Annotated in this window: 49 protein-coding genes and 2 pseudogenes (2 of these 51 only partly in view); 18 read left to right on the forward strand and 33 right to left on the reverse strand. The window is 46.8% G+C overall.

All coding sequences use genetic code 11. The features are described 5' to 3' along the window. From J5069_RS07145 to J5069_RS07155, 3 genes are all read right to left on the reverse strand, one after another. Positions 1–1,186: the start of a fimbria/pilus outer membrane usher protein gene (locus J5069_RS07145; protein ID WP_264643171.1), read on the reverse strand. The gene continues 1,415 nt to the left of window position 1, outside the view; 1,186 of the gene's 2,601 nt are visible here — the first part of the coding sequence; the start codon lies at positions 1,184–1,186; its stop codon lies off the left edge, out of view. Between the two features lie 73 nt (positions 1,187–1,259). Beyond that, positions 1,260–1,928: a molecular chaperone gene (locus J5069_RS07150; protein WP_264643761.1), complete on the reverse strand. Its 669-nt coding sequence runs from the start codon at positions 1,926–1,928 to the stop codon at positions 1,260–1,262. Positions 1,929–2,007: 79 nt separating this feature from the next. Beyond that, a complete protein-coding gene (locus J5069_RS07155) occupies positions 2,008–2,547 on the reverse strand; it encodes a fimbrial protein (RefSeq protein WP_264643172.1) in 540 nt (179 codons plus the stop codon). Positions 2,548–3,474: 927 nt separating this feature from the next. Between J5069_RS07155 and J5069_RS07160 the strand changes: the two genes are divergently transcribed. After that, on the forward strand, positions 3,475–4,395 hold the full coding sequence (locus J5069_RS07160) for a LysR substrate-binding domain-containing protein (RefSeq protein WP_264643173.1): 921 nt from the start codon (positions 3,475–3,477) through the stop codon (positions 4,393–4,395). 47 nt (positions 4,396–4,442) lie between these two features. Here the strand turns inward: J5069_RS07160 and J5069_RS07165 are convergent, their stop codons facing one another. The 19 genes and pseudogenes from J5069_RS07165 to J5069_RS07255 form a co-directional block, all read right to left on the reverse strand. Then, a complete protein-coding gene (locus J5069_RS07165; protein ID WP_264643174.1) occupies positions 4,443–4,709 on the reverse strand; it encodes a type VI secretion system PAAR protein in 267 nt (88 codons plus the stop codon). Positions 4,710–4,744: 35 nt separating this feature from the next. Beyond that, entirely contained in the window at positions 4,745–5,446 is a 702-nt protein-coding gene (locus J5069_RS07170; protein WP_264643175.1) for a DUF2931 family protein, read from the reverse strand. Then, the gene (locus tag J5069_RS07175) at positions 5,443–7,437 is read right to left on the reverse strand and encodes a T6SS phospholipase effector Tle1-like catalytic domain-containing protein (RefSeq protein ID WP_264643176.1); all 1,995 of its coding nucleotides are present in this window, start codon (positions 7,435–7,437) and stop codon (positions 5,443–5,445) included. The genes J5069_RS07170 and J5069_RS07175 overlap by 4 nt, the downstream gene beginning before the upstream one ends. Then, entirely contained in the window at positions 7,437–8,234 is a 798-nt protein-coding gene (locus J5069_RS07180; protein WP_264643177.1) for a DUF4123 domain-containing protein, read from the reverse strand. Before J5069_RS07180 ends, J5069_RS07175 begins: the two co-directional genes overlap by 1 nt. Next, complete coding sequence (locus J5069_RS07185; RefSeq protein WP_264643178.1) at positions 8,231–10,258, reverse strand: type VI secretion system tip protein VgrG; 2,028 nt, start codon at positions 10,256–10,258, stop codon at positions 8,231–8,233. The genes J5069_RS07180 and J5069_RS07185 overlap by 4 nt, the downstream gene beginning before the upstream one ends. A 114-nt stretch (positions 10,259–10,372) precedes the next feature. Continuing rightward, complete coding sequence (locus tag J5069_RS07190) at positions 10,373–10,891, reverse strand: Hcp family type VI secretion system effector (protein ID WP_264643179.1); 519 nt, start codon at positions 10,889–10,891, stop codon at positions 10,373–10,375. A 511-nt stretch (positions 10,892–11,402) separates the two neighbouring features. After that, positions 11,403–11,831 carry a type II toxin-antitoxin system tRNA(fMet)-specific endonuclease VapC gene (vapC, locus tag J5069_RS07195; RefSeq protein WP_264643180.1) on the reverse strand — a complete coding sequence of 143 codons (429 nt, stop codon included), beginning with the start codon at positions 11,829–11,831 and terminating at the stop codon, positions 11,403–11,405. Then, the gene (locus tag J5069_RS07200) at positions 11,831–12,061 is read right to left on the reverse strand and encodes an antitoxin (RefSeq protein WP_264643181.1); all 231 of its coding nucleotides are present in this window, start codon (positions 12,059–12,061) and stop codon (positions 11,831–11,833) included. Before J5069_RS07200 ends, vapC begins: the two co-directional genes overlap by 1 nt. 94 nt (positions 12,062–12,155) lie before the next feature. Beyond that, positions 12,156–12,976: pseudogene (locus J5069_RS07205) on the reverse strand (DUF4942 domain-containing protein). A gap of 117 nt (positions 12,977–13,093) precedes the next feature. Continuing rightward, entirely contained in the window at positions 13,094–13,414 is a 321-nt protein-coding gene (locus tag J5069_RS07210) for a toxin (RefSeq protein ID WP_264643182.1), read from the reverse strand. 69 nt (positions 13,415–13,483) lie between these two features. Beyond that, on the reverse strand, positions 13,484–13,819 hold the full coding sequence (locus tag J5069_RS07215) for a type IV toxin-antitoxin system YeeU family antitoxin (RefSeq protein ID WP_264643183.1): 336 nt from the start codon (positions 13,817–13,819) through the stop codon (positions 13,484–13,486). 39 nt (positions 13,820–13,858) lie between these two features. Continuing rightward, positions 13,859–14,332, reverse strand: coding sequence for a RadC family protein (gene radC / locus J5069_RS07220; protein ID WP_264643184.1), 474 nt, complete (start codon positions 14,330–14,332; stop codon positions 13,859–13,861). Positions 14,333–14,384: 52 nt separating this feature from the next. Then, a complete protein-coding gene (locus J5069_RS07225; protein WP_264643185.1) occupies positions 14,385–15,206 on the reverse strand; it encodes a DUF932 domain-containing protein in 822 nt (273 codons plus the stop codon). Between the two features lie 81 nt (positions 15,207–15,287). Continuing rightward, positions 15,288–15,500: a hypothetical protein gene (locus tag J5069_RS07230; RefSeq protein WP_264643186.1), complete on the reverse strand. Its 213-nt coding sequence runs from the start codon at positions 15,498–15,500 to the stop codon at positions 15,288–15,290. A 32-nt stretch (positions 15,501–15,532) separates the two neighbouring features. Beyond that, complete coding sequence (locus tag J5069_RS07235; RefSeq protein ID WP_264643187.1) at positions 15,533–15,940, reverse strand: hypothetical protein; 408 nt, start codon at positions 15,938–15,940, stop codon at positions 15,533–15,535. Between the two features lie 42 nt (positions 15,941–15,982). Further along, the gene (locus tag J5069_RS07240) at positions 15,983–16,348 is read right to left on the reverse strand and encodes a hypothetical protein (RefSeq protein WP_264643188.1); all 366 of its coding nucleotides are present in this window, start codon (positions 16,346–16,348) and stop codon (positions 15,983–15,985) included. Positions 16,349–16,445: 97 nt separating this feature from the next. Further along, positions 16,446–17,123 (reverse strand): WYL domain-containing protein, encoded by a 678-nt coding sequence (locus tag J5069_RS07245; RefSeq protein WP_222157476.1) that lies wholly within the window; start codon positions 17,121–17,123, stop codon positions 16,446–16,448. 54 nt (positions 17,124–17,177) lie between these two features. Further along, on the reverse strand, positions 17,178–17,909 hold the full coding sequence (locus J5069_RS07250) for a DUF3944 domain-containing protein (RefSeq protein ID WP_264643762.1): 732 nt from the start codon (positions 17,907–17,909) through the stop codon (positions 17,178–17,180). Positions 17,910–18,268: 359 nt separating this feature from the next. Further along, on the reverse strand, positions 18,269–19,285 hold the full coding sequence (locus J5069_RS07255; RefSeq protein ID WP_264643189.1) for a hypothetical protein: 1,017 nt from the start codon (positions 19,283–19,285) through the stop codon (positions 18,269–18,271). A gap of 476 nt (positions 19,286–19,761) precedes the next feature. Here J5069_RS07255 and J5069_RS07260 point away from each other — a divergent pair, with 476 nt between their 5' ends. Next, positions 19,762–20,331, forward strand: a complete 570-nt coding sequence (locus tag J5069_RS07260) for an inovirus Gp2 family protein (protein ID WP_264643763.1) — start codon at positions 19,762–19,764, stop codon at positions 20,329–20,331. A 162-nt stretch (positions 20,332–20,493) separates the two neighbouring features. Next, entirely contained in the window at positions 20,494–20,709 is a 216-nt protein-coding gene (locus J5069_RS07265; RefSeq protein WP_264643190.1) for a helix-turn-helix transcriptional regulator, read from the forward strand. Positions 20,710–21,726: 1,017 nt separating this feature from the next. Here the strand turns inward: J5069_RS07265 and J5069_RS07270 are convergent. The 8 genes from J5069_RS07270 to J5069_RS07305 all read right to left on the reverse strand — a co-directional run bounded on the left by J5069_RS07270 (position 21,727) and on the right by J5069_RS07305 (position 28,289). Beyond that, positions 21,727–22,845: an NADH-dependent flavin oxidoreductase gene (locus J5069_RS07270; protein WP_264643191.1), complete on the reverse strand. Its 1,119-nt coding sequence runs from the start codon at positions 22,843–22,845 to the stop codon at positions 21,727–21,729. A 12-nt stretch (positions 22,846–22,857) separates the two neighbouring features. Then, positions 22,858–23,916 (reverse strand): alpha/beta hydrolase, encoded by a 1,059-nt coding sequence (locus J5069_RS07275; protein WP_242389632.1) that lies wholly within the window; start codon positions 23,914–23,916, stop codon positions 22,858–22,860. A gap of 192 nt (positions 23,917–24,108) precedes the next feature. Further along, a complete protein-coding gene (locus J5069_RS07280) occupies positions 24,109–24,999 on the reverse strand; it encodes a LysR family transcriptional regulator (RefSeq protein WP_049079938.1) in 891 nt (296 codons plus the stop codon). Positions 25,000–25,183: 184 nt separating this feature from the next. Beyond that, positions 25,184–25,606 (reverse strand): type II toxin-antitoxin system VapC family toxin, encoded by a 423-nt coding sequence (locus J5069_RS07285; RefSeq protein WP_264643192.1) that lies wholly within the window; start codon positions 25,604–25,606, stop codon positions 25,184–25,186. After that, a complete protein-coding gene (gene vapB / locus J5069_RS07290; protein ID WP_264643193.1) occupies positions 25,603–25,833 on the reverse strand; it encodes a type II toxin-antitoxin system VapB family antitoxin in 231 nt (76 codons plus the stop codon). The genes J5069_RS07285 and vapB overlap by 4 nt, the downstream gene beginning before the upstream one ends. Positions 25,834–26,190: 357 nt before the next feature. After that, complete coding sequence (arsC, locus tag J5069_RS07295; RefSeq protein ID WP_264643194.1) at positions 26,191–26,616, reverse strand: glutaredoxin-dependent arsenate reductase; 426 nt, start codon at positions 26,614–26,616, stop codon at positions 26,191–26,193. A 12-nt stretch (positions 26,617–26,628) separates the two neighbouring features. Next, positions 26,629–27,918, reverse strand: a complete 1,290-nt coding sequence (locus J5069_RS07300; RefSeq protein WP_264643195.1) for an arsenic transporter — start codon at positions 27,916–27,918, stop codon at positions 26,629–26,631. A 50-nt stretch (positions 27,919–27,968) separates the two neighbouring features. After that, positions 27,969–28,289: a metalloregulator ArsR/SmtB family transcription factor gene (locus J5069_RS07305; RefSeq protein WP_264643196.1), complete on the reverse strand. Its 321-nt coding sequence runs from the start codon at positions 28,287–28,289 to the stop codon at positions 27,969–27,971. Positions 28,290–28,376: 87 nt separating this feature from the next. Here J5069_RS07305 and J5069_RS07310 point away from each other — a divergent pair. Both J5069_RS07310 and J5069_RS07315 read left to right on the forward strand, forming a co-directional pair. Continuing rightward, a pseudogene (locus J5069_RS07310) lies at positions 28,377–28,758 on the forward strand (NAD(P)H-dependent oxidoreductase); the annotation flags it as partial. A 704-nt stretch (positions 28,759–29,462) separates the two neighbouring features. Then, positions 29,463–31,019, forward strand: a complete 1,557-nt coding sequence (locus J5069_RS07315) for an EAL domain-containing protein (RefSeq protein ID WP_264643197.1) — start codon at positions 29,463–29,465, stop codon at positions 31,017–31,019. 189 nt (positions 31,020–31,208) lie between these two features. Here the strand turns inward: J5069_RS07315 and J5069_RS07320 are convergent, their stop codons facing one another. Continuing rightward, complete coding sequence (locus tag J5069_RS07320; RefSeq protein ID WP_099064839.1) at positions 31,209–31,850, reverse strand: recombinase family protein; 642 nt, start codon at positions 31,848–31,850, stop codon at positions 31,209–31,211. 166 nt (positions 31,851–32,016) lie between these two features. On the opposite strand from J5069_RS07320, the gene J5069_RS07325 reads away from it, so the two are divergent. From J5069_RS07325 to J5069_RS07375, 11 genes are all read left to right on the forward strand, one after another. Next, positions 32,017–35,004 (forward strand): Tn3 family transposase, encoded by a 2,988-nt coding sequence (locus tag J5069_RS07325; RefSeq protein WP_264643764.1) that lies wholly within the window; start codon positions 32,017–32,019, stop codon positions 35,002–35,004. Between the two features lie 23 nt (positions 35,005–35,027). Beyond that, on the forward strand, positions 35,028–36,377 hold the full coding sequence (locus tag J5069_RS07330; protein WP_264643765.1) for a flagellin: 1,350 nt from the start codon (positions 35,028–35,030) through the stop codon (positions 36,375–36,377). Between the two features lie 46 nt (positions 36,378–36,423). Continuing rightward, positions 36,424–36,957 carry a helix-turn-helix transcriptional regulator gene (locus tag J5069_RS07335; RefSeq protein WP_264643198.1) on the forward strand — a complete coding sequence of 178 codons (534 nt, stop codon included), beginning with the start codon at positions 36,424–36,426 and terminating at the stop codon, positions 36,955–36,957. An 88-nt stretch (positions 36,958–37,045) separates the two neighbouring features. Continuing rightward, positions 37,046–37,921, forward strand: coding sequence for a phosphorothioated DNA-binding restriction endonuclease (locus J5069_RS07340; protein ID WP_264643199.1), 876 nt, complete (start codon positions 37,046–37,048; stop codon positions 37,919–37,921). 174 nt (positions 37,922–38,095) lie between these two features. Next, positions 38,096–41,386: an ATP-binding protein gene (locus J5069_RS07345; protein WP_319801670.1), complete on the forward strand. Its 3,291-nt coding sequence runs from the start codon at positions 38,096–38,098 to the stop codon at positions 41,384–41,386. 52 nt (positions 41,387–41,438) lie between these two features. Further along, a complete protein-coding gene (locus J5069_RS07350; protein ID WP_264643201.1) occupies positions 41,439–42,353 on the forward strand; it encodes a hypothetical protein in 915 nt (304 codons plus the stop codon). A gap of 405 nt (positions 42,354–42,758) precedes the next feature. Beyond that, positions 42,759–45,608, forward strand: coding sequence for an SNF2-related protein (locus tag J5069_RS07355; RefSeq protein ID WP_264643202.1), 2,850 nt, complete (start codon positions 42,759–42,761; stop codon positions 45,606–45,608). Positions 45,609–45,633: 25 nt separating this feature from the next. After that, positions 45,634–46,614 (forward strand): AAA family ATPase, encoded by a 981-nt coding sequence (locus tag J5069_RS07360; protein WP_264643203.1) that lies wholly within the window; start codon positions 45,634–45,636, stop codon positions 46,612–46,614. A gap of 9 nt (positions 46,615–46,623) precedes the next feature. Beyond that, positions 46,624–49,011 carry a S8 family peptidase gene (locus J5069_RS07365; RefSeq protein ID WP_264643204.1) on the forward strand — a complete coding sequence of 796 codons (2,388 nt, stop codon included), beginning with the start codon at positions 46,624–46,626 and terminating at the stop codon, positions 49,009–49,011. A gap of 9 nt (positions 49,012–49,020) precedes the next feature. Beyond that, positions 49,021–50,640, forward strand: coding sequence for a site-specific DNA-methyltransferase (locus J5069_RS07370; RefSeq protein WP_264643205.1), 1,620 nt, complete (start codon positions 49,021–49,023; stop codon positions 50,638–50,640). After that, a complete protein-coding gene (locus J5069_RS07375) occupies positions 50,637–53,501 on the forward strand; it encodes a DEAD/DEAH box helicase (protein WP_264643206.1) in 2,865 nt (954 codons plus the stop codon). Before J5069_RS07370 ends, J5069_RS07375 begins: the two co-directional genes overlap by 4 nt. A gap of 240 nt (positions 53,502–53,741) precedes the next feature. On the opposite strand, the gene J5069_RS07380 is transcribed toward J5069_RS07375, so the two are convergent. Together J5069_RS07380 and J5069_RS07385 are read right to left on the reverse strand one after the other, a co-directional pair. Beyond that, complete coding sequence (locus tag J5069_RS07380; RefSeq protein WP_264643207.1) at positions 53,742–54,383, reverse strand: hypothetical protein; 642 nt, start codon at positions 54,381–54,383, stop codon at positions 53,742–53,744. 198 nt (positions 54,384–54,581) lie between these two features. Then, entirely contained in the window at positions 54,582–55,841 is a 1,260-nt protein-coding gene (locus J5069_RS07385; RefSeq protein WP_264643208.1) for a tyrosine-type recombinase/integrase, read from the reverse strand. A gap of 435 nt (positions 55,842–56,276) precedes the next feature. Between J5069_RS07385 and J5069_RS07390 the strand changes: the two genes are divergently transcribed. Then, a complete protein-coding gene (locus tag J5069_RS07390) occupies positions 56,277–56,501 on the forward strand; it encodes a DinI-like family protein (RefSeq protein ID WP_264643209.1) in 225 nt (74 codons plus the stop codon). Between the two features lie 190 nt (positions 56,502–56,691). Then, on the forward strand, positions 56,692–57,671 hold the 5' portion of the coding sequence (locus J5069_RS07395) for a virulence RhuM family protein (protein ID WP_264643210.1). The gene runs 37 nt beyond the window's last position; only the first 980 of its 1,017 coding nucleotides appear in the window; it begins with the start codon at positions 56,692–56,694; the stop codon falls past the right edge of the window.

Below are 57,671 nucleotides of genomic sequence, written 5' to 3' on the forward strand. Positions count from 1 at the left end.
CGCGTTGATACGTCGCCTGATAGAGTGATGGCTTATCGCGCAGATTATCACTGCGCACTTCTCCGCCGGTGATCGCATAGCGTGATGAGCCTGGACGCAACAGTTGAGCCACCGACGCATAAGGCACACTGAAATGTTGCTCGGTGCCATCAGACTCACGCACCGTGACATTCAGATCGCCACCGTAGCCGGTTGGATAGAGGTCGTTGATCAGGAACTCTCCGGGGCTAACCGTGGTTTCATACAAAATCTGCCCCCCTTGCCGCACCGTGACTCGCGCATTGGTGCGAGCAATACCACGAATCTCAGGCGCGTAGCCGCGCAAGGACTCAGGTAACATCCGCTCATCGGTCATCAGTTGCGCGCCGGTTAAAGGCAGCGTATCGAACAGTTGCCCAACCGTGTTCGATTGCCCCACCAGCATCCGCGCTTTCAGCGTCGGAATGTCGCGTTGAAGGTAAGTGTTGATGCTGCTGTATTTACTGGGCGCGTTATCCATGCGGGCATAAGCGCCGTTGTGCCGTAAATACCAGGGTCCCACGTTGAGCCCGGCATTCAACCCGGCAAATAACGAATTAAACGTTTTACCTTGGGATTCACTGGTGTAGCCATTGACGTTATAGCCCATCATTAGCGCAGAAATACCGTCATCCCATAATGCCGGGCTCACCGTGCCGCGTGCAGTGTTCTGCATGTATATCTGCGGAATAACGATATCCAGTCGTTGCTCGTTACTGTCAAAATTAATTTGCGCTTCGGTAAGTTTTTGCTGCAAATCGACACATTGCTCGCCCGCATTCTGTGAGCCAAAAAAATCCGCAGGCAACCTAGCGTAATTAAACGCAATATGCTTAATCACGTCGATAGAGAGACACGGATATACTTTTTTATCCGTATGGGCTTTAAATTCGACATCCACGTTACTGACCCATTGCGCATTAACATAGACTGCCGTTTTATAAATCCCCGGTAAAACAGAAGCACCGTCGGCGAAACGACTCAGATCAACCAAAACCGCATTATCAACATTCAGGAAAGAAGCATCGAACTCCACATTATTTGCATTCTCCAGAGACATGGCGGGTGCAATTTCAGCATTTACATTGCCCATCACGAGCGCAGATAAAATAGCCACATGCCATAATGGCAGCTTATTTTTGGATTCGGTTTGAAAATACTTTGACATAAGAAGTCCTGTCAACACCCTTTTCCTGAATGATGATGGGTATAAATTTAAAAAATTGACTGTGTGGGAAGCGTTATTTCACGACAGATTCAAAGGCATGTACGGCGCCATAATCATTAACAAAACTGCCACTGATCTTATTCCCGACACTGGCCGGTAATTCCAACACCATAGAACTGCGCGGTGCGAGCATCGCATAATCACTTTTTTTGCCCTTTACGGTGATATTTACCAAAGAGACATAATACGGTGTCGGGTTGGTTGCCTGAAGGCGATTGCCCTGAGTATTCCAGGTGATAGCGTTTGCCGCGTCATTGGCATTACCTTCCAGACCCGCCGGGCGATAAAACAGCTTGATTCGCGAACGAAAAGCCATCTGCAAACGGTTCTCTTCACTTTTGGCCTGAGATTTAGCCGGCACTTCCAACACGTTTAGCCAAAATACCGATTCTCTGTCCGATGGTAATGTATCCCCGGTATAGCTGATACGCAGCGTTTGCCCTTTGCCCGGCTCCACGCGGTTCATCGGCGGCGTCAATACAAACGGCACTTTGATTGCGGATGGCTTGGCATTGACATCGCCGTTATCGATCCAGCTTTGCAGCAATACCGGAGATGGGCCACCGTTATTGATTTTAACACTCACTTCATTGGCATCTGCGGAATATATCACCCGGGTGCCGCTAATGACGACGCTGGCTTGCCCTGTCATGCTAAACAAAGCAGCTGCGAGCAGGCACATCCGCTGAAGAGTAAAAGAGGGAAATTTCATACGAGACTCCTGACGGAAAACCGGGAGGGAATGCCCCTCCCGCAGACCATTACTGATACTGAATAGAGTAGACAACGTTGCTAACAACCGTACCCGCAGTAGTTGCACCTTCCGCAAAGTAGCGCACGATGTACGGCAGGTTGGCGCTGCCTGAAGTAATATCTACATAGGTGTTACCGTTGACCTGACTCTGGTTACCCGCTTCAACTACCGCACGAGACGGGCTGGAACCATCAAGCAATTGCAGGCTGACGTTGACCGCTGTCCCGGTATTATTCAAACGCCCCGTCACAGAATCCACGGTTGCCCCCGCTTCGAAGAATGCCGATGCGGTTTCCAATGTGCCCGCACAATTATTCAGTGCCAGGGTAAAGCCCGTATCACCCGCCGTTTGGCCGGTGGTGGATAACTGGTTCGTTCCAATCGTGGGCAACACAACGGTTGCATCCGCGGCCTGACCATCGACAACGACATCACAGGTATTAGCGTTCAGTTGTCCATTAAAAGTGATCGTGCCGGTTGACGCCGCGTGTGCCAGACCAACAGACATCATTGCGATAGCAATGGAAGAGAAAACGATCTTATTCATTTACATATACCTTACTGGGTTATAATTCCTAATGTTGATATTTAAATATCGCCTGAACATTCACATGACGATAAATTAAACATCTTTGTTCAAAGCCGCTGATGTTTCCCATAAACATGAAAAACGTTCATTTAGTCACCTGGGGTGCTTTCAATAGACTTCCAGAAAAGTAAAACAAAAAAAACACACCAACATCGACTAGCGGAATGCACTATAAAGCCCGTCAGATAATGGGGTAAAGAAAGTAATTTTTATCAGTGATAAATTAATGCTATCTCTTCATTTTAACCAGACAGAAAAGCACAAAACCTTTCAAATTAAAAACAAATTTACATTACACAACGCCGTATAAAATGATAAAAAAATGATAGAACACGATCTTTTTACCCGTTTACCGGGCTCATCAAGGGCGTTCTCCTTTAAAGAGTAAAATCGAATAGCCTGATAAATAATCATTTGTTTTTGGTGATGCCATTTTCCTATCAGCGATAAAAATTACTTTACTAAAATCACCCAGTGTCATTGAGCCAACGCTGAAAGGCGGCATCAATAACACGCTTTTTTCGCACAATCTTTTTGTTGATATTTTTTATTTAACCGCTTACTCCCTTGCAATTTTATATACATTCAGATTGAATACGCCGCTGTGACAAACGTAATCTCTGTTTCTCCCGCTGCCATTCAGGCGGATACCCATTTTCTACAGACATTCCCTTGCGCAAGGTCTGTAAACGGTGCCACCGCGCGTTAAAACAAGGGGCGCGTTGACGGCAAAACGTTGACATTGTTTGTCTGTAGAGCATGATATTTAATCATGCTTCTTCCGCCAGTTATGGTCAATAAAACCATTTTTTCAATGGGTTGTTGCCAACAATAAAAATCCGTCTACCTTAGAAAAGACGCGTCCAATAATGCTGATGGTGCCCCATGAAAGAGCTCCCCAAAATTAATCAACTCAGGAATTTTCAGGCAATCATTCGCTATGGGAGTATCAGAACCGCATCACAGGCGCTGTTTCAAACTCAGCCAGCCATGACGCGCAGTATTCAGGAACTGGAAAGAATATTGGGTGTTACTTTGTTAGCCCGTGGGCCTCAAGGCATGGTATTAACCAAGATGGGCCGCATTTTTGAACCCCGAGTAGCAATGCTGCTCAACGATCTGGAAAGGGCCGTTGATGAACTGCACCAAGCCAGCCAGATATCAGAAGGCACCGTTGTGTTTGGCTGCTCACATTTGCCAGCCTTCAGCATCATGCCCGCAGTGATCAACACATTCCAAAAAGAACATCCGACCGCCACGATTACCATCATAGAAGGGCAATTGTCTGAACTTATCACGTCGTTACGCTTAGGCAGAATAGACTTCTACCTTGGTATTGCTTCACCGGAAATATCCATGAACGAGTTCTTTATCGAAAATGCCATCAAGACCGAGTTTTGCATTATGGCACGACATGGACATCCGTTAGCGGGCAGCACCGCACTCAGCCAATTGCAAGGGTGTAAATGGTATTTCCCAAATGCCAGAACGGGATACTACAAGGAACTGGAGAAACACATTTTCCCCAATGGCAAGCAGGCTGACAGTCGCATCATTTATGGCGATTCTATGACGATTGGCGAGCAGTTGGTGACCAATGAGGATTATCTGTTTATTGGTCCCAAAGCGATTCTCAACGTCGATCACATCAAAGATATCGTATCGATCGTTCCTGTCAAAGAAACGCTGCCTGCTGCCGAGTATACGCTGATCTACAAACAGCAGTTGGGGCTAACCCCCTTGGCTAAAGAGCTGATGGACGAAATCAACGCAGCTTGTACTGCATTTCTCACCAACCCGGTGTAGTGCAATGTTGGCCCTTTTGCTCCGCAAAAAAGGGGTTCCAAAGCACATCAACCGATAGTGACACTTCCCCCGCCTATCAACACGCCACCGCAGCCAACGGTGTCTCCGGTGCGCGCAGCAGGCTTGCCGTCGATAAAGACACTGGATGAACCGCTGCTGATGGTTCGACTGTGCCCGTGTGGAAAGAGCGGATCTCCCTGACGAGCCAATGGCAGACCATCAACCTTAACGGTTGATGATCCCGCCACGACTGATGTCGGCGGATGGCTACCGTGCCCGGTATCGTTATCACCTGTTTTTACTGCGTTACCCATTTCTCATCCCTCATTACCACCTATCCCGAACTGTTTTATTTGACCGGGTGCTGATCGGTTCTTGGCTGCTTTGCGCGGTAGTCATCCATTATCGGGGCCCAGGCCATTCCCTGGGGTACCGGGTATTGCTTAAATAACGCACCATATTTTTTGTCGAACGAATCAATGCCATATTGTCTGGACAGCGGCACTTTTTTATCATACCAGTCATCCGCGACTTCTTCGGCAATGCCTCGGGTTAGCAAAATATCCGGGCTTGCTCCAGCCAAATCCCCCATTAACAGGACCTCATAATATCCCCCCGGAGCTAATCCAAAATAAAGCCAATTCCGCTGATCGGTGCGCCCGTTAATCTGATAACGTTGCTGCATTTGTTGCGCCAGATCAGTAGGTAAATCCACCCTGATGCGATAGCGTTTGCGATCGTAGAAGGAGACCATTTCAACTACCGCTTGATCGGGAACAGCCATTCCATCCACAGGTAATCCCCCCCCGCCAGCCCAATAATATCGTTTTTCTGTAATGCGTTTTGTGCTGGCACCCGGTCCCATACCGCCACCAGAGTAGCTACCAAGTAATGCGCCATTCCGATAAAAGACAACCTTGATGATCGCAAGCTCATCAATATTACTGCCGTGCCCGTAACTCCATTTGACATGGTTGGTTGTTGTTGGGCTGGAACACGCCACCAGAGAAAGACTGAGCCCGATAAATATAATCAGAAACCTGAACATCATACCTCCTGATTGCCGATGATATGCCGCCGTTCCTTGCTAACGGAGGTTTCCCGTTTGTTGGTATTGGCCGGATTGGCGATCCCCTGATTTCTGGCGCTGTGGTGCACGTAGTCACGGCGCAATGCCCGGTAAACATCGGGCGATAACTGACTCCCCAGGTTTTTCACCACCCCCTGTTCGGTTGCGGCCATCGACCAGCGTTGATCCAATGCAGGGAGATTTGCCGCAGGTTGCCGGGCTGAAAGCGATTCAACTTGTAGCATCTTGCTTTCTGGCTGCCACTCTTTAAATGGCACCCCTACAGCACGCCCCGCCTCTACCATCATATGCAGCGGAATGCGGGAGTATTCCCCTTCCACCACCCGGCTCATCATCACGTCGACATAGACTGCTTTTTGTGGCCAGGGGTCATCCTTTCCGCGTCGGCGAATATAGGCATAGGGAATCAAACTGATTGCCCCCACCTGCGGTGTCGCGCTACGCACCGATTGCGTACATATGCGATCAACCCATCCCAGAGAGACCTTCTCCTCGGCATAAGCTCGCGCCTGCTTGAAGGCGCGGCTTTGTATCTCAGCGGTGGAAATCTCTTCCTGGCTCATAAAACGTTCCAACTCAATGCATTCGATCAGCGCCGGATCGCTGTTCGGATTCGCCAGGCTCCAGCGACTGTAATACCCGCCTCCGATATCCGAATGGGCACCCGGCAGAGCCAGTTCGGTAAAATGGGGGGGAATACTGGTGCCGATCGCTGTCGGGGTAATGCGCGTCAGCGGGAAATGGTGGCGGACTTCATCCAGCGCCGTCAGGTGCACCACCCGATCGGCACAGTCATCCTGCAAACGGGTCTTAACCTTGAGGTTATACGACGAGGTGACGGTATCAAAAATTCCTAAAAAGGCAATACGCACATCGTCCCGGCTGCGCCAGTCAAACCCGGCTTTGAGGCGGAGAGAGGGATCCTCCGCCACCGCCTGCACCAGCGGATGATCATCCTTCTGGTCGATAACATTGACAAAATGGCGTGCTGCTGCTGCACCTCGACTAAAGCCAAACACATCAAACACAATACGGTGGATGCAATCAATATTGGGTAATACTTGCCTTAGATCTCTTTGGATGGCCTCTGCAATCCCTTGTCCACAGGCCAGATTCACTTTCCCAACGATGGAGGTGTCTTCCCCCATAACGCTGAGATCCATAGCCAGTGCCAGCGTCACATCTGAGCGGTATTCCTGACCTTCATTCCCTGGGACCGGATCGCGGGTACCAATCCCGCTGATATAACAATGCGCATTCAACGTTTCAGGTCCAATACGGTATTGATCGTATAGCTTGCCGACATTGGTCTTATCATTTGCCGCACTGTCACTGACCGGCAACTGTCCTCTCTGACAGCCGAGCAGTTCTTTCTCACGCTGCGCTGGGTCTGAACAGGTTTCTGCCAGCCACTGTTCCACCTTTTTCATGCCAGATTCGGCATTACTGGTGTTATTCCCGGTGCCATCGAAGAAAACGCCGATGCGCAACACATTGAGGGTATAGCCTTTTACCTCGATGACGTAGGCATGTTTGGTAAAGAAACGCGCCTCTCCGGCTTTGCCTTCCTGATGTGCCTCTGGCAGTGGCTGCTCGGGGGCCGTCAGACACAGGTCGCCGGTGGTGACATTTACGTGTTCACGCGCTGTTTTCTCATGCCCGACGCGTTGTGTCGTATAAGCCGGTACGGCACTCTGCCCCTGTTTAAGCATTTCACGTGATTGCGCGGCCTTAAGCCAGGGTTGAGTCTCCAGTTTTACCGCTATCGGGCCGACGGCAAAACCGCGCACCAGCGTAGGCCCGTCTTTAAGCGTGACCGTCTGAGACTTGCCAGTCTCATCGGTCAATGTCGCCTTTAGCCCCTTAAAGGAAACATTGTGTTCATCCCGAATATCAATTTCGATCCAGTTATCATAACGTTCACAAGGAATACAGTGCGGATCTGCGGCCATTAATTCACTCCCATCAATTCAGCGTGCTGCGCCATCCAGTGGCGGATCTGTGCCAGTTCAGAGTCGGTCAACATCAGCGGCGCGCGAATGCTTTCCAGCGGTAGCCCTGCCTGCACGGTCAGGGTGCCCGCCACCACACCATCAAGTACATCGTCCTGAAGCTTGTCGGCATTGGCTTGTCGGAGTACCGGTAAGATCGTGCTGGCCGGGTCCGGATGGCGCTCCATCGTCGTCGTCATGACCTGCCAAAAACGGCGGCGAAGAATATAGGCGTGGCGGTTTTCGTCATACAGCGCAGCAAGATGGCGTGAATGGATAGCAAACCACGGGGCTTTTAATGGCGGATGACTGAGAGGGGCAGCATTACGTGTAAACGCCTGGCCGGCAATCCAGAGCCCGGAACAGGGGCCCAGAATGGCATCTTGCTCGTTTGGCGTCATGGCGAGCAAGATTGGCAGAAAAATACGCGGATCAGCGAAACGAAATATAACGGCTTCGCCTTCCCGTATCACCTCGATCAGGCTTTGCCAGTGACGGCGAACAACCTCGAGCGACTGCTCACTCATCAGATAGAATCCGCTTAAATCGGGTGAGCCCGACACAAACTCAGGCGAAGGTGCAGACAGCAGCCAGGGCCCCAGCGCAGCTTGATCGCCGAACGCGGTGCCGGCAAACAGGGGAAAGGCTTCCCCGTCGCTGAGTTCATAGAACCGGGCTACCGCTGAGCGATCGGCGGCACCATCGACGATGGCAAACAGGTTTCCACTATGCTGCGTTTGCCACTCACTTACCTTCATAAGTCACCTCCCGTGGCGAGCGGGCAAGGTTTGGCAAGTGGAGCCATGGACGCCATGCTCTTATGAATGGCCGGAGCAGGCAAAGTGGCGGGAGGGGCGGGAGGCACCGCAACATCGCCCGGGAGTTCGGGGCTTTGCCCTGCCCAGCCTGAGCCACTGCCAGCGCTTCCTCCGGAGTTCATCTTGATGGAAGGGCCCACGACCGTCACCCCACTGGGGTCAATCTTCACGAAGCTGCCGCCAACTTTCAGGGTCAGCTCAGCTCCCGCTTCAAGCACCACTTTGGCCCCGGATTTCACGTGCACTTCCTGGCCAGCTTCGACCAGCAAAGCCTGCCCCAGTTTCTGGTGCATCGAGGCATTCACCGTCAGCGAATGATCCCCCGTAACCTGAACACGCATCTCGTTCTCTACGGTCAGGTGATCGTTGGATTTAATGCGCGTGATGCGGTTGTTATCAATATCAGCGTGGGCATCGTGTCTGATATGCCAGACAACATCGTTCTCAATGCACGCGTTAAGATCTTTTTGTCCGTGCAGATAGATTTCCTCCTGTCCGGCCTGATCTTCAAAGCGCAGTTCATTGAATCCTTCTCCCTGATGCGTCTCGGTACGCAACACGGTGCGAGTCTTGTGAACCGGCAGGTCATAAGGAGGGCGCTGGGTGGCATGGTAGGTTCTGCCCGTTACGATGGGCTGATCGGGGTCCCCTTCAAGAAAACTGACGATAACTTCATGACCAATACGCGGGATGGCGATCATGCCATACTGACCGCCTGCCCAGCCCTGACTCACGCGCACCCAGCACGAGCTCTGATCGTCGCTGGAACCGTATCTGTCCCATGGGAATTGCAGTTTCACCCGGCCGTGCTCATCACAGTAAATCTCTTCCCCGGCAGGGCCAACCACCGTGGCGATTTGCGGACCATCCACCATCGGTTTATAGGGCAATGCCGCACGCCACGTGATGTTGGCATTAATCACGTCAAAACGGTTGCTGTAGGTGGTAGGCTCCCCGCCGCTTTCTTCTTCCAGGGCTTGCGGTTGCCGCCCCTTATGGGTAATGGCCACCAGTTGCCAGTCGGTGTTGAGCGCTGGATTGGGATGCTCGCTGAGCAAGAAACGGCAGCCCGGCATCAGTGCCGCTGCGTTGGATTCGCCTGCGCCCGTCATCGCCCCGGCACGCAATGCATCTAACCGATAGCCAGTTAATGCCTTACCACTTGGGTCTTGTTTAAACCGTCCGGGATAATCAAAGTGTTGATAGCTCTCCTGCTGGTGTGACAGATCGCCGCTTTTCTTTTTGTGTGATAATCCATACGCTGGCGTTTTGAAGCTGTAGTCCTTTAGTTCCACCTCTGCGGTGCTGACAGACTCGGTATAGCGGAAACGCCGAACATATTCCCCTTCACTCAGCCCCTGTGCCGCAAGGTTGAAAAACAGCTCAGGGCCTGCCACCAGCGCCCCGGCGTCATCGGCAAATACCACCCGGTGTTTGCCTGCTTCAAACTCGTGAAAGAAGTACATCCCTTCTTCTGCCGCCAACCGAGTAATAAAGGCCAAATCAGTTTCCCGATACTGCACACAGTATTCTCGCGGCGCATGATCGTCGCGTAGCGCAAAGGCATAATCACTGATTCCTGCTTCTTGTAGCAGGATGCTGATAATCTCCTGCGGTTTCTGCGACTGAAAAATACGCGCGTTGGTGCGTAAACCCAGTCGCCATAACGCTGGACGAACTTCCACCTGATAACGCGTGCGGCGAAAGCCAGTATCGCCCTGGGCGAAAGTGCTGACGACCCCGTTGACCCGTCGTTGCAGGTTACCGTCATACCACACCCGCAGTTCGCAGGGCTGGTCGAGTACATCACCAAAGTCGATATCCGGCTGGGGGCTCGCCAGATTCAACGACAGGACAAATGGCTGATTTAATGCCTCGTTGAGCTGAAAATCCACCACGGCAAAGGTGGATTCTGGCAATCCGCCGACCTTGACCGTGAACTGCAATCCCGTGCTGTTTGCCACCGTTGTTCCCCTCGTTTCCCGTGATCAAAGCCGTATCTGCACTCAGGTCTGGGAGGCCAGAACTCAGGACAGTACGATACAGAAAACCCGGCACTGGGCCGGGTTTTCTGCCTGTTAGGCTTCGACAGGCGCACGCCAGTCGTCAGAACCGGAGGTTCCAGCCACCGTGTGTTCCCAGTCGATTTTGCGATAGGCCAGTGAGACTTCGATCAGTTGGGTATAATCCAGTTTGGAAGGGTCTTGGCAGTGTGGCATCTGGCAGTTGATATCCACGATGGTGGCGTCGGTCAGCACGGTGGAGAAGAAGTGCTCCTGTTTACCTTCTACGGAGGTGCGATACCATTTCAGCGTCACGGTTGGCAGCATCTCACCGGAGGCGAGCGCGTTGTACATCAGCGGTACGGCCTTGTTCAGCGCGACGGTAAATTTGAACGGTTTGTGCACGCGCTGACCGGAAGGTTGGCCCGATTGCGGATCGGTCGGCACCGTTACCACGTGGTTGAATTCCTGAACCAGCATCTCATCTTCGTGGCCCTGTACGTAGATATTGCCGACAGAATCAGATGTGAACGCCCCTGCGGTGATGTTGCCCTGCGTTTTACCTTCGATGCTGATATAGCATGGAGTTGGCATTGTCTTGCTCCTTGTTGTTAGACCGGGGTTATAACAGTCCCAGTAATAAGCAAAAACGATACCAACTTGTAATTTATTGTTTTTTATGAAAATTATATCACCCGGGAGATCGACGATGCCCGCCCTGAGCAAGATATTGCGCAGACCTCGCTGATCGTTTGTAAACATTGCGCAGAAAGTGATTTATGCTAGAGAGTGAGCAAGAAATTGCGCAGAATGCGCAATTATGCTGCCAGGTGCTTATTGCTGCCACTGAGAAGTCTCAAAAACAAAAAAACCACCTTGCGGTGGCGTAATATTACTTATAACCAATTGTTTTTATTAACTTAATTGATGGTGCCGGGGCGGGACTTGAAAAACATGCCATACACGTTGAATTTAAAGGTTTTACCTTAAAATATAACGTACATGTACCCGCATTTGTACCCACAACCCACATTGCTTCATTCCCTACCCTGCCGTTCGCTATGATACCAAGCAGTGACGCCAGTTGTTGAACTTCGACAGCATATTACAAAGACTGGCTATTGTCAGCCGATCTACCGACCCAGTTTTCTACGCGTAATCCTGGCACACGCTCAAATTCACATACATTGTTCGTTACCAGTATCAAACCTGCGGACCGCGCGTGGCCAGCTAACATGGCATCATACGGGCCGATGGGGGTTCCTTGTTTTGCCAGTTCTGCCCGAATTTGACCGGTATGTACGGCAGCGTCAAAACCATAAGTTTGCACTTCCAGACGCGCAGAAAACCCTTCAATCACGGCGAGATTCTTTTCTGGGTTTACCGATTTCTCCGCACCATAGATCAGTTCCATCAGCGTGATAGCACTGATAGCAAACTGCCCGTAATGACGATAGAAAGCGTCCCTGACTTCCTGCGGTTTGTTCTTGATGGTGTAAATACAGATATTGGTATCAAGCAGATACTTCAGCATCAGAAATCTTCCCTAACTTGATCATCGGGTTGCTCTCTGGTAATCATGAAATCAGAGGTTACCCCCTCCCCTTCAAACCAGCTATCCCAACTTTCCCCTGCTGGCGTGATAATACGTGTACGGCCAATCGCGATGATATCAACCTGTTTCACATCATCTGGAAGTGCCACCGCTTTAGGCAGCCGTACCGCCTGGCTGCGGTTGCTTTTGAATACTGTTGTTTTTTCCATGGTGATCTCCTTGGATAAACTTTGTGCTATCGGTAGCATAGAGCACTAATGGGATATGTCAATGGGATATACTCAGACAGCGTTGTTAAACTACTCACCTTGCCGCTAACATCCCCGGATAATGTTTGGCGATTATGTCGTTCATCTTTTCGATCAGGTCAGGACGTTTAAAAGTGAGATGTCCGGTGCCTTTCTGAAAGTAACGCACACTGAAATGCTCATCTTCATATTCCTGCTGATGGGGATTATCGCGAATATGGTCCATCAGTCGGATGGTGACATCGCCCCGGTTATCAGGAATGGGTTTGCCATCCAACAAGTACAGCATACGTTCCAGGTCGGCCAGTTGATCGCGTCGCCAGCCCCAGTTCAGGCCAAAGCCCCAACGGTTATATGTCACCAGACTATTGATGATGATTTTTTTGCCAAAGTAACAAGGGTGATTGGTTTTGTAATCCCACGATAGCCCTTTGAATACATTGATTACGCCACGTTCAAATACCTCCAGCTTGCTCTGGTGAAGTTGCTCAAACGTGCTGAGAATATTAGCTTCGCTGATAGCCGGTAGCTCACTCTCGTCCAAATTTTTGTGCCATTGGCTACGCGCTTCAGCATCCATCAGCGATAACATGCCGGATTTCAGCATCAGGTCGCGCCAGATATTGCGATCCAACGTGCGCGTGATGGCAGGTATCGCCTTGTCAGGCGTTTCTGTCAGCCAGCAATCGTAGCGATGCCCTTGCTTCAGCCCCCAGTCTTCGGCGGTGCCGCCACCGATAGTCGCCGTGAGTGTTGAAATTGCCTGTAGCCGATTGAGGAGTTGTTCTATCTGTTGCAGCGCTGCATCACGTCCGGTAACGATACGCTCAAAATCAGCTCGGTGTGTTCGGTCAAAACCTCGGGTTCAATTTGCATAGTTTGTGATCCATAGATAAAAGCAAATGCGCCAGCCGGTAGGGGCTGGCGCATTATGCAGTTGGGAGAATGAGAAATAGGTTTGGTGTGGTATTACTGGAAAGCAGTTCTGAGCCTTTATGACTTAAGTAATCCTGTTGAACGTCTGGCGCGGAGAACATCAACGGCGGAGAGAAACGGCGATTGCTCCTGCCAGTTAAAGCCGTTGCGATCGATGCGTACTAGTTCGTAACGCTCCACCAGAAAATTCACGGCGTTTACGAGCGTGACACCAGCATCGATATGCTCCTGAATCACGTTTTCCTCGCAGAACGGTGTGTCATTCAGCGTGAGTCCGTAGTGCTTTTCCAATAGATAGGCCAGAAGTCGCTGCCAGACGGCTACAGGTGACGGGCAAGACTGATCCTCCCGTGATGGGATTGCAGGTGATGTTTGCATGGGAATACTCGCTTCAGGTTAGATCGATAAAATCAGGGAAATACGCAAGGTGAATAGAGAAACTGTGGATTATTGTGTTGCAGCAGAAGTTGGATAAATAACAATATACACATAACCAAAACTGCCCAGCGTATCGGCTTCACAGGTCCAGTCGTTGCAATGCAGTGTGATGCAACCTTGCTGGCGAGGATTTAGCTCACCCGCGCCCAGTTTTTGTTCCAACTGCTTAATCAACTCAGGAAAGATCTGTTCCAGATTACGGGCTTCCGTTTCGCTGAACGTACCGATAACGCTGGCCCGGTCTGCCAGATAATGAAGAGAGTGACCTTCCTGAACCAGCCTGGCTCCGAATCGCGGAGTAACTGCACGTTTTAGTCCCCATTCCGGGGTATCCGATAATGACATAGTGCTTTCCTTATAAGAGAGCAGTGGTAAGTGAGATCATCACAGCCAGCCACGTTCAGCAAACGACACCACCTCATCGCCGCCAATAACCAGGTGATCAAGTACCCTGATATCAAGCTGCGAGAGAGAATTTTTCAGTGTGTCGGTGATATGCCGATCGGACTGACTGGGTTCAGCCCAGCCGGAAGGATGATTGTGCGCCAGTATCACGGCAGCGGCATTTTGGCGCAGTGAGGCTTTGACGATTTCACGCGGATGCACTTCTGTACTGTTGATGCCGCCCAGCGCGATAATTTCCTTTTCTATCAGGCGATGCTGGTTATCCAGATACAGCACCATAAAGACTTCACGCTCCAGGCTACTGAGTTCCAGCAGTAACCAGCTTTTGGTGTCCTCCGAGGTTTTGAACTGCCGCGCATTTTTACGCACGCGTTTTTCCAGCAGGCACAGCGCCATTTGGATAATGCGCTGCTCTTTGGACGCAATGCTGCCTGTCAATGAATTACATGACATGGTAAGTCCTTGAAGTGAGGTAATAAGGGAGAATGAAACAAAATGAGGGAAATTAGGATGCCAGTTCCAGCATATTTTCGGCCAGTATCCACAGGGCGCGGTTAAGTTTTACGTCACCATCAATCCCTTTGACAGCACGGGTTCTGGCTCGTTTACCTTGAACTGTACGGCCTAATACTCCACCTTTTATTAAATTTTCCTGAATACGCTGGTAAGTGGTCCATAGATCGTTGTTTTCGTCCTGCCAGCGTCGAGGAGACAGGATTTGAGCCGCTGTCACTGGCTGATACTCTTCACCAAATCGGTAGGTTAAAGCTGCCTGAGCCAAGGCAGTCTGTGCCGATGATGGTAATAATAATGACTGCATAGCATCGCGTTTTTCATCAATACGCTCAAAGGTATCTAATACCTCATAAGCCCCCTCAATAACACGACCAACCACATCACCCTTATGGGGAACACGGACTTCACCCAAGGTTTCACCACAAATTAAACCATTGTGGCAAACCTGTCTAAAAAGACCAGGTAACATTTGATAACTGCTGGATCCGTCATGGCTATTCAGCAAAATAATCTCTGGCACCTGTTTGCCCGTAATTTGTCCTTCCCGGCGCAAGCGCAGCATGTGCTTGGTATGCTCCCGTTTCTCCGGATTACGTACACGGGTTTGGCAGGCAAAAAATGGCTGAAAGCCTTCACGCAGTAAGTTATCCAACAGGGTAATGGTGGGAATATAGGTATACCGTTCGCTACGCGAGCCATGCTTGTCTTCACTAAATACACTGGGAACCGTGTGCGCCAGTTCGTCACGGGTTAATGGACGGTCACGGCGAATAATATTTACCGCGCCAAAGCGCGAGGCCAACTTGGGCATAAAAACTCCTTATGTGCCAGAGTGAATGACCCTGGCACATCTTGTTGAAATGATAATCAATGAAAGAATGGATTTCATATTTCAGGCAGTAAAAGCAGTACGAAGAATAAAATTCATTATTGTCGTGGTTATTGCACCTACCAATAAAAAAGCAGCCTCCCGGGCTGCTTCAACTTCTTCGTCATTATAACCTGCCTGCCGTAAGTGCTCAGCCACAAAACCCTGAGCTTGAGCACCTGAATACCAGGTAATTACTTTACCTAATGCAGCAATTAACATTTTAAGTAATGACATAATGCCTAACCTTTATTGATAATATTTGAAAGTCATTCCTTATCACAGGGATAGTACTCAGAATCAAAGGGGGGGAAGTCTTTATTGCCTGTAACATTAAATGTGTATGACTTTCCAGTCGCATCACTGACGCGAATGACTTTCGCCTGACGTAATGCCTCCCATTCTGTTTTTATCCGATCTAATGAGTGAAAGGGTTGTGATACATCTTGCCCATCAACCTGTAGCTGAGAATAATCACCGCTAAACCCTGCCTGTACACGTAAAACAGGCGGTTTTGAGGAGTATAATTCACAGCTGATTTCAAGATAATGCTTATCGTCATTACTCAGATGAACGCCTGCATATCCCTGCAATGACCAGTATGTCCACTCAGCCGCAACAGCACTACCTAAGGGTAGCAACAGTATCGCCAATACGGCACCTTTTAAGTATTTCATGTGGCATATCCTTATATTTCAGTGAGATATTGAGGTGTTATTTCAATCAAAAGTGAATGTCCAACCGCCTTTGTCTGTATCCACCTGGACTTCTGAGGCAACACAATTATTGTAAAAAGGGACTTTTACTGATTCACCAAAGCGCAGTGTTGCCGGAATAATGGTTTCCTTATTACTGGTGCCGAAGTATTTCAGATTTCCGATACGGCAATTACCACGATTGACACTGATATTATTGATGCGAACAGTATCGGTTTGAGCAGTGACAACGACATCAACGTAGCGATTTCCCGCCACATGGACATTGTTATATGCCATTACCTTTATTGGTACTGGTATTTGCGCACCGATCACCATTCCAGAGAAGAGTAATGACAATGCGGGTAACAACCATTTTGAATGATTCATGCAATAACTCCTTATAAAATGCGTATAATATCTCATTACGTAAAGTAGTGATTTAATAAATGTGAATGAATTTGACTATACTCATTGTTCATCTCATTTATTCACGTATGAGCTCACAGATATATTGAAAGTGTGGTAACGCTGTAATGAATCGTTTATCTTGAAAAATTCGTCTCATTTCCTCCTTTTTACTAAATGAACTAATGGTCATCGCTACATCCGTAATTGCCACCAGATTAAATACTTTTATGTGGTTTTGCTTTTCTGTCGCCAGATACCATTCCCCATCAAAGTAAATAAGGCGATAGGGGGCAATGGCGATTTGTCTGCGACCATTATGTAAAAAGTTGATTAATCGATTTTTAACAATAGCCTGGGTAATGGCATAGAAACCACCGAACAAAGAAGGGACATTCCGTGGCGGTGCGTTATAGACGATATAGGGAGAGTCCTGTCCTGCATCCAGCAAAACGGAAAGTAACTTTTTATCCAGTGCAGGGAAAAATTGTGCCACATGGGTGATACGTGCAAACGTAATGATATCGTGATCGGTACGAAATGGCCCCCTCGCATCAGAAAGACGCAAGTATCCATCCTTTAATTCGGTATCCAGATACTGTAACCGCTGTCGTAAATCTCTCTGAATCGTTCTTTCCGAGACATTGAATTCTAAAGCCAGTTGTTTGACTGACAGAGACTCCCCCATGAAGAGCCTGCTGACTAAAATAGCCAGGCGACTGGCGAGCCGGTCGTAACGTTTTCCCTGTTCAGGCATGGTGATAATTCCTGTATAAATTCCGTGCATCCCTTTTGGCATACACGGAATAAATCAATATTGGGTAAGGTTTTTCTGACGTAGCCAGGCGATAACGATGCAGGCAGGGATCGTGACTCGGTATGCCGGGCCCGCAATATCCGACAGCATCCAGGCTGAACTGAGCGCTAAACCGACAGGGCCAGCGAGAACTGAAAGGGCGCGAGACGCAACGAACACGGTTCCCCAGGTGGCGATCCCGCCGAGTGCGGTGATAACGCTGGCCGCCAATGTTGTTGCGAGTTCCAAAGCGGCAACAGATGAGGTACGAATGGCTGCCTGTATAGCGATAAGAATAAGTTGTGGTGTTGGGCTGGTTAAATCGAGCTGCATATTTTTAGACAACATCGCCAGTTCGTCTGGTGTCATGTTGTCCAGACTTTTTTCCAGCACTTTCATGAGCAGATTAAGTTCAATCGACTCCGTCGTGCTGTTTTTATTGTAATTAACATCCAGCTTGTCACAGACATCGCACAAAATTTCACGGTAAAGAACGCCCTGTCCACCGCGCACCAAACTGACTAAAGTGTTTGCGCCAAAAGTTTGTAACTCAGCGCCAATCGACGTCCAGTATTTGCTGTGATCTGGGTAAAAACGCTGATATTCACTTGCATTGGTTAACGTCTCCGCCCAGCGTTTTTCACCGTCCTTACTATCAATGGTTAACAACTCAACCAGCAGTTGAAGGTCTTCATTACTGCATTGGCTTAGCAAGGCCAAATCAGGATCTAGCCGATAAACTGCCATCATCTATCCTCAATAATCGTTTAGGAGCGATTACTGTAAAGATGCATATGGACAGGATGTGTCATTATTTTTGTTTATTTTTTGTTCCATTTATTTAAACACGGGCAGGATGTGTCAAAAAAGAAGAATACTAAATAACTCAGCACATTTCTGCTCGACGTTTAATCGAGCGAAACCAACACTGCCTAGTACTCATGCACTACAAGGGTAACGCTATAATGTGAAATTATTTATCACGTGTTCTCTTAACTGTATGCCTCTCAGGTTCATAGCAAGGGAGTTCTGGGAGCGGTATTGAGGGCTATTGTTTCCGCTAGAACATTCTCAATATGGTTATATGTGTTTAATTTTTAGATGAATCACACCATTTCTTTATACAACAAAGCAACTGCCATATTAACCAGTGTTGTTTGGCTTTCATTATATTTAGATGATAATTCGTTAAGCATTTTCATGCTTTTCTCATTTATCCTCAAGTGTTCTATAACTTGTTTTTTATTAATGACTTTTTCATTTTCACGAATTTTTTTCTGCGACCAGGCCTTAATTATAGAGTTAATTAGATTTTTAAAATCATCACCTCCACTCAAAATATAAAGCTGAGTCACTAATGCAAATTTATTATCAACCGCTGTTAATGGTTCAATACGTGGTATGGAAATGTTTTTTTTCTGCAGATAAGAAAGTGAAAAAATAATCACCTCTTTGTTTTTTATTAATAAATCAATATTTGCTTTTTTATTACAATTTGTTTTGTCGAGTTTATAAGAGTAAAAAATCATGGAGATTAAATGTGCGATCTCGGCTCCTCTGAGCGGTAATTCATTTAATATTTTAACGATTGAAGAATAACGTTCTTTGTGACTAGCTATTGCTGTTGGGATTTTTAATACATCAACTAAAAATTTATTATTGGGGTCGTAATTGTATACAGTTTGATTATAAACATGGAAATTACCTTTTTTAAACTCTTTTAAAACGGACATCCATTCAAGATTAATTAACGCTGACCAAAAATAGTAACATGCCTCAGGATCTTTTTTGAGCCAGACAATACTCTCTATGGGAGCGAGATCTTCCTTGAAATCATTTATAAGATGCTGAAGATACAATAGAGGAGGTGATTCTTTTCTGGACTGTATAGCCGATATAATGAACTCAGACATTACATCAGCATTATTAGCGATATCAGGGAATATAGAATTAGCATTAGTAACATTAAGCGACAACAACACTTTTCGAATTGTCAGCAGTGGATATGACAAAATATATTCCCTAAGCGAAATCGTATCCTCTCCTATCAAAGGCTGAATAAGCCTAGTCTTTAATCTTCTGATTGTATTTCTATGATCATTATTCAATTGCTCATCACTCATTTTGAAATGTCACGCTTAATTATATAGCAAAAAGATTTCAAAATGAAGAAATTTCATAGAATAAGCATGAAAAAAACATGTTTTTTTGAGGAAAAAACGTTCCTTAAAATTGATTTTAATTTATTTTTTCTTTTTAAAATCAATGAATAGAATGGTGTGTAGTGCCACATCTTAATTACAGAGTAAATCATGCACAAAAAACCGCTATCGATCAGTGCACAAGTCCAATTAACTATGTAAAAAACTGGATTTAATTGTCTGATTTGTAATATATACTTGGTTCACACCTATCATGAAGGCCATGAAATCACACAAGCGGTTTTAGATAAAATTCTGTTGAGTACAACTCAAATCAAAGATCAATAAACCCCGACTGCATTTCATTCGGCAGTCACCGTGACATTGCCATCCCAAATAAGTATTTATTTACAAGACCGGTAATGGATATGTACAACAATCCACCGGAGATCAATACAATGATTTACACTTACAATCCCTTCTGGCAACAGCGCATCATCGATACATTTTCGAGTTCCCTAGATGCCTATCGTAGAGTGCTGATGCTAAGAGTGGACTTAAGAATCCCAAATATTCCGGCGGCGACTGACGCTGCGGTGGTATCTCGTTTTATCGAATCACTTAAAGCAAAGGTTAAAGCTTGCCAACAACGTAAGCAGCGCGAAGGAAAGCGCGTGCATATCACTACCCTGCGTTATATCTGGGTACGAGAATATGGCGAGGTAAATGGGAAAAAGCATTATCACGTTATATTACTACTGAATCGTGATGCATGGTGTGGGGCTGGGAACTATTTGGATACGAATTCATTAGCAGGGATGATTCAACAAGCATGGTGCAGTGCCTTGCAGATAGATGTGCAGCGATTTTCCGCACTGGTTCATTTTCCAGATAACCCGTCACTATGGATTGAACGAGGAAACAATGAGCAATTACAGAAGGGACTAGAGCGGGCCATGTATCTTGCCAAATACCATACCAAAGTCACTGATGATGGAAACCGTAATTTTGGTTGTAGTCAGCGTTAAAGACTTTATATATTACAAGACGGATTTTTTTAATCATCAAAGCAGGGTGTCGAAGTAATTTTTAACTGATAACGCTCATCCTCTGAGGGAAATAGGCGCTTATTCTTTTTTGATAGCGCCAATTTTCTCCCGTCGTTTACTACTCAGAGGGAGATCCAAACCATGACTAATACCAACACCTTACTTTCCATAGACAATCCACTTATCGATATGGCCTTCATCACGACTTATACAGGTATGACGGATAAGTGGTTCTACAAACTGATCAAAGATGGGGAATTTCCGCAACCTATCAAACTTGGACGTAGTTCAAGGTGGTTGAGAAGTGAAGTAGAAACCTGGATGCAGCAACGCATCGAGCATTCACGCGGTAATTAAATATAATCACCACTTGTACGAGTTCCTTACGACATCGCATCACGATTTTGTTGACTAACATAAGTCGGTTATTTCAACAGTATTAATCTTTTACACAGAGACGAACTACGTATTCGTGCTGAAAGAATATATAAGAGACTTTCGCATAAAAAGAGTAAAGCAGGTCAACTCATCAATTCAATAAGTAAGAACACTACCTCGCTGATTATAATTGGTTAACTGATTGTTAACCCTCGAGTAGCTATCATTAGCTGAGAGACAGAGAGCACTCTTCAACCATGGGAATGCATTCCTCAACATATCACCGGAACTTTGAGCTCTGGTTGATGAGTCTGTTTTCTTCTCCTGCTTTGCTTACTGGACGGACTAACGGCCTGTTTGATTTTTGCGCCGTTAAATGACCAGCTACTTCCTGTACCGTCGATCGGTTGCGCCGATCGATACGATCGCATCGATCTATGAAAACGATTATCTTTTGATCGCTATCGCCGCTAATCTATTGTCGAGAACAAACATAACTTAATGTTTTATCTGATTTTATTCCTGCTGCTGGGAAGGGATTTTTATTCCCTTCTTTCAGCCCAGGATGATGGCTTGCAGATAATTTTCCTGTTTTATCACATCAGGATGGATGTGCCATGACCTCGATTAACGCCCTTACTTTAACGATATTGAATCAGCAGAGTAAATCAGCCTCCCGTTTGAGTCAGGCGATTGAACGCTTTTCATCAGGTTTGCGTATTAAGGGGTCAGTTTGGATATCGAAAATTATTGTACGTTAAGGTTATTTTTTGTACCTCTGAGCTATGTGAAGCTTGACCACTTTGACAGGCAGCTTTGAGCGAAAAGCGGATGTTATGCCTGAAATAATGTTCCTTTAGTGTGAAGAGGATTTAAAGGAATAAGATAAAATTTACATGGCCGTCACCCAGTTAATCCCGAAATCCGGCCATGTAAGAACTTTCCAGGTTATGAAGGTAAGTTGATTCTAATTGTCATATTACGGTTAGGCCGTATTTAACGGATGTTAAACCAGCCAGTCGTTTCCTCAATTACGCGCCAGAGTTTCTGGGGTATAGCAAGTTGCTCTACGTCTGATGCAGCAATACTGAGAGCAATTTTTCCTTCAGCTTTGCCATCAACGAATTTAACCCAGTCTGGGTTCATAACCATACCCTGACCTACTGCCGTCAAAGATACCCCTGCTTTTACAGCATCCTCGGCCTGTTCTGGCGTTCGCAACTGCCCGGCAACAATCAGAGGTATACGTCCAGCAAGGTGATCGCGCACGATTTCGATGACTTTGGAGCCATTCGGTGCATCAACGGGTCTGGCTTCAAGTGCATTACCGAGTGATACATGAAGATAATCAATACCCTCATCGACCAGGCGGTCAACCAGCTGAAGCGACTCATCAATGCGCAACCCATCTTCGTAATGCTCATCCAGTGAAATGCGGTATCCCATCAGGAAGGGATCGGTTGCATGCTCAGCAATCGTTTTACGCACACTCTCAATGACGCTGAGCGGGAAACGCATACGGTTTTTAAGGGAGCCGCCCCATTGATCTTCTCTACGGTTGGAATGAGGTGAGAAAAAGTTCTGAAGTAAAAAACCATGAGCACCATGTAACTCAACACCATCAAATCCTGCTTCTATTGCACGACGAGTTGCTTCCCCGAAATCCTGAATAACAGTTTCGACTTCAGTGCATGTCAGTTCACGAGGGGTAACGGACGGTGCGAAAGGACCGGCGTCACCGGGAATAGCGCTTGCAGCTACAATATCCGAAACCAGTTTAGGGCTGGTTTTCACACCTGCATGGAATATTTGTAAGATTGCCGGTGCTCCACCGCTTTTAGCAGCAATAGCAAGGCGCTTTAAACCGGGAATAAATTTGTCGTCATACGCAGCAAACTCTCCCGTAAACCCAATGCCGTTTTCCTGAACATGTGTACAGCCAGTAATGACCAGCCCGATGTCCTGAACGCGTCGACGATAATATGCTTCTTCCTCATAAGATACCGTGCCGTCATCATTACCCGACCAGGTCGTCATCGGGGCCATCACAATACGGTTGCGCAGCGTCACACCTTTTCCAAGTGGAAATCTTTCAAGTAGTGGAGTTTGTTTCATGGAAAGTCATACCTATGCGAGATTTTTCTTGAAGAAAGGAGCCAGCTTACTCGCTGCAACCGTTGCACCCTGACCATCATAGAGGTCCATATGTGTTGCACCCGGAATGATATGCAGCGTTTTTTGGACAGAGGCCGAAGTGTTGTGTAATTCCTGGCTGTGCCAGAGCGATCCTGCTTTACTACCGGCTACAATCAGTAGTGGTTGTGTTAAATAGACATCAGCCCCTTCAAATCCGGTGAAAGACGCCAGCGTACTGATACTTGTCATCAGCATTTGATTGGTAGAAGTCGGATATTTTCCGCGTTCGGTCAGATAGTAGTCCGCAGCTTCCTGAAGATCTTTTGGTGCACTGGTATCACCCAATTTGGGTACATAGTTGACATAAACCGGTGCGCCGCCCGCTGCTTCTGCTGTACGCTGTTTAGCAACAGCATCCAGAGTCGAAATGAGTTCAGATTCAGATGTTGTTCCCTCCCAGCCTTTACGGGTCGCCGCTCCGACATCCACGGCACTGACTGTTGCCAGCGCTTTGATTCGACGTTCCGTCATTGACGCTTTAACCGTGATACCACTACCTGCACAAACACCTAATGCGCCAATGCGATTATTATCGACATAAGGGAGAGTCGTCAGGTAATCGACTGCGCTATAGAAATCGACAACGCGTTTCATGGGATCATCGATAAAGCGCGGTAATCCGCCACTGGCCCCCTGATGGGAGGCATCAAACGCCAGAGTGACAAATCCTTCTTTAGCCAGTTTTAGGGCATAAAGGCCAGCAGTCTGTTCCTTAACGCCACCACCTGGGTGGACAACGACAATAGCAGCGTATTGACGGTTTTCGCTGAAATCCGGAGGGACGTAGACGTTTCCGGACATCATTATTTCATTGTTCCGGAACAGGACGCTGCTGACTGTGACGCCATCTACGTGTGTCGTGGTGCCAGATGTACGAGGGGTAGGTGAGAGCAGGGCTGAAGCATGACCCGCCATCAGTAATCCTGCTGAGGCCACTGAACTCGTCAGGATAAAATTACGGCGACTTAACCCACCTGTTTTTTTACTCATTGCAAGACTCCTTCATATACATGATGGCGGCCCTGGCCGCTGAAAGAACATGGATTGTTTCAGCGGCCATCTTAATCTCTTTAGTATTGAGAAATTAGATGCTTAATTTCGCATGGGCTTAGAAGGAGGTTTTATTAATAGGGTTATAAGTAACTGAGTTCGATATGGACCAGGAAAAACAGTGCTCAAAGGTTATGGGGCACGGAGTGCTTCGAGCACAAGTGCAAATGCCGGAGAATGTTGTAGACGGCTGGGATAGTAAAGATGATAGGGAGGGCGCGGTGGACACCAGTCAGTAAGCACCTGGACTAACATCCCGTTTTCAAGGTAGTTCTCCACGGAATCTAGCGGCAGATAAGCAAGTCCCAGCCCATCTAGAGCGGCCTGCCTCATCATATTTATTGTGCTGAAAGTCGCTCGTCCATCAATACGGACCTTAATTTCCGTCTCATCCTTACGAAACTCCCAGGTATAGAATCCGCCATGAGTGGGCAGGCGTAATCTGATACAGCTATGATCTTTTAAATCACGAGGCGTTACCGGATGGTTTTTTCGCTTGAAATAAGAGGGCGCTGCGACCACTGCAAAACGGAAATCCTTGGCAAGAGGCAGGGAAACCATATCCATATCGACCTGTTCGCCCAACCGAACGCCAGCATCATAACGTTCAGCGACAATATCTTTAAGTCCGTACTCGCTGATAATTTCAATGTTGATATCGGGATACTCAAGCATCACCGGGGCGAGTTTAGGCCAGAGAATTGTATCGGCTGCATGTTCAACGGCAGTAATACGCACAGTACCGGCTGGTTTTTCTCGCAATCCGCTCAGCGCAGCTATCTCACTTTCAATTTCGTCAAAATGGGGTCCTATACGGGAAAGTAGCCGCTCGCCAGCTTCAGTCACAGAAACGCTACGCGTGGTACGGGTAAGAAGACGAAGACCAAGGTCAGCTTCTAGAGTCCTCACCGTGTAGCTCAGCGCCGACTGTGAGACACCTAACTGAGCGGCCGCTTTAGTGAAGCTTTTTTCTCGGGCCACGGCGATAAAAGCTTGATAATCGTTCACATTTTTACGGCGCATTTATTGACCAGGTCCTTTTGGATTAATATTTCTTTCTTATAAAATAATTCCTGGGGTGGAGGTTTGTCTATTGGTAACGATCCGACGTTCCTCATCCATGACAAATATCCATTAGCACTCACTAATGCTCAACTTCCGCTTTTGGCACTGAGCGGACATTCGTCACCCGCCATTCTGTCCGGAGTCATACAGCCCAGTCTTCCAGCGCCAGGCCCACAACCCGCTCAAATTCCCGCGTATTATTCGTCACCAGCACCAGAATGGCGCCGGCGGCGATGGCGTGCCCGGCAATCGCCGTGTCGTTCGGGCCGATTGGTGTCCCTGCTGCGGCCAGGGTGACCTTAACCTCCGTGGTGGCATCCACCGCCACCCGGTCCCAGGGCAGAACGGCATCAAGGCGGGCGCAGAACGCATCAACCAGCTGCCCGTGGCGGGGCGAGGCTTTCTTTCCGACAGCTCCGAACCGCATCTCAGCGTAGGTGATGGCCGAGACCACGATACGATGGTTGCGCAGCACCGCCTGCTCCAGGCGTTTAATCACGGCTTCCGGCTGCTCACGCATGATGAACGAGCAGATATTGGTGTCCAGCATATACGTTTTACTCATAACTCAAAGCGTCCTTCGTCGCTGACAACGTCCTCGCGATCCGTCATAAAGTCCGGGTCTGCTTTTTCCAGGCTGGCGAACGAGCCCCAGGTCGGGCGGACGGGACGCAGGATGATGCTGTCCCCTTCCCGGACGATCTCCAGCTCGCTCACCCCCTCAAAATCCATATCGCGGGGAAGACGGATGGCGCGGTTGTTGCCGTTTTTGAAAATGGATACGGTTCTCATGGTTCTCTCTCCCGAGTAAGTTGAACATGTGGCGCAAATCCGGGATGACATTCAGGCACCGGGTATGTGTATGTGCCAAGTATAGGCAGATGGTAGACATATGTATATGTTTGCCATATGCAGATGTTACATAAAGGGATATGCATTACCTATATGTACTTTCGTCTATTCAGCGGAGATCCAAAAAAGGTCATGTCGGATCTATAGCGACCGTCCGTTCGCAGGGTTGAGGGAAAAGTTACAGGTATAAGCATTAAAGCGAGACAAAAAATCGGGGTCGGTTTCACGGTCCGCAATGAGCGAAAAACGGACGCCCGTATAGAGTAAATGGGCGTCCGATAATATGAACAGGAAAGATTACTTAACCCGATTCCCTGTTTCGTTAATTACCGTCTCACCATCCTCTTTGGTAAAAGCGCCTTTTTGATCTTCCGGTAGGATATCCAGCACTATTTCCGAAGGGCGGCAAAGACGCGTCCCAAGTGGTGTGACTACCACTGGCCGATTAATTAAAATCGGATGTTGAAGCATAAAATTAACCAACTGCTCATCAGTAAATATCTCTTCACCAAGACCCAGTTGTTCGTATGGTTCAACGTTCTTACGCAGCAGTTCGCGTACCGTAATCCCCATATCTGAAATAAGTGTAATCAGTTCATCCCGGGTTGGTGGCGTATCGAGATAGTAAATAATGGTCGGTTCGTTACCGCTGTTACGGATCATCTCCAGCGTGTTGCGTGAAGTGCCACAGGCCGGGTTGTGGTAGATGGTAATGTTGCTCATATCAGTATCTCATTACAAAGTGACAGAAAGCCGCCACGCCAGCGCGGCCAGAGTAACAAACAGCACTGGCACAGTCATAATAATGCCGGTACGGAAGTAATATCCCCAGGAGATCGTCATATTTTTCTGGGCAAGCACATGCAGCCACAGCAGGGTAGCCAGACTGCCTATCGGAGTGATTTTCGGACCTAAATCGCAGCCAATCACGTTGGCATAAATCATTGCCTCTTTGACGACACCGGTCGCCGTACTCCCGTCAATCGACAGCGCACCAATCAGCACCGTCGGCATATTATTCATCACTGATGAGAGAAATGCCGTCAGGAAGCCGGTACCGAACGTCGCTGCCCATAACCCTTTGTCTGCCAGCAGGTTCAGCACGCCAGACAGATACTCGGTGAGTCCTGCATTGCGCAGACCATAGACCACCAGGTACATCCCCAGCGAGAAAACAACGATCTGCCATGGTGCACCGCGCAGGACTTTCCCGGTGTTGATGGCATGACCTCTTTTCGCCACCACAAACAACACTGCTGCGCCAGTCGCCGCTATTGCACTGACTGGGATCCCCAACGGCTCCAGAACAAAGAAGCCGACAAGCAGCAATAACAGGACAATCCAGCCCGCCCTGAAGGTCGCAGGATCTTTTATCGCACTGGCAGGCGTCTTCAGCAGCGAAACGTCATACGTCGCTGGGATATCCCTGCGGAAGAATAGATGCAGCATGACCAGCGTGGCCACAATCGCTGCCACATCAACGGGGATCATAACGGAGGCGTATTGCGTGAAGCCCAGACCGAAGAAATCCGCCGAGACGATATTCACCAGATTAGAAACAATGAGCGGCAGGCTGGCCGTATCTGCAATAAACCCTGCTGCCATTACAAAGGCCAGTGTTGTGCTCTGGCTAAATCCCAGTGCGAGCAACATCGCAATCACAATCGGCGTCAGGATCAGCGCGGCTCCATCATTGGCAAACAGCGCCGCGACAGCGGCACCGAGCAACACTATCCAGGTAAACAGCAGGCGTCCATGCCCGTTACCCCAACGGGAGACATGTAGTGCGGCCCATTCAAAGAAACCGGACTCATCAAGCAGCAGACTGATAATGATCACCGCAATAAATGCAGCTGTCGCGTTCCAGACGATATTCCAGACAACGGGAATATCAGCAAGTTGGATGACACCGGTTCCCAGAGCCAGCAAAGCCCCAATACTCGCGCTCCAGCCAATACTCAGGCCTCTGGGTTGCCAGATCACCAGTACCAGTGTCAGTAAAAAGATACTCCCTGCCAGAAACATTTCAGACTCCTATATATATGCTTATGTGTATGTGTATGTGAATGATTATCTCAGCAGGAAGTACAAGCAGATTTTACCAGCCATTCACGCACATCATTACGCAGACACTCCCAGGACGTAGTGATCGTTCCAGCCGCCCATGCAGGCATCTGGGGTGACAGGCGATAGTGGATCCATTTTCCTTCCCGACGGTCAAGGACGAGCTCAGCCTCTCGCAAAATAGCCATGTGGCGCGAGATTTTAGGTTGTGACTCAGTGAGGGCCGCGCAGATATCGCAGACGCACATTTCCCCGGATTCCCGGAGGAGCATCACAATGGCGAGGCGGGTTTCATCCGACAGGATTTTGAAAAGTTGAACAGGTTGTAGCATTTGTCACTCCGTTCCCTTTAGAATATACATATGTTAAATCATATGTGTTGAGTTTGGAATCGGCAAATCACTACGAAGGATAAACAAATGGAACGCTTTCCTGCCCTGAACGCTGACTGTTTTGATCAGCAAATCTCCGAACGCCTGTATCTACAGGAGCCACCACGGATCCTGATTCTGTATGGTCCGGTAAGAGAGCGCTCCTGAAGCCGTTTTGCAGCGGAAGACGCAGGCCGTTTGCTGACAGCAATGGGTGCAGAGTTCAGGCTGTTTAACCCCTTTGGTTTACCCCTGCCGAATGAGGGCGCGGATGCTTACGCAAAAATCATCAAAATGCACGACCAGGTAAGATAGTATGGAGTTATACGGATCGGCATGGGGTAATGAGCGCAGCTATAAAGGCATGGATAGACTGGATACCTCAAGCGGGAGTGCTGTTTGTCCTTCCCGGCGCAAAACCCTTGTGGTGAGAAATAGAATGGTCAGCATCCGTGGGGGACTGGCAATTGATCCTTAAAATAAGGCTTAGATCGCAAAATGCTGTCACTGTAGCATGTACAAAAAATTTGAGGATTTGGAATTGTTTCTCTAAAAGGCACAAAGGGGGGGACCCCGACTATGCTTCCGAAGCATTTCATATCGAATCTGCGCGTATTCAGACTCTATTGAATGCGTTTGTGATAGACAATATTTATAAAAAAAGTCAAATAACTGCAGAGAGTGTAAAATGCCAAAACTATATATTTTTAAAAATAAAAAACTGGTCTCACGAACTGAAATTGACGAGTATGTGGATAATTTTTCATATCAGGATAGTAAGAAAAACATCCATACCCTACCCGTTCATATTTTATTCATCACTTTCCCTCCCTCGGATGTCAGAGCCGTTCTGGTCGCATCGCATGATATTCCTGATTCCAGTATGATAATGGATGAAATGAATCGAAATTTAAGGAAAAAATAACTTTCACTTTGAGGGTGGGATCACATTTTTAATGTGAAAAGCAGTTAATTAAAGCGCCTGTTCTTTAGTGCTAAAGTATTTATCCTTTAAGCCGATAGTTCCTGGTAATGCCGTTCGCTGAACATGCGTACAGATGGGAAAAGGGTAGATTAAACGCTGTAATATCGGCTACACCCGTATAGGGATAATGACATGGGGACGCTGTCATAATGAAACTACGAATACTGAATTTTGCCATTCGCCGCCCCAGGGTTTATTTTGTATCGGTCATGTTAACGATTATCCTGTGTTACGGCATTGGCTCAGGTTCCTATTATTTGTATCTCCATGAAAAACTTGAAGTTTACTCTAATTCAATCCTTTCGAGAAGTGACAGTCTGATTAAGCAGGTTCAGCTGATTGATGGCTTGCGTGACGAGTTCTCAGTCTACTCCCCCTGCAGTGAACAGTATCTCCATGAGCTAAGAAAGCGTCTCTGGCCATATCCTCTTATCAAAGATATTGCCTATGTCCGTGATCAACTCGTTGTCTGTTCTGCGCTTTGGGGCAAGCTCAGTACTCCTCTTTCTTTGAATTTATACAGAAATAAAGTTAACCGCGGAAGTTATATCTGGGTTTTTGATGCACTAATTGAAGAAAATATTATTGCAGATGTACTTTATACAAATAATTTTGCTATCACTGTCTCACCTTTTGCTTTTCAGCGATTCTGGCAAGAGGCTGAGAAAATGAATTTCAGTGCAATTGTAGGTGACTACAATCATAAAAATCACTTTTTTAACATCGGGAATAATACAAAATTACTCGAGGCGATTGAGCATCATCAGGCACACCGGTTGAATTACATTATTACACGTTCCTGTAGCAGCATTGAAGATATTTGTGTTATTACAGGCGCGGAATTCCCCATTCTTTTCAATAACAATATTTACATCCTGGCTTTGCTTATTTCCGTATCAATTATTATCGGCTTTTTGAATTCTGCATTGTATATAAGTATAACGGAGAAAAATCAGTCTTTACTTTCCCGGTTTGAAGATGCCATTCTCAAGGAAAAATTCCACTTCGTTTATCAGCCTATTTACAACGTTGAAGCACGCAGTGTGATAGGTGCAGAAGCTCTGATTCGCTGGAATGATCATCATATGGGAAATATAAGTCCTGATATTTTCATTCCGCTCGCTGAAAAAAATGGATTAATCAATAAAGTAAGTCTTTATGTTGTAGAGCACGCTCTCGCTGAATTTGCTCCCATACTGCATCGATACAATATTATTCTGAGCATTAATGTCAATTGTTCGGATATCTGTAATGACGTATTTCGAGCCAAACTTTTTACCATACTTGAGCGCGAAAAAATTCCGGGAAACCTGATTATGCTTGAGATTACTGAAAGGCAAAATGCCAACATCGAGGAAATAAAGAAAGCCATGATCCTTTATAAGGACTCTGGTATCCAATTCGCCCTGGACGACTTTGGGACGGGCTACTCAAATCTCAACTGGCTTTCATTACTTGATGTCGAAGAAATTAAAATTGATAAATCCTTGATTGATTGTATTAGTACTGAATTTTCAGTTAATCCCATCCTGACAGGCTTAATCGGAATGTTAAATAATATGCCGAATTTAGTTGTTTTCGAAGGCGTTGAAACGGAAACACAGTATCGTTTTCTTCTGGAAAACGTCCCTGATTGCTGTGCACAAGGCTGGTATTTTTCAAAACCAATGAAATTTGAAGAGATTAGCGCCCTCCTCATATGCTAAAAAGGGAGCGTTTATCACGGTACAGAAGTCGATACCATTTCCCTCTACAATGAGAGCATTTCAGAATAACAAAACGTCTGCTCTTGGTACGCAGCGGACTTTACTTACATAGATGATGCGTCACGCTGCTAGTCACAGGGCGCTAACTATTACGCCATGGCTGCAAATAAACACTGTTATTTCAGCTTTTCAGGTTGATTCATTATTTTTATGAAGCGCTTGTATCCGGCAAACCTGTGACGCACTGTAGCCCGTAGCATCAGCCGTTTCCTGGATACTCAGTTTCTTTACCTGTCGGTAGTACAGGACTTTCTGATGTCGCTCCTGATCGGCCTGTTTACCCCGGTATTTCCCCAGTGTATGTGCCCGTTCAATTCCCTGCTTCTGGCGCTGGCGGCGGCTCAGCCAGTCCTTATGCGACATCGCGGCCATCAGGTCGATAAGCATATTATTGATGGCGGTTATCACGGCACGGGTGATTGGGTCAGCCTGCGAAGGGTCTTTATCTGACAGCGCCTGCCATGAGGTGGGTACATCCAGGCTGACAATCCGCAGTTCGTGTTGTTCTATCTGCTTTTTCAGCGTCATCCAGTCACTGTTACTCAGACGGGTCAGGCGGTCAATTTGCTCGACCAGTAAAATATCATTGCGGTGACTGTCCATCAGTAAGCGTCCCAGCTCCGGGCGGTCGAGTTTTGTACCGCTTATGTTCTCCCGGTAGTAACTGGCTATTTTATGTCCCCGCTCCTGAACAAACTGCTCCAGCATCTCTTTTGCCCGATCGGCGAACTGATCTTCCGTCGATGCCCTTAAATAAGCTCTGATGAACACTTTTCCACCACGTTATCGCATTTAGGTTATTGCATTTAATCTATCGCATATAGGTTATGTCATTCATCGTGTGCCGTCACGTTTTGAGTATGGCGTCAGGGTGTACCCTTATGCGATACCATTTTTGTTAAAAATTCCGCATCAAATAATTTATGAGGGAAATTATATGGCAAGGAGGCAGATTCTTTCTCTGTCGGAAAGAGAATCATTACTGGCATTACCGGACGATGAGTTAACGCTGACACGAATGGCGTATTTTAGTGAGCATGATCTGGCGCTTATCAGTGCTCACCGTAAACCCGCCAGTCGTTTTGGTTTTGCCGTCCTTCTTTGCTATCTGAAAAATGTCGGCTTTGCACCGGATAAAAAAATCCCACCCTCTGATGCGCTGCTGAAGCATATCGCCAGCAGGCTAAAACTTACCGGGGATCTCTGGCCTGCTTACCTTTCCGGCAGGGAAACCACGCGACGCGAACATTTAACCGAACTGTACCGCTATCTTGGCGTAAAAGCGTTTACCGGAAAAATACAGCAGGACTGTATTACACACCTGCTGCCGATGGCGACGCGCACCGATAAAGGTATTCTCCTGGCCGAAGAACTGCTGGTCTGGCTCCGGAAGAACAACGTGATAATTCCCGCGATTGATGTCGTGGAGCGTACCTGTGCGGAGGCCATGGCTGGCGGCGATAAAATCGTATTTCAGACCCTGAATGCCCCGTTAACTCCGGCTCACAGGGATGCCCTGGATCGTTTACTTGAGTCCTCAGATAATCATCCTTCCAGGCTGACATGGCTTCTGCAACCGCCGGGTAAAATCAATGGTAAGAACGTGCTGCAACACCTTGATCGGCTCAGTAGCATTGAATCGCTGGCATTACCTGAAGGTATAGATCGTACCATTCACCAGAACCGGTTGCTGAAACTGGCGCGGGAAGGCCGAAAGATGAGTAGCCGGGATTTGACCCGATTTTCAGCAGCCCGCCGTCATGCGATCCTGGTGTGCGTGCTGGAAGAAGCCAGAGCCACACTGACAGATGAAGTGATTGAGCTGCATGAACGCATGCTGAACAGCCTGTTCAGCAAAGCCAAAAGAACACAGGCTGAGCGCCTTCAACAGACCGGAAAGCTAATCCAGTCAAAACTGAGGCAGTACATAGATGTCGGCCAGGCACTGTCTGAAGCACGTGATTCCGGTGGCGATCCATGGCTCGCAATAGAAAACATACTCCCATGGCCTGAATTTGTCGCCAGTCTGGAGGAAACACGCCATCTTGCCAGAAAAAATAATTTTGACCCGTTACATATTATTACCGAGAAATACAGCACATTACGGAAATATGCCCCGCGCATGTTGTCCGCTTTACAGTTAATCGCAACCCCGGCAGCGCAACCTCTGGCTGATGCGCTGGTTGTGATCAAGGATATGTACCGGAAGCAGTCGCGTAAAGTTCCGGCGACAGCGCCACTTGAGTTTGTCCCTGAAAGCTGGCGCAAAGTGGTGATTACACCTGCGGGTATTGACCGGCAGTACTATGAATTTTGTGCGCTCAGCGAGCTTAAGGGTGCATTGCGCTCCGGGGACATCTGGGTTAAAGGCTCACGCCGCTACAAAAACTTTGATGATTACCTCATTCCCGAAAAGGACTTTGACAAACTCACACCGGCGCTGCCCCTGCCCGTATCTGCTGATTATCATGAGTACATTACCAGCCGTAAGACTCTGCTTCAGTCCAGACTTGAAGAGGTCAATGCCATGGCTGCCCTTGGTGAGCTGCCCGATGTCGAAATATCTGACAGGGGAGTAAAAGTCTCTCCGCTGGATAACTGCGTCCCGGTACAGGTTTCACCGCTGGCAGAGCTGGTTTACAGCATGCTACCGCGCCCTAAAATCACGGAAATTCTCGATGAGGTAAACAGCTGGACGACGTTTACCCGACATTTTTCGCATATAAAAAATGACATTACCCGTCCCGATACCCGCCAGCTCCTCACCACCATCCTTGCGGATGGCATCAATCTTGGCCTGACCAAAATGGCGGAAGCCTGCCCCGGAAGCACCAAATCATCACTGGAAGATATCCAGGCATGGTACATCCGCGACGAAACCTATTCAGCCGCCCTCGCAGAGCTGGTAAACGCGCAGGGGAAAAGACCACTGGCGGCATTCTGGGGAGACGGGACAACGTCATCATCAGATGGACAGAATTTCAGAACAGGCAGCTCAGGCCGCTACGCAGGGCAGGTTAACCCGAAATATGGGCAAGAGCCTGGACGTCAGTTTTATACCCATATTTCGGATCAATACAGCCCGTTTTACACCTGCATAATCAGCCGGGTCAGGGATTCAACCCATGTGCTCGATGGCTTGCTGTACCACGAAAGCGACCTGGAAATCAGGGAGCATTACACCGATACCGCTGGTTTCACCGATCATGTCTTTGCCCTGATGCATCTGCTGGGATTTGCGTTCTGTCCGCGGATCAGGGATCTCCACGACAAAAAGCTGTTTATCAAAGGGAAAGCAGACCAATACCCGGCGCTTCAGTCACTGATATCAACGACCAGCCTGAATCTGAAAGAGATCGAAATTCACTGGCGTGAAGTACTTCGTCTGGCCACTTCAATAAAGCAGGGAACCGTGACGGCATCCCTGATGTTGAAAAAGCTTGCCAGCTACCCCAAACAAAACGGACTTGCCAAAGCACTGAGGGAAATTGGTCGTATTGAACGAACTCTGTTTATGCTCGACTGGTTCCGCGATCCGGCACTTCGTCGGCGGGTACAGGCGGGACTGAATAAAGGAGAAGCCCGTAACGCGCTGGCGCGTGCGGTATTCCTACACCGGCTGGGTGAAATCAGGGACAGAAAACCGGAAAATCAGAGCTATCGCGCCAGTGGACTGACGCTGCTGACGGCTGCCATATCCCTGTGGAATACCGTCTATATGGAAAGAGCGGTCGATGCCCTGAAGCGCAAAGGGGTGAAGATCAACGAGCAACTGCTGTCGCATTTGTCCCCGTTAGGCTGGGAACACATCAATCTGACAGGCGATTATATATGGAAAAGCAACCGGATACCGGCTTCCGGTAAGTTTCGTCGGCTGAGACCAGCTAAAGTCGAAAGGTCAAAAAATAGCCTTAACGTACAATAATTTTCGATATCCAAACTGACCCCATTAACAGCGCAAAGGACGATGCCGCCGGTCAGGCCATTGCTAACCGGATGACCGCAAATCTGAATGCCAACAATGTAATCACTGACGGAATGAAAGATGGCCTCAGCCTGATGCAAACCGCTGAAGGTGGTTTGAATGAAATTAATAATCTGCTGCAACGCGGTAGGCAACTCGCGGTTCAGGCAGCAAACGGCACGTTGTCCGATGCGGATCGCACTAGTCTGGACGGTGAATATCAGCAAATACGCGCTGAAATAGACCGAATTGCTTCCTCGACACAAATCTTTGGCCTTTATCCGTTGGCTCCCGCTGAGCCTGGTCCTCAACCCGCAAAACTGGGAAATACACTCCCGCTGGCAGAAAAATTCCCAGACGAGAATACCCAGTACCAATTTCCTTCTGGGGTCGTTTCTCTCGCTTATATTCCTGCTGGAGCAAAAAACATCACGATTACCATCGACTCATTGAGTGCCGATGATGACATCCAGCTGTTTACACGTGATGGCAAGCATCTGGTAGGTACACCTGCTGAAGGCACAGATGCCGATATCGTCTGGTCAGCCAATGGCGTGACAGATGAAAGCATCATGGATGCATCGGTTATTACGCAAGACAATGGTTTTTTATCTGACGCTACCTACTCGGCAGACTCTCTGTTTCAGGCCGGGGAATACAATATTAACGCAGGTACGCAGAGCAGATATCAGGGCATGACCATCACCTACAGTGGTGATGGCGACCGTTTTGAAGATGCCAACACCGGGGGATTTAACGATGGATATGTGGCTGCAAACCGATTGGAAAAGCTCCACATTGATGCAGTGACGGAGGATTTAATTGTTATTGTGGTTGGCAGCGGTGTGTTTTACGGCAGTGCAAGTTGGGATGAGCTTCCCACACCCACGGAGCCTGCAACGCCATTACCGTCTTCAGTACCTGCCAGTAAAGCAACGACCTTCATCGTCGGGGCAAATTTTGACGATGAACTGCAAACTGTAACTCTCAATCCGACACCTGCCGATAGCCAGTCGCTGGGACTATCGGCTGTCACGCTGAGTACCGCTGAACAGGCAAGAGCTGCGTTAACCACTTTTGATCAAGCACTGGAAATACTCAATGGCTATCGCAGTGAATACGGTAGTCAGATGAATCGTTTTGAATCGGTAAGTGCCGTGCTGTCAAAAGAAACCGTTGCCACTTCCACTGCTCGCTCACGTATTTTGGATGCAGACTACGCGCTCGAAGTCTCAGCAATGATGAAAGCCCAAATTCTGCAACAGGTATCGGTATCTATGCTGTCTCAGGCCAATCAGCAATCTGACATCGTGTTGAGTCTGTTACGAGGATGAATCTCCGCTATCAGGCCTCTTTTTCTTGTTCATCACTGTAGCCGCCATGAGCATTGAAATATTCAGCAAATGCGCCTTCACTAAACTCGCATTTTCGTATCTTGCAAATGTGAGTTATGTTAATGCACCAATAAGTGTTATTGATATCGAACACGGTATCGATACTATTCTTTTAGACCGAGTCATTAACGATGAAAAAAGAGAATTCGTCATCATCCTAAATAACAGAAATCACTCACCCTTGCTGATCGCCAACAAAGTGATAGTGGTATCAAAACGGTCATCTACAAAGGATATAAAAAAACTCATCTTCACTACGTCGATATTCAAAGAGATTAAAGGTGATGAGGTGCTGTTATCACCGAGTGAAAAAATACTTTTCAACGATTGGCTGCAAGGCGTATCGATAAAAACTATCGCAAAGAATATGGCCATTACTCACAAAACAGCGAACAATATGCGAAACGGTATTTATAGAAAGTATGGGATAAAAGACTCATTCACCTTTTTGTTGATAGTCGAAATCTCGCGTATGGTTAACACTGCACATTCTGAACACCGCAAAATTCTGTATGCTTGACCTGAGCAGCTATGCTCAACACGGCACTTGAATCTCGCTGATTTTTCGAGCATTATCGCAATTTATCCCCTTTCAACCCATGTTGCGTATGCCATCTGCCCAAGAACTTCAAACAGCCATCACCAACATGTCTATATGGCGTAAGGATGATCAGCGTGCTCCTCATAAGCCACTGTTACTGCTTTATGTGCTCTCGGCCTATCAGGATGGGCACCCCCGTTTGTTTCACTATGGCGATGAAATCCGCCCTTCTCTATTAGCCCTTTTAAATAGTTTTGGGCCACAGCGGCGCACCCATTACCCCGAAATGCCATTCTGGCGGCTTAAGGGAGATGGTTTTTGGCAGTTGCAGAATTACGAGCGCTGTTCACCACAGAAAGGGAGTAAACAGCCACCAAACCGCGAGCTGATTCAGCACGACGTTATGGGGGGATTTGATGAAGTCAGCTATCAGCTATTATGCAAACAGCCGCAACTTATCGATAAACTGGCTCAACAGATTTTAAGTGAGCACTTTCCTGAAAGCGTTCAAGAAGTGATTGCCAGCCGCCTGGAGCTGTCGCTAGATGATGTACGCAAGTCTCGCGATCCGCATTTCCGCCAAGCCGTGTTACGCGCATATCAGTACCGCTGCGCGGTCTGTGGCTATGATTTACGCCACGATACGACACTTGTCGGCCTAGAAGCAGCGCACATCAAATGGAAGCAATACGGTGGCCCTTGCACTGTAACCAACGGGCTGGCTTTATGCTCAGTACACCATTCAGCATTTGATATTGGTGTTATCGGCATTGATGATGGCATGAAACTGATGGTGTCTGGCGGTGTTAACGGCAGCAAGATCGTCGAACGGCTGTTCTGGGACTTTGAGGGAAAGCCGCTGTTTCTACCTAAAAAGCGGGAGTATTACCCGTTAGAGCAGTTCGTTGAATGGCATCGGGGGCAGGTATTTAAAGGTATCTGAGTTGTTTTAGACAAGGAAAAAAGCACTGGCAAACATAAATACTGCAGCATCAAACCAGTCAGTTTTTGGCTGCCCTAACATAAAAATATGATGTAGTATTCAGATTACCACTTATAAAAGTATGTTACCTAAAGCAAAACACCTATAATTTTTAACAAAAATCAAAGAGCTATGATGGCCGAAACTTCTCTCAGCAGTGATGTTCTCCGCGCTTGGCAGCGTATAGAATTTTTCCAGCCCTATACACTGGAAGAACGAAAGAATAGTTTGCAAATATCGTTTAACAAGCTTAGCCAGAATAAAGATGCGCAACTTCCTTGGCTTTGTGCTGAGCTATGTAAACAGCATGAAATCCCCCCCAAGGCATCATACTGCATCCACATCGGACTATTCGAGAAAGGAATAGCTAACGCTATTAGTCAGAAGGTGTTTGGGCCAGATACCGAGTATAATGCAGAAGAGCAAGAACAAAGGTTGGCTCAGGAAGGAACCACATGTTTTGCTAAACTCCAGTTGGACCCAGAAGGTGTACCTGTGCTGGATAAGTTATCTATAAGTTCGCTTCCATGGGCACTCGGACATTTGGAAAAAGAGCGCTTTCAATTAATTAATTCTGAGTTTTTTGCTGCGGGGTGCCAGCAACTCGCTAGTACGCTTAGAAACTTTGGCGCAACATTAAAACCAATCCGTGAGCATGGCCCCGGAGTATTACGGGCTGATGATATTTTAACGTTACTTACGACGCATTTGGTTGCGTGGGCAGACTTTGAACCCAAGTGGGAATTCGTTTTACAAATCGACTGGTATGAGGGAAAAGGTAACATCTCCGACGCGCTGCAGCAGGAAGAAGAGGATGAAGCGGAAGAAGACGTGAGTGAAGGTGATAAAAGCTTAGCACTACCAATCTTAAACAGCTTCTTCTTTGAAGACATTGAACTCGCCATCGCGGCCCTAAAACGAAATGATGAGTGTAAAGCACTAAGAACTTACCTTTCAGGCAATGCGCAGCGCAGTGCCGATTTGTACTCACAAAATGGCCTTGCCTCGATCATTGATCAATTGCAACCGGCGAACATGCCTCATGGTCGCTGGCCCTCCCCCCCTGAACATGCCATGTCATTAATGCAGCAGTTTGCGATTAACACCGCAATAGAGGAGCTTGCTGATGGCGGCTTGCTTTCTGTCAACGGCCCTCCTGGGACAGGGAAAACAACACTGCTACGTGACTTGATAGCACATAATGTGGTTGAAAGAGCAAAGAAGCTATCTCGCTTTAAAGACGTTGATAACACTCTGAATAGTGAAGGTTTTATTGTTCACGCACTCACCGGTTTTGAAATGGTTGTTGCCTCTTCGAATAACGCGGCAGTAGAAAATATATCGAAAGAGTTACCGCAAAAGAAATCTCTGGCCGAAGAATTTCGCTCGCTGAGCTATTTAGCGCCAACGGCAAACCAGATCGCGGCAAAGTATCGCAAAAAAAATGAACATAAAAAAATCAAAGAAGGACCACGAAAAGGAAATTTTCATCATCTTTTCCACCCCCTTAAGGATGAAGATCAATGCTGGGGAATCATCTCCGCTGTGCTCGGGAAAAAAGATAATCGAACTAAATTCACTCAGCGTTTGTTTTTTGATGAGCATTTTGAGCGCGATACTCCGTCTGAAATATCACATCCTAACAACGAGGATTTTCTCAGCCTATGGCGCTGGAAGCATTACCATGCTTCGATATCTTTTGCTGAAGCGAAAAAACAGTTCATTAACTGTGTCAAACAAACTGAAATCTTACAACAACACCTCATTACCTATGACGTTTTACTCAACAAACAACCTGACGATACTCTTGATACCTTATCTCTGACATTGGCTGAAATTACAAGGTGTCATAAGGAACGCCTACGCGAGTTAGCACTCACCGAAACACAGCAGTACGCGACGGATAAACAGGTTCAATACCTAGAACAGCAGCAAAAAGTCTTCGAAAGTAACAAACCGGGCTGGTTAACACGCTTAATAAACCGCCAACGCTCTATTGATTACCAGAATTCGCTACACGCAATACAACTTGAACTGTTAAAGCAGCGAGGGATACAGGCCGGGTATGCCCAGAAAGTAGCTGAACAGCTCAAGTGGTGTACTGACAGCGAGAAACAAAAACGAGGGATTGAGCAAGATATTGCCAATATGACCCAGCAACAGAAAAACGATCAGGAAATGTTGCTCTCATTGAAGGCACAATTTCCCGATATCATGCTACCAGTCCATACTCAGCCAATCGATGATGCAGGCTTGCAACGTACAGCATTCTGGCAGAACGAGCAGATAAACCGTCAACGTTCAGCATTATTTGTTGCCGCAATGGAACTGCATCAGGCCTGGCTTTACGAAGCATTGGGAATCAAGCGTTTTCGAAATAAAGTTTGTAGTATTAAGGATTTTCTGGCATCTCCCCATACAGAAACAACACCCATACTCTGGTGGCAAACACTATTTATGATAGTACCCGTCATTTCCACCACTTTTGCCTCAATTGGCCGCATGTTCCATGGCGTAAAAAACGAAGAACTCGGCTGGTTGATGATCGACGAAGCTGGTCAAGCACCACCACAGCAGGCAGTTGGTGCTATTTGGCGCGCTAAACGTGTTTTGGTGGTTGGCGATCCATTACAGATCGAACCTGTTTTCACTACTTCGCAACCGTTAGTTGAACGCCTTTGCCAAGATGTACTTCAGGAACATGCTAAGGATTGGAATCCGGGCATGCTTTCAGTACAACAAGTTGCCGATCGTGTTAATTCATGGGGGTGCGAGTTAGGCGTAATGAATAGGTCTGTATGGATAGGTATTCCTTTATGGGTACATCGACGCTGTATTGAGCCGATGTTCAGTCTGTCTAATAAGATGGCCTACGATAACAGGATGATCCATGGGTTTGATACTGACAAAATTATTAGCCAATCGATAAACAATGTCATTCGCAACCACTGGCTGGCTTCTACAGGTGGTCAAGGCGAAAAACAGTATCGTGATAGCCACGGGAATGATTTCCTTGTTCTTTTAGATCGCTTGCTGTCAGAGAACGTGCAGCTCAATTCTATCTATGTCATTACACCATTCAAAGCAGTTAAAACGGGTATTTTACAACTGGTCGAACAGCGGAGTATAAACGTTTGGAGACAGCATACTCCTCTGATAAAGCAGCAAGAAATCAATGATTGGAAGAGTAAATGTATCGGTACTGTCCATACATTTCAGGGTAAGGAAAACGATATTGTTATTTTTGTCCTAGGCTGCGACGAGAATAGTGACGGTGGTGCTAAATGGGCCGCAAGTAAGCCAAATCTGTTAAATGTGGCCCTTACTCGTGCTAAAAAAAATATCTTTGTAATTGGTAATCCAAACGTATGGCATGGATTACCTTGGTTTCAGGATGTGGCGAATCAACTACCAACCGAATACTAAGATACTGAGTAAATCTCATATCTAAGGACATATTCTTTAAACAGGAGGCCATATGAGGCTAGAGCTGGCAAAAAGTTTGGAGTTGAAAAGAGACATGACAGCAGTAGAGGCCGATAAATTATTTACGCAAGGCCTTGTCACATCCAAACACCTTTTTGAATGTCCAGAACCGAGTTGTCATGCCCAAGTTACATGCGCTAATCTTGATCGGCCTAAGAGGCTGCGTAAGCGTGACCCCTATTTCAAATTTGTCTCTGAACATACCCATGGATGCCCGCTGGAAGAACAAACTGACGATGAATTTCGCCGAGTACAGCACACGAAAGATGACCCCGAAGCCTTGCCCTTTATCCGTGATGATGTTGTTGAACTTGTTTTGTCTGCGCCCAATAAGCGCATTACACATGACCTTCCATCAACTGAGGATAACGAAGGCTCAATAAAACGTGGAAAGCGTATGGGAGTAAACGAAGATGAAGAAAATGAACAAAAACGACGCTCCCGAAAACGCTTGTCTGGATTAGCGGATGCCTTTATTGCCAAAGAAAATTTCTTCCTAGAAACAGCTGAAGGAAGAGTTCATTTAAGAGATTTTTTTATTCGAGTTGATGATAGAAAAGACCTTAGTGAACATCCGGATGAACCGAGGATTTATTTTGGAAAAGCGTGGATAAATAAAAAAGATGATTATTATTTAGTTCGTTTTGCAAACGAGATGAGATCTGGTGATGTAAAATGCAAACCAACTTTTTTCATTCCTGCTCGGCTCGTTGAACGCTCAGATTATCAAAGAACATCCAGAGGTGCTCTAGATAAAATAGCAATGAGTAATCCATCAAAGCCACTTTATTTATTCATTTTCAGCGAACTCCCACCGGTTAAAGATAACAATGCTAATTATATCAATTTTAAATTAGATGACCTTACGTATCTTTATTACCGCCTTTGGGGTAAAGGTAAACCTTGATGTACTTATTAGGATATACCCGAGATCATTTCAGATTATCAGTTGTTGACAACAATGCACTCTGAGAGTCGAAAAACGAAAAAAGTAGTGTGATAAGAGTCATTTCGAGAAAAATTACTGATGGGCATTTTTTAGCGAGGAGTTAATATAACTTGCCGTGCTAATTCTTACTCACCCCAGTTACTCGCTGCTCGAGGGCATCAGGTTATAGGAATTCGAGCTTACGGCATGGCGCTGAGCTGCTATAGATTGGCGCATCCAAATATGGATTGAGAGGAGCCACAATGTCAGAAGCAGTTGCCACTGAATCGCTACGACTCAACAATACAATAGCTAGAACTCTTGTACTCATGAAAGTAAAATAAGATACCTATCTTCATCCCGCCCTATCTGAATGGTAAAAAAATGTATTCAAATCATCAGCGTCACTATCTGGCACAGTGGTTAACGTTAAGCGGCAAAGCCGAGGACTCACTTACACAAACCATCGCCAGCGCGCGGGTTGATATGAATCCCCATCAGGTAGAAGCAGCAATGTTTGCCCTAGCATCTCCCTTGTCAAACGGTGTTATCTTGGCCGATGAAGTTGGGCTAGGTAAAACTATTGAGGCCAGTCTGATTCTGGCACAAAGGTGGGCTGAACAACGCCGTAAACTGCTGCTGATTGCTCCAGCGACGTTGCGCAAGCAGTGGAGCCAGGAGTTGGAAGAGAAATTCTCACTACCTTCACAAATTATTGAAGCCAAGAGCTTCAATCAAATGATAAAAGAGGGGTGCAGTAATCCCTTTGATATCGAAAATGCAACCGGTAAAGCGGCGATCTGTATTTGTTCATATGAGTTCGCAGCCCGTAAAGAACATGAGCTGGCACGTATTCCGTGGGATCTGGTCGTCATGGATGAAGCCCATAAACTGCGCAATATCTATAAGAGTGATGGCGCTAAAACGGCCAAAAAACTCAGTAGCGCACTGTCTGGCAGGAAAAAAATACTGCTTTCCGCTACGCCGCTACAGAACAGCATTCTAGAGCTTTACGGCCTGGTTTCCGTGGTTGACCCTCATTTCTTTGGCGATCTGGCCTCGTTTAAGGCCCGTTATTCCCGGCAGAATATTGACGATGCAGAGCTAGCATTATTAAGGGTTCGTCTGAATAAGATTTGTAATCGTACGCTCCGCCGACAGGTCCAGCAAGAAGGTGGTATCAGTTTTACCCGCCGTCATTCTATAACCGAAGACTTTCGCCCGACGGAGGATGAAGAAGCACTCTATAAACAGGTTTCCTCTTATTTGCAGCGGGACGACCTGTTGGCGATCAAAAGTGGCGCTCGCCATCTGGTTACATTAGTGATTCGTAAAATTCTGGCATCATCGTCCACGGCTATTCAGGGAACGCTAGAGACAATGATCCATCGCCTTGAAAATAAAATGCCGGTACTGGACGCGCTTACAGATTATGAGAATTTCGATGATTACAGTGATGAAGAAGGTATAGATGATGAAGATACCGTCGATCCCAGGGCATTACAGGCAGAAATTGATCAACTAAAAAGTTATAAAACATTAGCGGAATCTATCACTAAAAATGCCAAGGCTGAGGCTCTGTTAAGCGTTCTTAATCGAGCCTTTACATTTACAGTGGAACTGGGTGGGTTGCGTAAAGCGGTAATCTTTACCGAGTCCGTGCGCACTCAAACTTGGTTGGCGCAACTGCTGTCGAACAATGGCTATGAGGGAGAAGTAGTACTGCTCAACGGTAGCAATAATGATGTGGCGTCGAAAAAAATTTATAGCGACTGGCTGGAGAAACATCAGAACTCTGGCCGTGTTTCCGGTTCTCGCACGGCGGATATGAAGGCAGCGCTGGTAGAAAAATTTAGAGATGAAGGCACTCTGATGATTTGTACCGAGGCTGGTGCCGAAGGCATCAACCTACAGTTCTGTTCGCTGTTAATCAATTATGATTTACCGTGGAATCCGCAACGCGTGGAGCAACGAATCGGACGCGTTCACCGTTACGGACAAAAACACGATGTTGTAGTGGTCAATTTCATTAATAAAGGCAACCGGGCCGATCAGCGTGTATTTGAATTATTGAGCCAGAAGTTCCAGCTTTTTGAAGGCGTATTTGGCGCATCCGATGATATCCTGGGCTCGATTGAATCGGGCGTTGATATTGAACGGCGTATCCATGAGATTTACCAGCACTGCCGCTCCGACGAGCAAATAGAACAAGAATTTAATCAGCTTCAAGATGAACTCAAAGATCAACTGGAAAACCGTGAGAATGAAACCCGGCGTTCATTATTTGAACATTTCGATGTTGATGTCGTCCGAAATCTGAAAACTCGGCGCACAACGACCCTCGCACAGTTAAACGATTACCAGGAAAATCTGTTGCTACTGGCGGAAATGTTTCTGAGTGACAATAGCGATTTCCAACGCTCTGAGACTGGTTTTCGTTCCTCGGGAAAGTATTTTGACGTTAGCTGGCCTATTGCAGATGAAAAAGACGCAGAATTTTTCCGACCCAATCAGGGATACGGAAAACAACTGATTGATGTTGCCCTGCATGCGGGGGAGAAGCTTCCCACATTGCCGGTTTGCCAGAGACTCAATTTCATCTACCAACCCAGGGCCGGACAATTGGCTGATGTAAAACTACTTTGCCAACAATCGGGGCAGTTGTTGCTGACAAAAATCAGCATCGGGAACCAAGAACAACAGCGAGAGCAGCTACTTGTCGCTGCCGTAACGGAAAATGGTGAGGTAGTGGCAGAAGAAACCGTATCCCGCCTGCTTCGCTTACCGTTGTCAGAGATAACATCTATCGAAGAACAGCCTTTCTTACCCACTTTAACGGCACAATGTGAGGTTTTACGGAATTCTTTTATCCAGCAGGTCGAACGTGATAACGAACTTTATTACAATGAAGAAGTAGAAAAACTTGAACGCTGGTCAGAAGATCGTCGCATCGCGCTGGACCTCCGTATCAAACAGTTAGATGCGGAAATTAAAGAAGCGCGTAAAACCGCCCGCCAACTACCTTCGCTGAAAGAGAAAATGGAAGCGAAACGCTCGCTAAAGGCACTAGAACGCGAGAGGGACAACATCATGTTGCAGTATCATGATGAAAAGAAAAAAATTGAGCAGGAAGAAGACCGCCTGCTGGAAGAGGTTGAACAAAAGCTGGCGACAGAGATAACATCCAGCCAATTATTTGCGGTGAGCTGGACGTTGAATTCACCTTCCGCATGAAGTGTTGTTGTTTCAGGAGTCAATAATGGCTAACGGTAAAGTATTAAGACAGCTGATAAAAGCGGGCGCGACAGGCGATATCGCTACGTTCCGTCGCGTTTCAGAAGCCATTATTGATGAGGAACGTCAGAAACAGCACCATCTTTTGGCTAACGATCTGGAGCATATTCTTTATGGCGATCATATTGTTCAGGCTTCGCGTTCACCTACGTTGCCTCCGGCACCAGTAGATAAAGAAAGGGGGCTGCCACTGTTGGATCTAAGGCAGCCGCAGCGCAGCCTCGATGAAATGATCCTTCCAGCTACCAGCGCTACAGTGATTGATGAGCTCCTTGAGGAGCACCGGCGTAGCGATGTATTGCATAGCTATGGGATGAAAGCAGCCAGTAAGATCATGTTTTTCGGGCCACCTGGCTGCGGTAAAACGCTGGCGGCGGAGGTCATTGCCTTTGAGCTGGACATGCCGTTGGCAATTGTCCGCCTTGATGTACTGGTATCCTCGTTTCTGGGTGAAACAGCCGCCAATCTGCGTAAAATTTTTGATTTCATTGCCCAACATCCGCTGGTGGTCTTGTTCGATGAATTTGATGCAATAGGTAAAGAACGCGGTGACAGCGGAGAACACGGCGAATTACGCCGAGTCGTCAATGCTGTACTGCAAATGATGGATGCTTATCAGGGCAAAAGTCTGATTCTGGCGGCCACTAACCATGAACATATTCTGGACAACGCCATCTGGCGTCGTTTCGATGAGGTTATTGAATTTCCTCTGCCAGATCAGACGCAGCTACGCGAGTTGCTGGCGTTAAAGCTTCGTGGCATTCGCCGCCAGTTTGAACTGGACGATAATGAGTTGTTATCCTTGCTTCATGGTAAAAGTGGTGCAGATATCGAACGTATTGTTCGCCGGGCCACTAAACACATGATCCTCCGTCATCAGGAATTCTTGACGCTGAAAGATTTAAAAAATGCGATGCAGCGAGAGAACGCCAGAACTCACCGATAAGGGACTGCCATGACGGCGAATTATCAGCATCTAAAAATTTCCAAAGCGCCTCTTCAGAATGACCGACGGACCCACAGAGTCAATATGCCTCGTATTCGCAGAGGCGATTTACGCCAGCATGGGCAAATGTTATTGAACCAGCTCCAGACTCTGCGTCCGATGCTGACGCAGGTACCAGGCAGCGCCGATGATGGTCGATATATACTCAAACTGAACTACAGCGGCACGATGAATTTTTCGGCATTGATACACCATGGCGTAGAGTTTATCAGTCAGGAAAATAAACAAGTATGCGTAGTCTTTAGTGACGAGCAAGGGCTTGCTACATTTGCAGAACATCTGGCATCCCTCGGTCTAGGTAATACAGAACTAACCTACAAACAGATTCTGGAGGCGCTTGACGGTATTGAGGGCTGGTCGGCGGAAGATCGCAAAAGCTGGGCGCTCCGGCGTTATGGATTTCCTGTAGTGGAACGCTTTAAACTGGATGTGGAGCTCTGGCCCATCGAAGTTGCGCATCACCCCAAACGTATCGATATGTATACACGTTTTGAGCACTGGTTACAGGAGCAGGGTATTTCCAGGCAGGATAAAGTCAATCTGGACAGCCTGTTAATGTACCGGGTAGAGGTTTCACTCGCGCAAGCAGAACACCTGTTAGTTCATCGGGACGTCAGATTTATTGATTTGCCACCGTCTAGTGGCATTAGCTATCAACAAATTAACCGGGACATCAATACACTTCCAGCTCGTCTGAGCTCGCCTGCGGAAAATGCGACCAGGATATGTATTCTGGATAGCGGTATTAATACCAACCATCCGTTGTTGAGTGTTGCCATTGCTGAAAGCGCCAGCTTTATTCCCAGTCAGGATGCGTTCGATGAACAGGGGCACGGCACTGCCGTTGCCAGTATTGCATTGTATGGCGATGTCGAGGCTTGTAACCAAAGCAACTTCTGGCAGCCACAGCTATGGCTGTATAATGGAAAAGTCCTGAACGAGCAGGCCGAATTCAATGCTGAAACTATTGAAACTACGCTTGCATCCGCTGTTGCATACTTTGCAGATCTCGGCTGCCGCATTTTCAACCTGTCATTGGGAAACGCTAATGCTCCCTACGATGGCAAACATATTCGCGGTATAGCGTATTTATTGGATACGTTGTCCAGGCAATATAATGTACTCTTTGTTGTTTCTGCAGGGAATTTTGCAGGTAGTGATGAACCGCCGGTGCCGCAAAACAGCTGGCGGGATGAGTATCCTGATTACCTATTGCATGAGGCAAGCGTTATCATCGATCCAGCACCTGCACTCAATGTACTGACCGTGGGAAGTATCGCCAGACATAACGCTACGCAAGATGCACAACGGAGGCCTGAGGATATTCAACACCTCTGCCCGGCAACAGAAAACCAACCGTCACCTTTTACCCGACATGGTCCATCGGTGAAAGGGGCGTTTAAACCCGACATCGTGGCACATGGTGGCAGTGTCGCTTCCAATGTGCGGCAAGGGCAATGGCAGGCGCATATGCGTGGTTTGGGAGTATTAAGTTGCCATCACCAGCTTCAGGGCACAACCCTGTTTAAAGAGCTAAGTGGTACCAGCTTCGCCGCACCGTATATTACGCATCTGGCAGGACGCCTGTTAAATGAATACCCGGATATGTCCGCAAATATGTTACGTGCAATGCTGGTTAACCATGCATCGGTCCCTCAGGCGATGACGGAGGCTTTCCCGCTGGCAATGCGAGAAAGTTATAAAAACACCTCTGCTACGAGGAATCGGGAGATAGCGCGTGATGTAGCGGGTTACGGCATTATTGACGAGGATGCGTTATACCGCTCTTCAGAATATGTGGTGGTCATGCGATGTGAAGAGCAAATTGAAAATAACGCCCATCAATTTTTTGAGTTGCCCTTCCCTGCTTCTTTTTTAAGACCGCAGCGGGCTACTCGTGAGATTCGCGCTACGCTGGCTTATTCACCCGCTGTGCGTACAACCCGGCTGGACTACACTGCCACGCGAATCAGTTTCCGATTGGTTAAAGGCCGTTCGCTCGATGAGGTGCAGGAAAGTTTTAATCACCAGACGCAAAGTGAAACGGAAACCCGCTCCGATGATGCAACGGGTAATCGTGATATATCATCTCAACAGCGTGAACGCGGTACGGTACAATCGTCGGTATGGACTTTCCGCCAACGTAACCCGGATGAAAAATGGTTTATCGTTGTAACCCGTCAAGACAGAGATTGGGGCGAAGCATTCAGCAGCGAGCAAGAGCCTTACGCACTGGTCGTGACCGCGACCGATCGCGATAATGAACAGGCACAGCTTTATACACAAATTCAGGCGCAGATCCGTGAACAGGAACTCGCGCGAGCACGTATTGGATAAAAACAGATTATGTCAACAAAGCAAAAATTAGAACTTAACTGGATTGGTAAACATAAGCGTCCTCGTCTGGAACCGCGTATTCTACTTGAAGACAAAGCGCTGTCTTATGGTGACGTGGATAGTGAGAACCTGCTGATTCATGGTGATAACCTGTTGGCATTGAAAGCGCTGGAGCAGAAGTACGCGGGGAAAGTAAAGTGTATCTTTATCGACCCACCGTACAATACAGGAAGTGCATTTAAGTATTATGAGGATGGATTAGAACATTCTGTATGGCTATGTCTGATCAGAGATCGGCTGGAAATATTGCGCACATTACTATCTGAAGATGGTTCAATTTGGATCACAATAGATGACAATGAAGCGCATTACCTGAAAATTGTATGCGACGAAATATTCGGAAGAAATAACTTTCAATGTGATATTGCTTGGGAAAAAAGATATTCGCCACCACCCGACACAAAAGGGTTTGGTTACGTGCATGACCATATTCTTTGTTATAGTAAATCAAACAATTTCCAAAGAAATTACTTGCCTATGACGGAGGATCAAACAGGTCGATACAAGAATCCAGATAATGATCTGAGAGGTCCATGGAAAGCAATGGACTATACATGTAGATACTCAGCTGACGAACGCCCAAATCTTTATTATCCAATAATAAACCCCAACACTGGTGAAGAGGTCTGGCCTAATAAAACTCGAGTCTGGGCAATGTCAAAAGAAGTGAATGCTCAGCATGTGAAGGAAAATAGATTATGGTGGGGAAAAAGCGGTAAGAATAAAGTTCCTGCACTTAAGAATTTTTTTTCTGATGTCAATCAGGGCATGATGCCAATGTCACTATGGAAGCATACTCTGGCAGGGCACACTCAAGAAGCAATGAAAGAAATGTTGGCTCTGTTTGGCAACGATCCATTTACAACACCGAAACCAGAACGGCTATTACAGATAGTACTTACAATCGCTACAAATAAAGGGGATCTTGTCCTCGACTCCTTCGCAGGATCCGGGACAACTGGTGCAGTCGCTCACAAAATGGATCGCCGATGGATCATGGTTGAGCTAGGCGAACACTGTAATACCCATATTGTACCTCGCCTTAAAAAAGTAATTAGTGGAGAAGATCTGGGCGGTATTTCTAAATCTGTTAACTGGCAAGGTGGTGGCGGATTCCGCTACTTCCATTTAGCCCCTTCATTACTGAAAAAAGATAACTGGGGCAACTGGGTGATAAATAAGGAATATAATGCCGAAATGCTGGCAGAAGCCATGTGTAAGCATATGAATTTTATCTACGCACCAAGTCAGACTCAATACTGGAATCACGGTTACAGTACCGAAACTGATTACATCTACATCACTACCGGTTCTTTGGCGTATGAACAACTCAAAGTTCTAAGTGAAGAGGTGGGAACTGAACGTACATTGTTGATCTGCTGCAAAGCCTTCATGACCGAAGGTGCAGAATTCCCTAACCTGACGCTGGTAAAAATTCCACGTGCCATTCTAAGCAAATGCGAATGGGATCAGGACGACTACAGCTTTACGCTAAACATTCTTTCTGATTCAGGGCAGCCTAACGATATTGACTACGACGAAGAGACAGAAGGCGAAGAACAACTATGAGCCAGAATAACGCCGTTAAAATTGCCAATCGAATTAGTGCCAGGCTGTCACTGCGTGATCCGCAGGAAGAATCCTTACGTATTTTGTGTGATGTATTGGATCAGATGGGGCTCAGCAAAGATCCTGATCTTAATCGCTGGATTGAATTGCTGCGTCAGCAGTATCCCACAGTAAAAGGGTTTGAACGTGCCTTTCCTTCGCTCTGCTTTGCGCTGGCTACAGGTGTAGGCAAAACGCGCTTAATGGGGGCGATGATTGCTTGGTTATACTTAACCGGACGCAGCCGCCACTTCTTCGTGCTGGCTCCAAATCTGACCATCTATGAAAAACTCAAGATGGATTTTTTACCCGGTTCACCAAAATATGTCTTTCAGGGCATTCCTGAACTGGCACAAACGCCACCGGTACTAATCACCGGTGATGACTATCAGGAAGGGCGAGGTGTCCGTCTGGATTATGCGGTAGCCGAAAGCAAAACAGGTGATCTTTTTGGCAGCGAAACTGCTCCGCATATTAATATCTTCAACATCTCAAAAATCAACGCACTGGATAACGCCAAAGGGGCTGCTAAATCCAAAGTCGCTAAAATCCGACGCATCCAAGAGTATGTAGGTGAATCTTATTTCAGCTATCTGGCGAACCTGCCGGATTTAGTCGTTTTGATGGATGAAGCTCATCGCTACTATGCCAGTGCGGGCGCTCAGGCGCTTAATGACCTGAATCCAATACTAGGTATTGAATTAACCGCCACGCCCAAAACGGTGGGTGCAAACCCGCGTGATTTTAAAAATATCATTTATCACTATCCCCTTTCACAAGCATTAAAAGACGGATACGTCAAAATTCCAGCTGTTGCAACGCGCAAAGACTTTCGTGTCGCAAATTACTCCGAAGAACAGCTAGAAAAAATAAAGCTGGAAGACGGTATTCACCACCATGAATACGTGAAAACGGAACTGACCAGCTTCGCCAATAATACTGGCAGTAAACTGGTTAAACCTTTTATGTTAGTCGTTGCGCAGGATACCGATCATGCAGACAGGCTAAAAGTACGCATTGAACACGACGATTTCTTCAATGGCGCATACAAAGGCAAAGTAATCACCGTTCACTCGAACCAAACGGGTGAAGAATCAGAAGAAACTATGCAGCGGCTTTTGGCCGTTGAGCATGACAAAGACACTGAAATTGTTATTCATGTCAATAAGTTAAAAGAAGGATGGGACGTTACCAATCTGTACACTATCGTTCCATTACGCGCTTCTGCTTCTGAAATCCTTACCGAACAGACCATAGGCCGAGGGCTACGCCTACCGTACGGCAAAAGAACTGGCGTCGAAGCTGTCGATCGCCTGACGATTATTGCCCATGACCGTTTTCAGGAGATTATCGATCGCGCCAATAATGATGACTCGATTATCAAGAAAGTTCTTTATATTGGATTAGATGATGATGAAAACGGTATTCCAGAAGTAAAATCTCAGCAAATTGTCGTACCATCAATGGCCGAATTTCTGTTGGGAAATCAAGTCATTGATAACAGTGGTTTGCATGCTTGTGAACCTAAAGCAATATATCAGACGAATTCCATATCAAAACCGGTGCTCACTACAGAAACAGAACGTAAAGTGGCCGAACTCACGTTTAAAGTGGTGTCAGAAGAAGCTAAACGGTTAACCAGTAGTCAGCAACTCAGCACACCAGAGGTTAAAGCAAACGTAACTCGGCGGGTTCAACAAGCCTTACGTGAATGGGAAGTGGCTCAACATCAAATCTCATCCTCTTCGGAACAACTCGATCTGACGGAGATGATTGAAGAACAAGTTGGGCAGCCGAGTTTTTTATCAATGGAAGACACTGAAGTTCAGGATTTGGTAGGGACGATTACCGAAAAACTGATGGAATATACTATCGATATTCCCCGAATCGTGGTTTTACCAGAACGCGAAGTCAATTACGGGTTTAATGATTTCAACCTTTCAAGGTTGGATCACATTGCGCTCAAACCCGGTAGTAAAGAGCTCTTACTCACGCATCTTGAAAATAACGAACAGCGGACAATCAGTTGGCAGGAAGGTGGAGAAGAGGAAGAACGACTCGAAAACTATCTCATTCGCTATCTGCTCGACCACGATGAAATTGATTACGACGAACATGCCGACATGCTCTACAAACTGGCCGAACAGATGGTGAACCATTTGTGCAGTTATCAGCCGCAGGAAGATGCAGAATCTGTTCTGAAAAATGCGGGTCGGCAGCTGGCAGAATTTATATGGGTGCAAATCAAACAAAATATGTGGACAACGCCAACGGGTTATACCGGTCGCATAACTCAGGGTTTTGATGTAATACATCCAGCCACGTTCAATTTTGCTGGTAATGAGAAACCGAGGGATTTCCGTGTCGCGATTCCCGCAGGAGAGAAAAATAAAGTCCGCCAGATGATTTTCACTGGTTTTACTAAATGCTGTTACCCTTATCAAAAATTTGACTCTGTAGATGGGGAACTTCGTCTCGCACAAATACTTGAGAATGATCCTTTAGTGATTCGTTGGATGAAACCTCGTCCAGGCCAGTTCCGCATCGAATATGCTAATGGTAAAAACTATGAACCTGATTTTGTTGTCGAAATGGACAATGGCTATTGCCTAATCGAACCGAAAAAAGCGACAGAAATCGACACACCAGAAGTCAGGGCTAAAACACGAGCGGCTATCCGGTGGTGTGAGTTCGCTAATCAGAACGCTGAAAATCGTGGTGGAAAAAATTGGCAGTATGCAATAATTCCTCATGATGAAATAGAACTTAGTCGTTCAGTATCTGGTTTACTATCAGATTTCATCATGGCAAATAGTCAATAAAATTATAATTTACGCTTATCTAAATAATTACCCAAAAGTTATCTAAAATATCTTTTGGGTATATTTATTTACGGATGAAAATATCGCAATTAACATCTAAATTTATATACATAAATTTAGTTTACTAACCAGCGGAACTAACGTTTAAAAAAAGGTACTGAATATCTACTTTTAATAACCCCAGAACATAGATATCCAGTAATGCTGGATATCTATGTTCTGGGGCCTGATGTGGAATTGCTATTTTTTTTGAATAGCTTGGAGTAAAGCATCACCACCTACTACTATCGCCAATGTCTGCGCAAAGGGAACAGCACGTTTCATAATGCGCTTAACCTCATGGGCTGGTACAGCAGAAGTCAGGCGGTGATAATCGTTCAGAAGCTGATAACGCATACTACCATGGTCGTATTTTTCAGGTTCTTGTTCATCAATGCATTCACCCGTCGCCACGCCGTAGCCGACAATACCTTTTCGGGATTCATACAAAAAAACAACATCCCCCTTTCGAATCCGGTTAATCTTACCGATATAGTCATCCTCAAAAGCAGCAGCTATGCCTTTTCCCATCATGAAATCATGATCGCTTTCACTGTTAGACTTGTTAGTATTCAAAATAAAATATTGTTTCCTACTGCCCTGATCCAAGCCGTTTTCAGAACCATCAAACTCACTTATATCCGACTCTTGTAACCTCTTCCAATCAGGGATCGCATGTAACTTAATAAGTTGGTGAATAACCTCTTGGCGAGAAGTCCCTACATACTCAGCAATCCGCTGGAGGGTGTCATTTTCTATCTGGCTGATACGCACTGTCACAGCAACAGTGCTGCTGTCCTCTGCTTGCAGACTAGCTTTTAAAGCATCAATAAAATTAGCCATTCTTAATCCCCTGTTTATCTGTTCAAAGCTTTATCCTACGCTCGACAAACAGCAGGATCAACATTAGATTCTAAATTAGAATCTAATGTTGTAAGCATCGATGATATGCACGTTTACCCCAGAAGCAGCTCCCTTATACTCAGAAGAAAACTGCAACTCGCTCCAACCAGAATTACAGTCTGCCCATCGGCCTATACACTAGCCCACCGTCAACTTCCCAAAATCAAACGGACTCACCGCCCTCTCCCGATTTGCATCGAGAAAATCCGCCCACCATTGCAGCATCAGTTTGCGCTCATCCAAATGCTCCGCCTTATGAATGTACGCTGCACGCACACCATTGCGCTCCTGATGGCTCATCTGTCGTTCCACCGCATCCCTAGACCACAACCCCGACTCAATCAGTGAACTACAGGCCATGGTACGAAAACCGTGACCGCACACTTCCGTTTTAGTGTCGTAGCCCATGGTTTGTAGCGCTTTGTTGACCGTACCTTCACTAACGGGTTTTCGCGACGAATGATCGCCAATGAAAACCAACTCGCAATGCCCACTTACCTCTCGAATCTTTTTAAGGATCTCCACAGCCTGACGGCTTAGTGGAACAAGGTGTGGTGTATGCATTTTTGAACCACGTTCAGAGAATTTCACACCAGGGATAGGTTCTCGCTCAGAGGGAATCGTCCACAAAGCACGTTCAAAATCGATTTCCGGCCAACGGGCAAAACGCAGTTCACTGGAACGGATAAAAATCAGCAGGGATAGATTAATAACCCACTGGGTAAACTCACGACCTTTATAGCCATCTATACGGCCAAGTAGTTCAGGCAAGCGTTCGAGTTCCAACGCTGGGCGATGTTCGACTTTGCCGGGCATAATCGCCCCTGCCATATCCTGTGCCGGGTTATAGTCGATCAGGCCGTTTTGTACGGCATAGGTCATGATGGCAGTCACGCGTTGTTTTAGTCGCTTAGCGACTTCCAAGCGTCCTGAACGTTCAACACTTTTGATCGGTGCCAGTAGATCGCGTGTTTTCAGCGCTGCGATATGTGTGCCACCGATGGCGGGGAAAATATTGTCGCTTAGACTTTTCAGGATGCGTTCTGCATGTGAGCCAGACCATTTCTTGTTATCTGCATGCCAGGCACGAGCCACAACTTCGAAAGTTTGCGCATCATCCTGTTGTTGAGTTTTGACTGCCTTTTTGTGCTCGTTGGGATCAACGCCAGCAGCAATCAGTTTTCGCGCCTCATCGCGTTTCTGACGTGCTTCAGAGAGTGAAACCTCGGGGTAGACACCTAATGCCAGCGTATTTTCTTTACCATCTGAACGATAGCGTAAACGCCAGTATTTTGATCCATTGGGATGGACCAGAAGAAACATACCGTTGCCGTCGGTGAGTTTATAGGCTTTCTCTTCCGGTTTTGCTGAACGTACCTTGATGTCCGTGAGTGCCATAGTGACTTTCCTTCAATAAAGCGTTATTGAGGGTACAAGGATTTACCATACCGCAGTATACCCGCAATTGTACCCGTATAAGCAAGTTGATGTAGGTTGAATTGTGTTGACGTCGGGAGAGTAAAGAATGAAGGAAAGCCAGTGAAACCGTGGATTTTAGACAAAAAAATAGACGTCTGTTGACGTCCATTGATGTGGTGATGGTGCCCGGGGCGGGACTTGAACCCACACAGCGCGTACGCCGAGGGATTTTAAATCATGCGCTATTCTCATATAAAACAAAAAGATACATAATTTATTCATAATATACGGTCAAATTTATCACTAGCGCATTCAGTAAGTTACAGTTAACAATCTGTCGTAGTTACGAACTTATTTGACCTCCAAGCCTCATCACATTACTGTATATAAAACCAGTTAATAGGAGGTCTCATCATGAAAGTTGAAGTCACGATCGACAAATTGAAGAAGTTACCGAACGGTGCCACTGAAGCCCTGCAAAAAGAGTTTGGCCGCCGCCTGGCAGCGCGGTACCCAGATTGCAAGTTAACGGTTCGTCGGGCGGGGAGTGACGGTTTGACGGTATTCGGTGGGGACAAAGACGAGGTTAGCGCAATGCTACAGGAGACGTGGGAATCTGCGGACGACTGGTTTTGTTGAATTTTTGAGCCGCGAGGTGCTATGTTTGACGCATTCAACATGCGCCAGGGGCAGATTCCTGCGTTTGTGGTTCTACGCTAAGTTCAGAATCGGTGGTGTCTAGGCATCTGTGGCCTGAAGAGTCGTTCAGCTAGCCAGCGTTAGGTGGGTGTGGGGTTCTATAAAAAATTCCAAATTGCATGGGGATGGGATGACAAAAGAAATTCAAGCACAAGAATTATCTCTCGCTGTATATCAGGTTGGCGATGTTCTCGTTGACATGAAAATCCACAACCTCACGCAAGAGATATGGGCAACTACCCGTGATATAGCAGAATTGTATGATGTAGAAGAAACTAGTGTAATTAAGCATATATCTAATATTTATAGCGATGGTGAGTTAGACAAAGATTCAACTACTGAAGAATTTTCAGTAGTTCGAAATGAGGGATTACGTTCAGTTCGCAGGATAATCAACCATTATAATCTAGATGTCATTATTTCAATCGGTTATCGAGTCAACGCAAGAAAAGCTATAGCGTTCCGACAATGGGCCTCTCAGGTAGTTAAAACGTACCTTGAGCAAGGTTTTGTCATCAATGAGAAGGCGCTTCGTGAGTCACCTGAAAAGGTTAATGAACTCGCGGCCAAAGTGCGTGCCATACGTGCCGACGAAAAACAGATCTACGCGAAGGTTAGAGAGTGCTTCAAAATCAGTGCATCTGACTACGACCCTAAATCTCAAGAGGTACGGAGTTTTTATGCGTTATTGCAGGATAAATTCCATCATGCCATAACCGGCATGACCAGTTCGAAACTGATTATCGACAGAGCCGACCATAATGAAGAAAATATGGGAATCTACTCTATGGATGGTACGTTCCCCACGAAATCAGAAGCCAAATCTGGTAAAAATTATCTGAAACCAGATGAGTTGTACCGCCTACATCTTTTATCCGAACAATTCCTGCTTTTTGCCGAATCAACGGCATTGTCAGGAACTCCTATGACAATGAAATCACTTCATGCACAATTGGATCGGCTTCTTACCTTGAATAATTATTCTGTATTTTCTGGATACACTGACTACATCAAGGATGAGGCGATAGAGCATGCTGAACAGGAATTTGAGCTTTATAAAAAACGCAGATATATAGAGGAAAAAGGTTATATCTACGATGAAGAGCTTTT

This window comes from Candidatus Symbiopectobacterium sp. NZEC127 (assembly GCF_025962675.1).
Taxonomy (GTDB): domain Bacteria; phylum Pseudomonadota; class Gammaproteobacteria; order Enterobacterales; family Enterobacteriaceae; genus Symbiopectobacterium.

Bases quoted from the DNA above. Each gene is read 5' to 3' on its own strand.
- arsC (WP_264643194.1), bottom strand. From the start codon at position 26,616: ATGAGCAACATTACCATCTACCACAACCCGGCCTGTGGCACTTCACGC.
- J5069_RS07280 (WP_049079938.1), bottom strand. From the start codon at position 24,999: ATGCGCCGTAAAAATGTGAACGATTATCAAGCTTTTATCGCCGTGGCC.
- J5069_RS07160 (WP_264643173.1), top strand. From the start codon at position 3,475: ATGAAAGAGCTCCCCAAAATTAATCAACTCAGGAATTTTCAGGCAATC.
- J5069_RS07275 (WP_242389632.1), bottom strand. From the start codon at position 23,916: ATGAGTAAAAAAACAGGTGGGTTAAGTCGCCGTAATTTTATCCTGACG.
- J5069_RS07225 (WP_264643185.1), bottom strand. From the start codon at position 15,206: ATGCCCAAGTTGGCCTCGCGCTTTGGCGCGGTAAATATTATTCGCCGT.
- J5069_RS07265 (WP_264643190.1), top strand. From the start codon at position 20,494: ATGACTAATACCAACACCTTACTTTCCATAGACAATCCACTTATCGAT.
- J5069_RS07235 (WP_264643187.1), bottom strand. From the start codon at position 15,940: ATGAAATACTTAAAAGGTGCCGTATTGGCGATACTGTTGCTACCCTTA.
- J5069_RS07385 (WP_264643208.1), bottom strand. From the start codon at position 55,841: ATGGCACTCACGGACATCAAGGTACGTTCAGCAAAACCGGAAGAGAAA.
- J5069_RS07370 (WP_264643205.1), top strand. From the start codon at position 49,021: ATGTCAACAAAGCAAAAATTAGAACTTAACTGGATTGGTAAACATAAG.
- J5069_RS07360 (WP_264643203.1), top strand. From the start codon at position 45,634: ATGGCTAACGGTAAAGTATTAAGACAGCTGATAAAAGCGGGCGCGACA.
- J5069_RS07300 (WP_264643195.1), bottom strand. From the start codon at position 27,918: ATGTTTCTGGCAGGGAGTATCTTTTTACTGACACTGGTACTGGTGATC.
- J5069_RS07240 (WP_264643188.1), bottom strand. From the start codon at position 16,348: ATGAATCATTCAAAATGGTTGTTACCCGCATTGTCATTACTCTTCTCT.
- J5069_RS07250 (WP_264643762.1), bottom strand. From the start codon at position 17,909: ATGGCAGTTTATCGGCTAGATCCTGATTTGGCCTTGCTAAGCCAATGC.
- J5069_RS07150 (WP_264643761.1), bottom strand. From the start codon at position 1,928: ATGTGCCTGCTCGCAGCTGCTTTGTTTAGCATGACAGGGCAAGCCAGC.
- J5069_RS07340 (WP_264643199.1), top strand. From the start codon at position 37,046: ATGCCATCTGCCCAAGAACTTCAAACAGCCATCACCAACATGTCTATA.
- J5069_RS07380 (WP_264643207.1), bottom strand. From the start codon at position 54,383: ATGGCTAATTTTATTGATGCTTTAAAAGCTAGTCTGCAAGCAGAGGAC.
- J5069_RS07350 (WP_264643201.1), top strand. From the start codon at position 41,439: ATGAGGCTAGAGCTGGCAAAAAGTTTGGAGTTGAAAAGAGACATGACA.
- J5069_RS07155 (WP_264643172.1), bottom strand. From the start codon at position 2,547: ATGAATAAGATCGTTTTCTCTTCCATTGCTATCGCAATGATGTCTGTT.
- J5069_RS07285 (WP_264643192.1), bottom strand. From the start codon at position 25,606: ATGAGTAAAACGTATATGCTGGACACCAATATCTGCTCGTTCATCATG.
- J5069_RS07165 (WP_264643174.1), bottom strand. From the start codon at position 4,709: ATGGGTAACGCAGTAAAAACAGGTGATAACGATACCGGGCACGGTAGC.
- J5069_RS07255 (WP_264643189.1), bottom strand. From the start codon at position 19,285: ATGAGTGATGAGCAATTGAATAATGATCATAGAAATACAATCAGAAGA.
- J5069_RS07390 (WP_264643209.1), top strand. From the start codon at position 56,277: ATGAAAGTTGAAGTCACGATCGACAAATTGAAGAAGTTACCGAACGGT.
- J5069_RS07260 (WP_264643763.1), top strand. From the start codon at position 19,762: ATGATTTACACTTACAATCCCTTCTGGCAACAGCGCATCATCGATACA.
- J5069_RS07305 (WP_264643196.1), bottom strand. From the start codon at position 28,289: ATGCTACAACCTGTTCAACTTTTCAAAATCCTGTCGGATGAAACCCGC.
- vapB (WP_264643193.1), bottom strand. From the start codon at position 25,833: ATGAGAACCGTATCCATTTTCAAAAACGGCAACAACCGCGCCATCCGT.
- J5069_RS07345 (WP_319801670.1), top strand. From the start codon at position 38,096: ATGGCCGAAACTTCTCTCAGCAGTGATGTTCTCCGCGCTTGGCAGCGT.
- J5069_RS07335 (WP_264643198.1), top strand. From the start codon at position 36,424: ATGAGCATTGAAATATTCAGCAAATGCGCCTTCACTAAACTCGCATTT.
- vapC (WP_264643180.1), bottom strand. From the start codon at position 11,831: ATGCTGAAGTATCTGCTTGATACCAATATCTGTATTTACACCATCAAG.
- J5069_RS07325 (WP_264643764.1), top strand. From the start codon at position 32,017: ATGGCAAGGAGGCAGATTCTTTCTCTGTCGGAAAGAGAATCATTACTG.
- J5069_RS07245 (WP_222157476.1), bottom strand. From the start codon at position 17,123: ATGCCTGAACAGGGAAAACGTTACGACCGGCTCGCCAGTCGCCTGGCT.
- J5069_RS07230 (WP_264643186.1), bottom strand. From the start codon at position 15,500: ATGTCATTACTTAAAATGTTAATTGCTGCATTAGGTAAAGTAATTACC.
- J5069_RS07315 (WP_264643197.1), top strand. From the start codon at position 29,463: ATGAAACTACGAATACTGAATTTTGCCATTCGCCGCCCCAGGGTTTAT.
- J5069_RS07215 (WP_264643183.1), bottom strand. From the start codon at position 13,819: ATGTCATTATCGGATACCCCGGAATGGGGACTAAAACGTGCAGTTACT.
- J5069_RS07355 (WP_264643202.1), top strand. From the start codon at position 42,759: ATGTATTCAAATCATCAGCGTCACTATCTGGCACAGTGGTTAACGTTA.
- J5069_RS07175 (WP_264643176.1), bottom strand. From the start codon at position 7,437: ATGGCCGCAGATCCGCACTGTATTCCTTGTGAACGTTATGATAACTGG.
- J5069_RS07365 (WP_264643204.1), top strand. From the start codon at position 46,624: ATGACGGCGAATTATCAGCATCTAAAAATTTCCAAAGCGCCTCTTCAG.
- J5069_RS07270 (WP_264643191.1), bottom strand. From the start codon at position 22,845: ATGAAACAAACTCCACTACTTGAAAGATTTCCACTTGGAAAAGGTGTG.
- J5069_RS07200 (WP_264643181.1), bottom strand. From the start codon at position 12,061: ATGGAAAAAACAACAGTATTCAAAAGCAACCGCAGCCAGGCGGTACGG.
- J5069_RS07170 (WP_264643175.1), bottom strand. From the start codon at position 5,446: ATGATGTTCAGGTTTCTGATTATATTTATCGGGCTCAGTCTTTCTCTG.
- J5069_RS07180 (WP_264643177.1), bottom strand. From the start codon at position 8,234: ATGAAGGTAAGTGAGTGGCAAACGCAGCATAGTGGAAACCTGTTTGCC.
- J5069_RS07190 (WP_264643179.1), bottom strand. From the start codon at position 10,891: ATGCCAACTCCATGCTATATCAGCATCGAAGGTAAAACGCAGGGCAAC.
- J5069_RS07210 (WP_264643182.1), bottom strand. From the start codon at position 13,414: ATGCAAACATCACCTGCAATCCCATCACGGGAGGATCAGTCTTGCCCG.
- radC (WP_264643184.1), bottom strand. From the start codon at position 14,332: ATGTCATGTAATTCATTGACAGGCAGCATTGCGTCCAAAGAGCAGCGC.
- J5069_RS07375 (WP_264643206.1), top strand. From the start codon at position 50,637: ATGAGCCAGAATAACGCCGTTAAAATTGCCAATCGAATTAGTGCCAGG.